At 71.3% G+C, this 57,671-nt stretch carries 42 protein-coding genes (2 of these 42 cut by a window edge); 13 read left to right on the top strand and 29 right to left on the bottom strand.

Annotation, left to right across the window (positions count from 1 at the left end; translation table 11 throughout):
* Positions 1 to 693 carry the 5' portion of a bifunctional methylenetetrahydrofolate dehydrogenase/methenyltetrahydrofolate cyclohydrolase gene (locus ACFYMC_RS08260; protein WP_388520641.1) on the bottom strand. The gene continues 171 nt to the left of window position 1, outside the view, so only the first 693 of its 864 coding nucleotides appear in the window; it begins with the start codon at positions 691 to 693; the stop codon falls past the left edge of the window.
* A 241-nt stretch (positions 694 to 934) separates the two neighbouring features.
* Here ACFYMC_RS08260 and ACFYMC_RS08255 point away from each other — a divergent pair, with 241 nt between their 5' ends.
* The gene (locus ACFYMC_RS08255; RefSeq protein WP_388520638.1) at positions 935 to 1,666 is read left to right on the top strand and encodes an RDD family protein; all 732 of its coding nucleotides are present in this window, start codon (positions 935 to 937) and stop codon (positions 1,664 to 1,666) included.
* A 280-nt stretch (positions 1,667 to 1,946) separates the two neighbouring features.
* Here the strand turns inward: ACFYMC_RS08255 and purH are convergent, their stop codons facing one another.
* Together purH and purN are read right to left on the bottom strand one after the other, a co-directional pair.
* The gene (gene purH, locus ACFYMC_RS08250) at positions 1,947 to 3,530 is read right to left on the bottom strand and encodes a bifunctional phosphoribosylaminoimidazolecarboxamide formyltransferase/IMP cyclohydrolase (protein WP_388520635.1); all 1,584 of its coding nucleotides are present in this window, start codon (positions 3,528 to 3,530) and stop codon (positions 1,947 to 1,949) included.
* The gene (purN, locus tag ACFYMC_RS08245) at positions 3,527 to 4,180 is read right to left on the bottom strand and encodes a phosphoribosylglycinamide formyltransferase (protein WP_388520632.1); all 654 of its coding nucleotides are present in this window, start codon (positions 4,178 to 4,180) and stop codon (positions 3,527 to 3,529) included. The genes purH and purN overlap by 4 nt, the downstream gene beginning before the upstream one ends.
* A 291-nt stretch (positions 4,181 to 4,471) precedes the next feature.
* Between purN and ACFYMC_RS08240 the strand changes: the two genes are divergently transcribed.
* The gene (locus ACFYMC_RS08240; RefSeq protein ID WP_388520629.1) at positions 4,472 to 5,164 is read left to right on the top strand and encodes a hypothetical protein; all 693 of its coding nucleotides are present in this window, start codon (positions 4,472 to 4,474) and stop codon (positions 5,162 to 5,164) included.
* Here ACFYMC_RS08240 and ACFYMC_RS08235 read toward each other — a convergent pair.
* Entirely contained in the window at positions 5,154 to 6,932 is a 1,779-nt protein-coding gene (locus tag ACFYMC_RS08235) for a DUF6350 family protein (protein WP_388520627.1), read from the bottom strand. The genes ACFYMC_RS08240 and ACFYMC_RS08235 overlap by 11 nt on opposite strands.
* A gap of 116 nt (positions 6,933 to 7,048) precedes the next feature.
* On the opposite strand from ACFYMC_RS08235, the gene ACFYMC_RS08230 reads away from it, so the two are divergent.
* A complete protein-coding gene (locus ACFYMC_RS08230; RefSeq protein WP_388520625.1) occupies positions 7,049 to 8,551 on the top strand; it encodes a helix-turn-helix domain-containing protein in 1,503 nt (500 codons plus the stop codon).
* Positions 8,552 to 8,797: 246 nt separating this feature from the next.
* Here the strand turns inward: ACFYMC_RS08230 and sucD are convergent, their stop codons facing one another.
* The 5 genes from sucD to ACFYMC_RS08205 form a co-directional block, all read right to left on the bottom strand.
* The gene (gene sucD, locus ACFYMC_RS08225; RefSeq protein WP_388520622.1) at positions 8,798 to 9,691 is read right to left on the bottom strand and encodes a succinate--CoA ligase subunit alpha; all 894 of its coding nucleotides are present in this window, start codon (positions 9,689 to 9,691) and stop codon (positions 8,798 to 8,800) included.
* 23 nt (positions 9,692 to 9,714) lie between these two features.
* Positions 9,715 to 10,893 carry an ADP-forming succinate--CoA ligase subunit beta gene (sucC, locus tag ACFYMC_RS08220; RefSeq protein ID WP_388520619.1) on the bottom strand — a complete coding sequence of 393 codons (1,179 nt, stop codon included), beginning with the start codon at positions 10,891 to 10,893 and terminating at the stop codon, positions 9,715 to 9,717.
* Positions 10,894 to 11,196: 303 nt separating this feature from the next.
* Positions 11,197 to 12,393, bottom strand: coding sequence for a VWA domain-containing protein (locus ACFYMC_RS08215; protein WP_388520616.1), 1,197 nt, complete (start codon positions 12,391 to 12,393; stop codon positions 11,197 to 11,199).
* Positions 12,378 to 14,693, bottom strand: a complete 2,316-nt coding sequence (locus ACFYMC_RS08210) for a DUF5682 family protein (RefSeq protein ID WP_388520614.1) — start codon at positions 14,691 to 14,693, stop codon at positions 12,378 to 12,380. The genes ACFYMC_RS08215 and ACFYMC_RS08210 overlap by 16 nt, the downstream gene beginning before the upstream one ends.
* Complete coding sequence (locus tag ACFYMC_RS08205) at positions 14,690 to 15,805, bottom strand: AAA family ATPase (protein WP_388520611.1); 1,116 nt, start codon at positions 15,803 to 15,805, stop codon at positions 14,690 to 14,692. The genes ACFYMC_RS08210 and ACFYMC_RS08205 overlap by 4 nt, the downstream gene beginning before the upstream one ends.
* A gap of 137 nt (positions 15,806 to 15,942) precedes the next feature.
* On the opposite strand from ACFYMC_RS08205, the gene ACFYMC_RS08200 reads away from it, so the two are divergent.
* Together ACFYMC_RS08200 and ACFYMC_RS08195 are read left to right on the top strand one after the other, a co-directional pair.
* Positions 15,943 to 17,304, top strand: coding sequence for an SWIM zinc finger family protein (locus ACFYMC_RS08200; protein ID WP_388520608.1), 1,362 nt, complete (start codon positions 15,943 to 15,945; stop codon positions 17,302 to 17,304).
* A gap of 99 nt (positions 17,305 to 17,403) precedes the next feature.
* A complete protein-coding gene (locus ACFYMC_RS08195; protein ID WP_388520607.1) occupies positions 17,404 to 19,002 on the top strand; it encodes a DUF5691 domain-containing protein in 1,599 nt (532 codons plus the stop codon).
* Between the two features lie 232 nt (positions 19,003 to 19,234).
* Here ACFYMC_RS08195 and ACFYMC_RS08190 read toward each other — a convergent pair whose 3' ends face one another.
* Entirely contained in the window at positions 19,235 to 19,648 is a 414-nt protein-coding gene (locus ACFYMC_RS08190; RefSeq protein WP_388520605.1) for a cobalamin B12-binding domain-containing protein, read from the bottom strand.
* 312 nt (positions 19,649 to 19,960) lie between these two features.
* On the opposite strand from ACFYMC_RS08190, the gene ACFYMC_RS08185 reads away from it, so the two are divergent.
* The gene (locus ACFYMC_RS08185; protein ID WP_388520603.1) at positions 19,961 to 20,758 is read left to right on the top strand and encodes an esterase/lipase family protein; all 798 of its coding nucleotides are present in this window, start codon (positions 19,961 to 19,963) and stop codon (positions 20,756 to 20,758) included.
* Positions 20,759 to 21,148: 390 nt separating this feature from the next.
* On the top strand, positions 21,149 to 22,816 hold the full coding sequence (locus ACFYMC_RS08180) for a peptidoglycan DD-metalloendopeptidase family protein (protein ID WP_388520884.1): 1,668 nt from the start codon (positions 21,149 to 21,151) through the stop codon (positions 22,814 to 22,816).
* A 172-nt stretch (positions 22,817 to 22,988) separates the two neighbouring features.
* Here ACFYMC_RS08180 and pcrA read toward each other — a convergent pair whose 3' ends face one another.
* Positions 22,989 to 25,487, bottom strand: a complete 2,499-nt coding sequence (gene pcrA / locus ACFYMC_RS08175) for a DNA helicase PcrA (RefSeq protein ID WP_388520601.1) — start codon at positions 25,485 to 25,487, stop codon at positions 22,989 to 22,991.
* Positions 25,488 to 25,619: 132 nt separating this feature from the next.
* Positions 25,620 to 25,973 carry a hypothetical protein gene (locus ACFYMC_RS08170; protein ID WP_388520598.1) on the bottom strand — a complete coding sequence of 118 codons (354 nt, stop codon included), beginning with the start codon at positions 25,971 to 25,973 and terminating at the stop codon, positions 25,620 to 25,622.
* A 395-nt stretch (positions 25,974 to 26,368) separates the two neighbouring features.
* Between ACFYMC_RS08170 and ACFYMC_RS08165 the strand changes: the two genes are divergently transcribed.
* Positions 26,369 to 27,427, top strand: a complete 1,059-nt coding sequence (locus tag ACFYMC_RS08165) for an NlpC/P60 family protein (protein ID WP_388520595.1) — start codon at positions 26,369 to 26,371, stop codon at positions 27,425 to 27,427.
* A gap of 51 nt (positions 27,428 to 27,478) precedes the next feature.
* Here ACFYMC_RS08165 and ACFYMC_RS08160 read toward each other — a convergent pair whose 3' ends face one another.
* Together ACFYMC_RS08160 and ACFYMC_RS08155 are read right to left on the bottom strand one after the other, a co-directional pair.
* On the bottom strand, positions 27,479 to 28,168 hold the full coding sequence (locus tag ACFYMC_RS08160) for a LuxR C-terminal-related transcriptional regulator (RefSeq protein WP_388520592.1): 690 nt from the start codon (positions 28,166 to 28,168) through the stop codon (positions 27,479 to 27,481).
* Positions 28,165 to 29,457: a PspC domain-containing protein gene (locus ACFYMC_RS08155; protein ID WP_388520590.1), complete on the bottom strand. Its 1,293-nt coding sequence runs from the start codon at positions 29,455 to 29,457 to the stop codon at positions 28,165 to 28,167. Before ACFYMC_RS08155 ends, ACFYMC_RS08160 begins: the two co-directional genes overlap by 4 nt.
* 153 nt (positions 29,458 to 29,610) lie before the next feature.
* Here ACFYMC_RS08155 and ACFYMC_RS08150 point away from each other — a divergent pair, with 153 nt between their 5' ends.
* Positions 29,611 to 30,951, top strand: coding sequence for a PspC domain-containing protein (locus ACFYMC_RS08150; protein ID WP_388520588.1), 1,341 nt, complete (start codon positions 29,611 to 29,613; stop codon positions 30,949 to 30,951).
* On the top strand, positions 30,938 to 31,141 hold the full coding sequence (locus ACFYMC_RS08145; RefSeq protein ID WP_388520586.1) for a hypothetical protein: 204 nt from the start codon (positions 30,938 to 30,940) through the stop codon (positions 31,139 to 31,141). The genes ACFYMC_RS08150 and ACFYMC_RS08145 overlap by 14 nt, the downstream gene beginning before the upstream one ends.
* A gap of 21 nt (positions 31,142 to 31,162) precedes the next feature.
* Here ACFYMC_RS08145 and ACFYMC_RS08140 read toward each other — a convergent pair whose 3' ends face one another.
* The 3 genes from ACFYMC_RS08140 to guaA form a co-directional block, all read right to left on the bottom strand.
* Entirely contained in the window at positions 31,163 to 31,690 is a 528-nt protein-coding gene (locus tag ACFYMC_RS08140; RefSeq protein ID WP_388520584.1) for a DoxX family protein, read from the bottom strand.
* Positions 31,691 to 31,700: 10 nt separating this feature from the next.
* Entirely contained in the window at positions 31,701 to 32,966 is a 1,266-nt protein-coding gene (locus ACFYMC_RS08135; RefSeq protein ID WP_388520582.1) for a hypothetical protein, read from the bottom strand.
* Positions 32,967 to 33,247: 281 nt separating this feature from the next.
* Positions 33,248 to 34,840: a glutamine-hydrolyzing GMP synthase gene (gene guaA / locus ACFYMC_RS08130; RefSeq protein ID WP_388520579.1), complete on the bottom strand. Its 1,593-nt coding sequence runs from the start codon at positions 34,838 to 34,840 to the stop codon at positions 33,248 to 33,250.
* A gap of 299 nt (positions 34,841 to 35,139) precedes the next feature.
* Here guaA and ACFYMC_RS08125 point away from each other — a divergent pair, with 299 nt between their 5' ends.
* Entirely contained in the window at positions 35,140 to 35,412 is a 273-nt protein-coding gene (locus ACFYMC_RS08125) for a chorismate mutase (protein ID WP_388520576.1), read from the top strand.
* Between the two features lie 264 nt (positions 35,413 to 35,676).
* On the opposite strand, the gene ACFYMC_RS08120 is transcribed toward ACFYMC_RS08125, so the two are convergent.
* The 7 genes from ACFYMC_RS08120 to ACFYMC_RS08090 all read right to left on the bottom strand — a co-directional run bounded on the left by ACFYMC_RS08120 (position 35,677) and on the right by ACFYMC_RS08090 (position 50,540).
* Positions 35,677 to 37,392 carry a hypothetical protein gene (locus ACFYMC_RS08120; RefSeq protein WP_388520573.1) on the bottom strand — a complete coding sequence of 572 codons (1,716 nt, stop codon included), beginning with the start codon at positions 37,390 to 37,392 and terminating at the stop codon, positions 35,677 to 35,679.
* Positions 37,393 to 37,676: 284 nt separating this feature from the next.
* The gene (locus ACFYMC_RS08115) at positions 37,677 to 39,554 is read right to left on the bottom strand and encodes a GMC oxidoreductase (protein WP_388520570.1); all 1,878 of its coding nucleotides are present in this window, start codon (positions 39,552 to 39,554) and stop codon (positions 37,677 to 37,679) included.
* A 58-nt stretch (positions 39,555 to 39,612) separates the two neighbouring features.
* Positions 39,613 to 41,241 carry a succinic semialdehyde dehydrogenase gene (locus ACFYMC_RS08110; RefSeq protein WP_388520568.1) on the bottom strand — a complete coding sequence of 543 codons (1,629 nt, stop codon included), beginning with the start codon at positions 41,239 to 41,241 and terminating at the stop codon, positions 39,613 to 39,615.
* A gap of 146 nt (positions 41,242 to 41,387) precedes the next feature.
* Positions 41,388 to 43,037 carry a serine/threonine-protein kinase gene (locus ACFYMC_RS08105; RefSeq protein WP_388520565.1) on the bottom strand — a complete coding sequence of 550 codons (1,650 nt, stop codon included), beginning with the start codon at positions 43,035 to 43,037 and terminating at the stop codon, positions 41,388 to 41,390.
* 158 nt (positions 43,038 to 43,195) lie between these two features.
* Positions 43,196 to 45,736: a protein kinase gene (locus ACFYMC_RS08100; RefSeq protein WP_388520562.1), complete on the bottom strand. Its 2,541-nt coding sequence runs from the start codon at positions 45,734 to 45,736 to the stop codon at positions 43,196 to 43,198.
* A gap of 142 nt (positions 45,737 to 45,878) precedes the next feature.
* A complete protein-coding gene (locus tag ACFYMC_RS08095; protein ID WP_388520559.1) occupies positions 45,879 to 47,816 on the bottom strand; it encodes a serine/threonine-protein kinase in 1,938 nt (645 codons plus the stop codon).
* 1,017 nt (positions 47,817 to 48,833) lie between these two features.
* Positions 48,834 to 50,540 carry an FAD-dependent oxidoreductase gene (locus ACFYMC_RS08090; protein WP_388520556.1) on the bottom strand — a complete coding sequence of 569 codons (1,707 nt, stop codon included), beginning with the start codon at positions 50,538 to 50,540 and terminating at the stop codon, positions 48,834 to 48,836.
* Between the two features lie 275 nt (positions 50,541 to 50,815).
* Between ACFYMC_RS08090 and ACFYMC_RS08085 the strand changes: the two genes are divergently transcribed.
* Positions 50,816 to 52,045, top strand: coding sequence for a nucleotide sugar dehydrogenase (locus ACFYMC_RS08085; RefSeq protein WP_388520553.1), 1,230 nt, complete (start codon positions 50,816 to 50,818; stop codon positions 52,043 to 52,045).
* Between the two features lie 114 nt (positions 52,046 to 52,159).
* Here the strand turns inward: ACFYMC_RS08085 and ACFYMC_RS08080 are convergent, their stop codons facing one another.
* The 4 genes from ACFYMC_RS08080 to ACFYMC_RS08065 form a co-directional block, all read right to left on the bottom strand.
* Positions 52,160 to 53,284 carry a GuaB3 family IMP dehydrogenase-related protein gene (locus tag ACFYMC_RS08080; protein ID WP_388520550.1) on the bottom strand — a complete coding sequence of 375 codons (1,125 nt, stop codon included), beginning with the start codon at positions 53,282 to 53,284 and terminating at the stop codon, positions 52,160 to 52,162.
* Positions 53,285 to 53,437: 153 nt separating this feature from the next.
* Positions 53,438 to 54,952, bottom strand: a complete 1,515-nt coding sequence (gene guaB / locus ACFYMC_RS08075) for an IMP dehydrogenase (RefSeq protein WP_388520547.1) — start codon at positions 54,950 to 54,952, stop codon at positions 53,438 to 53,440.
* A gap of 114 nt (positions 54,953 to 55,066) precedes the next feature.
* Complete coding sequence (locus ACFYMC_RS08070; protein ID WP_388520544.1) at positions 55,067 to 55,732, bottom strand: sigma-70 family RNA polymerase sigma factor; 666 nt, start codon at positions 55,730 to 55,732, stop codon at positions 55,067 to 55,069.
* Between the two features lie 224 nt (positions 55,733 to 55,956).
* Positions 55,957 to 56,568: a response regulator transcription factor gene (locus tag ACFYMC_RS08065; protein WP_003948568.1), complete on the bottom strand. Its 612-nt coding sequence runs from the start codon at positions 56,566 to 56,568 to the stop codon at positions 55,957 to 55,959.
* Positions 56,569 to 56,949: 381 nt separating this feature from the next.
* Here ACFYMC_RS08065 and ACFYMC_RS08060 point away from each other — a divergent pair, with 381 nt between their 5' ends.
* A complete protein-coding gene (locus ACFYMC_RS08060; protein WP_388520541.1) occupies positions 56,950 to 57,273 on the top strand; it encodes a WhiB family transcriptional regulator in 324 nt (107 codons plus the stop codon).
* Positions 57,274 to 57,336: 63 nt separating this feature from the next.
* On the opposite strand, the gene ACFYMC_RS08055 is transcribed toward ACFYMC_RS08060, so the two are convergent.
* Positions 57,337 to 57,671: the 3' portion of a LysR family transcriptional regulator gene (locus tag ACFYMC_RS08055; RefSeq protein ID WP_388520538.1), read on the bottom strand. 571 nt of this gene lie beyond the right edge of the window; 335 of the gene's 906 nt are visible here — the last part of the coding sequence; its start codon lies beyond the right edge, outside the window — the gene reads right to left on this strand; it ends in the stop codon at positions 57,337 to 57,339.

The following is a 57,671-nucleotide window of genomic DNA, read 5'->3' as shown; positions in this document are numbered from 1 at the left end:
GACGTCGAGGACGGCCGCGCCGGGCTTGACGTCCTGCCGGCGGACTAGGTGCGGCACACCGGCCGCGGCCACCACCACATCGGCCTGCCTCAGTTGCGCCGACAGGTCCCGGGTGCCGGTGTGGCACAGGGTCACTGTCGCGTTCTCCGACTTGCGGGTGAGCAGCAGGCCGATGGACCGGCCCACCGTGATGCCGCGGCCGACGACCACGACGTGCGCACCGTCGAGGGCGACGCCGTGGTGGCGCAGCAGCTCCACGATCCCGTACGGGGTGCAGGGCAGCGGCCCGGGTTCGCCGAGCACGAGCCGGCCCAGGTTCATCGGGTGGAGCCCGTCGGCGTCCTTGGCCGGATCCATCAGCTCCAGCACGCGATTGGTGTCGATGCCTTTGGGCAGGGGCAGTTGAACGATGTATCCCGTACAGCCGGGATCCTCGTTGAGTTCACGGACGACTGTTTCGATCTCGTCTTGGGAGGCCGTGGCGGGCAGTTCCCGCCGGATGGAGGAGATCCCCACCTCGGCGCAGTCCCGGTGCTTGCCGCCGACGTACCAACGGCTTCCCGGGTCGTCACCGACGAGGAGGGTTCCCAGACCGGGGGTGACGCCCCGGTCCTTGAGGGCCGCCACGCGGGCGGTCAGCTCGGACTTGATCGCGGCTGCGGTGGCCTTGCCATCGAGAATCTGGGCAGTCATGGCGCCATCCTCCCGGATGGACCCGCCTCGGTTCCAATCAAGGCCAACGACCTTGGCCGAGGTTGCACTTGCACAACGGTACGTGGTCGTGGTTGTGGTCCCGCTGGACAAACCGGGACCCCGCCACCACGATGACGGATGCAGAACCGCGGGCAGTGCCGGGGGGCGAACCGCTCAGTTCGATCGTGTTACCTCCGCGCGCCGCGTCGTCCCCGCACGACAAACGGAGGAACACCCCAAGATGAGCTTCGGCGACCCGAACAACCCCTACGGCCCGCAGGAGCCGCAAGGGCAGCCCCAGGGGCAGCCCGGCTACGGCTACCCGCAGCAGGCCCCTCAGGGCGTTCCTCCGCAGGGCGGCTACGGCTACCCCCAGCAGGGCGCACCCTACGGCGGAGCGCCGGCCCCCGGCACCCTCCAGGCCAACAACGGCTACATCAACGTGCCGGCGCTGGGAACCGTCCAGGTGGCCACCATGGGACGCCGCCTCGGCGCGCGACTCATCGACGGCGTCATCATCAGCGTCCTGTCCTTCGTGTTGAGCGCGATCGGGCTCGCCGGCGTGTTCGGCGTCTCCCAGACGATCGAGGACTGCAACAACATGGACCCGCTGTCCTCGGGCTACCAGAGCTGTATCAACGACGCACAGGAAGCCGCCGGCGGCATCATCGCCGGCTTCCTCGGCGCCATGTTCCTGATCTTCATCGCCACCCTCCTCTACGAGTGGCTGATGATCTCCTTCCTGGGCGCGACCGTCGGCAAGATGGCCCTGGGCCTGAAGGTGGTCCGCGAGAACACCGGCCAGGTCCCCGGCATCGGCGGCGGCTTCATCCGCTGGATCATCCCGATGGTGGGGGCCATCTTCTGCGGCCTCGGTCAGATCCTCGTGTACATCTCGCCCTTCTTCGACAACTCGGGCAAGTTGCAGGGCTGGCACGACCGTGCCGCCGGCACCCTGGTGGTCAAGAAGTGACCTGCTGATCGGTGCCTCCTGGGCCGTGGCCGGCGGCCGGGGCCCAGGAGGTACCACTGACGCAGAAGGCCGCGTTCCGTTACTGCGAACGCGGCCTTCTCGTCTGTGGGGCGGTCCAGCGGCCTCCGGCCGGCGCCCGACGACAGCTACGGCACCCCGCCGCGCCGTCGGATCACCTACGACCGGCGTGAGGATGCCACCGCGCTGTGCGGCCCGCCGCTTGTGACACCGCGTGTTGATTCACCGCGGACCACGGGAGCACCCTTGGCCACCCGAAGCGTCAGTGGAAGAAGTGGCGGGTGCCGGTGAGGTACATCGTCACGCCCGCCTTCCGCGCCGCTTCGATGACCTGCTCGTCACGGACCGACCCACCGGGCTGTACGACCGCCTTGATGCCGGCGCCAGTGAGGATCTCCAGACCGTCCGGGAACGGGAAGAACGCGTCGGAGGCGGCGTAGGCACCGCGGGCGCGCTCCACGCCGGCCCGTTCGACGGCGAGCTTGGCCGAGTCGACCCGGTTGACCTGACCCATGCCGACGCCGACCGAGGCCCCCTCCTTGGCGAGGAGGATCGCGTTGGACTTGACGGCGCGACAGGCCTTCCAGGCGAAGGAAAGCTCGGCGAGCTCGGCGGTGGACAGGGCATCGCCGGTGGCGAGGGTCCAGTGGGCCGGATCGTCACCGTCCGCCTGGAAGACGTCCGACTGCTGGAGCAGGGCCCCGCCGCTGATGGGCTTGAGGTCGCCCGGCTGGTGCGGATGGCCCTCCACCTTCAACACCCGGATGTTCTTCTTCCTGGCGAGGACCTCCAGGGCGCCGGCCTCGTAGTCCGGCGCGGCGATGACCTCGGTGAAGATCTCCGCCACCTGTTCGGCGAGTTCGACGCTCACCGGCCGGTTGACGGCGATGACCCCGCCGAAGGCGGACAGCGGGTCGCAGGCGTGCGCCTTGCGGTGCGCGTGGGCCACGTCCTCGCCCACCGCGATCCCGCAGGGGTTGGCGTGCTTGATGATCGCCACGCAGGGCTCTTCGTGGTCGAAGGCGGCACGGCGGGCGGCCTCGGTGTCCACGTAGTTGTTGAAGGACATCTCCTTGCCGTGCAGTTGCTCGGCGTTGGCGAGCCCACCGGGCTGCCCGTCCGTGTACAGGGCGGCGGCCTGGTGCGGGTTCTCGCCGTAGCGCAAGGTGGCCTTGCGCTCCCACGCGCCGGCGAGGAACTCCGGCAGGACCTCGCCGTCTTCGGGGGCGTAGGAGTTGGTGAACCAGGACGCCACGGCCACGTCATAGGCGGCGGTGTGCTGGAAGGCCTCGGCTGCCAGCCGCTTGCGGGCGACCAGGTCGAAGCCGCCGCCCTGGGCCGCGGCGATGACGTCGGCGTACCGTTCGGGGCTGGTCACCACCGCGACCGAGGGGTGGTTCTTGGCGGCGGCGCGGACCATCGAGGGACCACCGATGTCGATCTGCTCGACGCACTCGTCGGGGGTGGCACCGGAGGCGACGGTCTCCCGGAACGGGTAGAGGTTCACGACGACCAGGTCGAAGGGCTCGACGCCCAGTTCGGCGAGCTGGCGCTGGTGGTCTTCGAGGCGCAGGTCCGCGAGGATGCCCGCGTGCACCCGCGGGTGCAGGGTCTTGACCCTGCCGTCGAGGCACTCGGGGAATCCGGTGAGCTCCTCGACCTTGGTGACCGGCACGCCCGCGGCGGCGATCTTCGAGGCGGTGGAGCCGGTGGAGACCAGCGTGACGCCCGCCCCGTGCAGCCCACGGGCCAGCTCTTCGAGGCCCGTCTTGTCGTAGACGCTGACGAGCGCGCGGCGGATCGGCCGCTCCGTCTGCGTACCTTCGGCGGTCACTTCGGCGGTCACTGGATCGTTACCTTTCGTCCCTCAATGCGGTAGCCGTGCCGGGCCAGTCGCCCCACGACGTCGACGAGCAGCCCTCGCTCGACTTCCTTGATCCGCTCGTGCAGAGCGGCTTCGTCGTCCCCCTCGCGCACCTCGACCACACCCTGGGCGATGATCGGCCCGGTGTCCACGCCGTCGTCCACGAAGTGGACGGTGCAGCCGGTGACCTGTGCCCCGTAGGCGAGCGCGTCGCGTACGGCGTGGGCGCCGGGAAAGCTCGGCAGCAGGGCGGGGTGGGTGTTCACGAAGCGCCCGCCGAAGCGGGCCAGGAACTCCTTGCCCACGATCTTCATGAAACCGGCGGAGACGACGAGGTCCGGTTCGTACGCGGCCGTCGCCTCGGCCAGGGCCCGGTCCCACTCCTGTCGGGAGGGGTATGCCTTGACCGGGCAGACGAAGGTGGGCAGTCCGGCCTTGGCCGCCCGTTCGAGACCGGCGATGCCCGACCGGTCGGCGCCTACGGCGACGACTTCGGCGCCGTACCCGGCCGCGCCCTGCGGATGCGAGGCGATGGCGTCAAGGAGGGCCTGGAGGTTGGTGCCGGATCCGGAGACGAGCACGACCAGGCGGGCCGGACGGGAGGGGGCGGCCAAGGTGAGGCCCTTTCTCACGAGTACTCGTACTTGTACGGTCATACGAAAGCTTGGGCCCCTCGAATACGGGGGACCCTACGAAGCATCGGACCGCCTGCAACGATACCGGCACACCGAGCGGCCCCCGAGGGACGGGGGCAGGCCAGCGGGGTAGCGTCAGGCTTGACAGCCCTTCGGGCCCGCTCGGACACCGGACAACGCGCACGTCGTCGACCGTGCCGTCCACCGGCGGACCGCGGCCCGAAGCACGTCACCCAACGTCGGACAGCCAGTCACACCGTTCAGTCACAAGGGGAAGACGCTCACCTGATGCCGGACCCAAGCCGCCAGTCCCCGAACCCGCCGACGCCTCCGAACCCGCCGGCGCCGCCCGAGGGCGAGGACAATCCGTTCGCCGCACCGCCGGAGGGCCGGCCCGACCAGCCATGGGAGCCGCGCCGCGACAAGTGGAGCAGTGAACAACCACAACGGGGGGACGGCCCCTTCGGCGACCGCCCAAGGGAAGGCCGCAGCGGCGGCCCGGGCGGCAGCGGCGGACAGGGCCCCGGCGGCCTTCGCTGGGACCCGACCGACCCGGTGCAACGGCGGGCCCGCTACGCGCTGCTCGGGGGCATGTGGGCCTTCTTCTTCGCCCTCTTCGACCTCCCCGCCCTCGGCCTGCTGCTCGGCGCCCTGTCCCTGTACTGGGGGTCGAGCGCACTGCGCGGCAAGCCCAAGGTCGCCCGCAGCGCCGACCTCGCCCCGGCGGCGGGCTCCGGGTCCGGCCCCGGCAGCCCGGCTCCGCCCGGCGCGACCCCACCGCGCCCGCAGGTGACGGCCGCGGTGAGCGGACTGGTCATGGCCTCGCTGGCATTGCTGGTGGTCGCCGCTTCCTACGCGACGCAGATCGTCTACCGCGACTTCTACACCTGCACCGCCGACGCCCTGACCAAGACGGCGGAGCTCCAGTGCAACCAGGAGCTGCCCGAACCACTGCGCGACCTCATCGGCGTCAAGGAGTAGCACCACCCCCGCCCTCCACGGACCGGCCGGAGCGCCGGACCACGGTCCGCGCACCGGTCGGCAGGCCCTGGAGGGACGGCACCGGACCACCCGAGCGCTCCACGACAGCCTGCGGCGGCCGTTCGGGCGACAGGGCAGCGGGCACCGCCGGCGCCGGATGGGCGAGCGACCCCGCGACCAGCTGCCCGACCTTCGACGTGCCGGCGAGCTCGGCCGCCTCCTCGCCCCCGCCGTTGTGCGCCTCGGGCCCGATGGGGTGCACGGGCGTACCCGCCGTGCCCTTGACGGCCGCCGAAGGCGCCTGCCGCACCTCCCCCGCGTACCGGGCCGCCTCGGGCTGGGCCCCGCGCCCGGCAGCCGGTTCGTCGACAGCAGGGCCCGGAGCTCCCGCCGGGTCACCGGTTCGCGCCGGCGGCGTACCGACGGACCCGGGCCCGTGGCTCCCCTGCGGGGCATCCGCCTCGAACAACCCCCTGGGCTCCCGCAGCCGCCAGGCACGCACGCCCAACGCCAGCGGAACGGAAAGCAGCAGGCTCCAGGCCAGCGCCGCCACTCCGGCCTGCCACCACACGGGTCCGAAGGCCGACAGCGCCCGCGAACCCAACGGGCCGGCTGCGGCACCCGCCAGACCGGCCATGGCACACGCGCAGACCAGCGAGGCGCAGACCGCGCCCCATGCGGTCTCCCGCCAGGTCCAGGACTCCTCCCGGTGCGCGAACCGCGGCACGGCCGTCCGCAGGACGAACCAGCCGACCACCGACCCGGCCAGCACCGGCACGGCGAGCGCCGCCCAGGCCAGCCCCGAACCGCCATCGGCGGGTGGGAGCGCGGCCAACAACGGGAATCGGGGCAGAGCGGGTGGTCCGGTGAAGCCCAGTGGGCTGACGACGGCCCCGGAGCCGAGGGCGAAGCCGGGTCCGAGTCCGTAGGAGGCACCCCAGACCGCGGCGTTCGGGATCAGGGCGAGCGCCAGGAGGAGCACCGCGAAGCGGCCCGACCACACTCCGGTCAGACGCAGGAACGACTCCTGGGCATCGCCCGCGTGCCAGGCCAAGGAGACGCCCACGAGCAGGGCGCCGCCGCCCAGCAGGGTGAGGGCACCGGCCGAGCCGGCCCGGAAGGCCAGGGCACACCGCGGTCGGGTGGCGACCTTGCGGAGGCTTCCGGGCAGCCAGGGGGGCAGGGGTCCGTAGGGCCGGCCGCGCGCCGACCACACGCCGGCGCCTGCCGCCGCCGCTGCCACACCGGGCAGGTGCCAGCTCGCGCTCAGCAGGTCGGCCGAGAGCGGACCACCGGTCGAGTACGTCGTGGCTGCGACGGCGACCAGGAGGTAACCGCAGGTCACAGCAGTGAACACGCTACGGGGTGTCAGCTGGGGGCCCTCGGGTTCACCCTCCTCCCCGGCCTGTTCCTCAAGGGCGACACGCACGGCACGGTGGACCAGCCAGAAGGGCAGGGCGACGAGGAGCAGCGGGATCAGCCCTACGGGGGCCGGAACTCCCGAGAGGGTGTCGGGGCGGACCAGTTCCGTTCCGTGGGCGAGCAGCCAGAGTCCGGCGGCGACCTTCAGGGCCGCCCCGGGGCCGCTGTCGGGATAGGGGGAGCTGATCCACAGCACCATGACGAGCACCGCGAAGGCCCCGAGGCCGAGGCCGGCGGCGAGCACGCCGCCGAGCAGACAGGGGGCGGCGGCGGGGATGGTGCGACGGCGGTCCGGGGACCGCGGGACCGGGGACAACGAGGAGTCGCGTGGGGTCGCGTGGGTCACCCGGTCATGGTCGCAACGACACGCGCTCCGAGCGCGTAACGGGCAATCGGTCGTTGTGTCGCCCAATATACGTTTATGTACTTTTCTGCCCAGCGCTGCGCAGCGGAAGGTCTGACATGACACAGCGCCTCGATCGTCTCGATACGGCCGCCGCTTTCCAGGGGTCGCTGCCCTCCCCGAAGGAACGGCGACGGCTGCGCGAGGCGGCATCCCTGACGCACGAGGACATCGCGACCGCGGTGGGCGTGACCCCCTCGACCGTCCGGTCCTGGGAAACCGGCCGCTCATCCCCCAAGGGCCGCCGCCGCGAGGCCTACACCAAGCTGCTCACCGAATCACGATCCGAGCAGCCCTCCGCCCCGCAGCCCACCGACCCCGCGCCGCAGGACCACACCCCGGCTGAACACCCCCGCCGGGTGGCCGCAGCGGATGGCCCCCGCCGGCCGAAGGCAACCGCCCACGTCACGGCGGCGAAGACGACGGCGCCCGTCGGGAAGAGCGGACCGGACCGGACCGTACAGCCACCGGGTGACACGCCCGCGCCGCACGCCACCGGGACCCGACCACTGGTGACCGCCCAAAGCACCTCGGGACCCGACAGCCGCCCGTTGGCGATGGCCGGCGTACGGGGAGCGGGTGCCTCCGCGATCGGGGCGAGCAGTGCCCGGCCGCCCGCACACGACGCGGCGGGCGCACCCACGGCTACCGGTGCCACGCCCGGGCCCAGAGCAGGACGCTCCCCCGAGGCTCCACCCGCCGAGGCGCGCCCCCGCAACGCCCCGGACGCGGCCGGGGACGAAGCCCTGCGCCCGGCCGAGGTCTTCGACTCCCTGCACACGCACATCTCCGGCCCCCTGGTCCGCCAGGCCTATCTGCTCACCGGGCGCGGCAGCCTCGCCGAAGAGGCCGTCGAGCGCGCCTTCACCCAGGCCTGGCAGCGCTGGCCCGAGGTCGCCACCGACCGCGACCCCATCGGTTGGATCCGAGCCGCCGTACACGAGTACGCGCTCTCCCCGTGGCACCGGCTGCGCCGCTCCCAGCGACACCCCGACTCCCCGCCGGCCGCCGCCGAGGACCGGGAACTCCTCGACGCCCTCCTGGAACTGCCCCCGACCCACCGCCGGAGCCTGCTCCTCTACGACGGAGTCGGCCTCGACCTACCGGAGACCGCCGCCGAGACCGAGGCCACCACCGCAGCCACCGCACAACGACTGCTCCACGCACACGCGGCCCTCGCCGAAAGGCTGCCGGAACTCGCAGACCTGACGTCCGAACAGGAACGGTCCGCCCATCTGCGCACCCGCCTGGGCGCGCTCCAGCCCCCCGAACCGCTCGAACCCGTCGCACCGTGCGAGGTCCGCAAGGCCAGCGAGAGCCACGCCAGGCTGTGGACCCGAGCCGCCGTGGGCCTGACCGCCCTGATCGCCGCGGCGACCGCCTACACCCTCACCACCGCCCCGACCGAGTACCGGCCCGAGCCTGCGCCCGGGGCCGCGGTCTCGGGGGTGCCCCCGCACAGTGGCCCCCAGAAGCTGACCAGCAAGGACCTACAGCTACGCAAGAAGCTCGCCGAGCAGCCCGTCCCCGGGCCCGAGCGCCTCGTCCCCCGGGCCGAGTAGCGGAAGGCGGCGGAAACGGGGGGGGGGGGGGGGGGGGGGGGGGGGGGGGGGGGGGGGGGGGGGGGGGGGGGGGGGGGGGCGGGGGGGGGGGGGGGGGGGCGGGGGGGGGGGGGGGGGGGGAGACCCGCCCCCCCGCCCGCCCCCCCCCCCCCCCGCCCCCCGGCGCCGCCCCCCCCGCCCCCCCCCCCCCCCCCCCCCCCCCCCCCCCCCCCCACGCCCGTTGCAGAGCCGGGCTCAGAGGCGGACTCAGACGCTGGCGGAGTTGAGGATCTCGCGCGCCAGCTTCGCCGTCTCGGTCGGCGTCTTGCCGACCTTGACGCCGGCGGCCTCAAGGGCCTCCTTCTTCGCCTGCGCGGTACCGGAGGAGCCGGAGACGATGGCGCCGGCGTGGCCCATGGTCTTGCCCTCGGGCGCGGTGAAGCCCGCGACGTAACCGACGACCGGCTTGGTCACGTTGGCCTTGATGAAGTCTGCCGCGCGCTCCTCGGCGTCGCCACCGATCTCACCGATCATGACGATCAGGTCGGTGTCCGGGTCGGCCTCGAAGGCCGCCAGGGCGTCGATGTGCGTGGTGCCGATGACCGGGTCGCCGCCGATGCCCACGGCCGAGGAGAAGCCGATGTCCCGGAGCTCGTACATCATCTGGTAGGTCAGCGTGCCCGACTTGGACACCAGACCGATGCGGCCTGGCTTGGTGATGTCCCCCGGGATGATGCCGGCGTTGGACTGGCCCGGCGTGATCAGACCGGGGCAGTTCGGGCCGATGATCCGGGTCTTGTTGCCCTTGCTGCCGGCGTACGCCCAGAAGGCCGCGGAATCGTGCACCGCGATGCCCTCGGTGATGACGACGGCCAGCGGGATCTCGGCGTCGATGGCCTCGATGACGGCCGCCTTCGCGAAGGCGGGCGGGACGAAGAGGACGGAGACGTTCGCCCCGGTCTTCTCCATCGCCTCGGCCACGGTGCCGAACACCGGCACCTCGGTGCCGTCGAAGTCGACGGTGGTCCCGGCCTTGCGCGGGTTGACGCCGCCGACGATGTTGGTGCCGTCAGCCAGCATCAACTTGGTGTGCTTCATGCCCGTGGCACCGGTCATGCCCTGGACGATGACCTTGCTGTCCTTGTTGAGGAAGATAGCCATGGTGAGTCTGTGACCTCGTCCCTTTACTTCGCAGCCGCGAGCTCGGCGGCCTTGTCGGCCGCACCGTCCATGGTGTCCACGCGCTGCACCAGCGGGTGGTTGGCGTCCGACAGGATCTTGCGACCCAGCTCCGCGTTGTTGCCGTCGAGACGGACGACCAGCGGCTTGGTGACTTCCTCGCCCTTGGAGGCGAGCAGCGCCAGCGCCTGCACGATGCCGTTGGCGACCTCGTCACAGGCGGTGATGCCGCCGAAGACGTTCACGAAGACGGACTTGACGTCCGGGTCGCCGAGGATGATCTCAAGGCCGTTGGCCATGACCTCGGCGGAGGCACCGCCACCGATGTCGAGGAAGTTGGCGGGCTTGACTCCGCCGTGCGCCTCACCGGCGTACGCGACCACGTCGAGGGTGCTCATCACGAGACCCGCGCCGTTGCCGATGATGCCGACCTCGCCGTCGAGCTTGACGTAGTTGAGGTTCTTGGCCTTGGCCGCCGCCTCCAGCGGGTTCGCGGCAGCCTTGTCCACGAGCTCCTCGTGGCTCGGCTGACGGAACTCGGCGTTCTCGTCGAGGGAGACCTTGCCGTCGAGGGCGATGACATCGCCACCGGCGACCTTCGCGAGCGGGTTGACCTCGACGAGGAGCGCGTCCTCGGCGATGAAGGTCGCCCACAGGGTCACCAGGACCTCGGCGACCTTCTCGGCGACCTCGGCCGGGAACTTCGCCAGCGCGACGATCTCGCGGGCCTTCTCGATCGTGACGCCCTCGATGGCGTTGACCGGGACCTTGGCGAGGGCCTCGGGGGTCTTCTCCGCGACCTCCTCGATGTCCATGCCGCCCTGGACGGAAGCCATGGCCAGGAAGGTCCGGTTGGTGCGGTCCAGGAGGTAGGAGACGTAGTACTCCTCCAGGATCTCCGGAGCGGTCTCGGCGATCATCACCTTGTGGACCGTGTGGCCCTTGATGTCCATACCGAGGATCTGACCGGCCTTCTCGACCGCGTCCGCGGGGTCGGAGGCCAGCTTCACGCCGCCCGCCTTACCGCGGCCACCGACCTTGACCTGCGCCTTGACGACCGAACGGCCGCCCAGTCGCTCGGTCGCCTCGCGCGCCGCCTCAGGCGTGTCGATGACTTCACCGGCCAGCACCGGTACACCGTGCTTGGCGAAGAGGTCCCTCGCCTGGTACTCGAACAGGTCCACGCGCGTCCGTCCCTTGTCTTTAAAGATTCGCAGTGATCGCGGTTCGTAATCTGCGTGGGCGTGCCGCGAGGGCAACGTGACGGCGCTGTCACAGGGGATGCGCACACGGTGACCGTGGAGCGCGGCATGTCCGCCTGGCAGGTTATCCCCGCAGGACGTGCGTCCCTAAATCGCAGATCACACCAGAGCGGTGATACCTGTCACAGGGTGGTGACACGAAGCCGCCGACCACCCGCCCTCTTAGACCGTGACAACGCGCCTCCCCAGGGCAGGCCCCCGCCTTCCCCCAGCCGCCCACCCGCCTCAGACCGTCTCGGGAACCGGCAGCGGGCGGCGCTCCAGCGCAGCAGCCATCACCTCCGGGAAGAGGTCGGGGGTGCAGGCGAAGGCGGGCGCGCCCAGCGCGGCCAGCGCGGCGGCGTGCTCGCGGTCGTAGGCGGGGGCCCCTTCGTCGCTGAGCGCGAGCAGCGTCACGAACTGCACCCCGGACGCCTTCATCGCGGCCACCCGCTGGAGCATCTCCCGCCGGATCCCGCCTTCGTACAGATCACTGATCAGCACGACCACCGTCTCGGCCGGTCGGGTGATCCGAGACTGGCAGTAGGCCAGTGCGCGGTTGATGTCGGTGCCACCGCCGAGCTGCGTGCCGAAGAGCACGTCCACGGGATCATCGAGCTGCTCCGTCAGGTCGACCACCGCGGTGTCGAAGACCACCAGTCGGGTCTCGATGGCCCTCATCGAGGCGAGAACGGCGCCGAAGACGGAGGCGTAGACCACCGAGGCGGCCATCGACCCCGACTGGTCGATGCACAGGACCACTTCCTTGCGGACCGACCGGGCGGCCCGGCCGTAGCCGATCAGCCGCTCGGGCACCACGGCGCCGTGTTCGGGGAGGTAGTTGCCGAGGTTCGCCCTGATGGTGCGATCCCAGTCGATGTCCCGGTGACGGGGGCGGCTGACCCTGGCCGAACGGTCGAGCGCCCCACTGACCGTGGCCCGCGTCCGCGAAGCGAGTCGGCGCTCCAACTCGCCGACGACCTTGCCGACCACCGCCCGAGCGGTTTCCCTGGTCGTCTCCGGCATCGCCTTGTTCAGCGACAGCAGCGTCCCGACCAGATGCACGTCGGCCTCCACCGCCTCCAGCATCTCCGGCTCCAGCAACAGCGCCGACAGGCCCAGACGGTCGATGGCGTCCCGCTGCATCACCTGAACCACCGACGAGGGGAAATAGGAACGCACGTCCCCCAACCACCGCGCCACCGAAGGGGCGGAGCCGCCCAACCCCGCCGAGCGGCTTCCCTGCCGCCGGCCACCGGCCGCAGCACCGCCGTCGTAGAGCGCCGCCAAGACCCCGTCCATGGCAGCGTCCCGCCCGGTGAGCGGGTGCCCAGTGCCGTCCCCGCCTTCCGCTCCCAGCACCAGCCGCCACCTGCGCAACCTCTCCTCGTGCACCGCCGTGCTCCCCCCACTCGCCACCGTGCCGCTCACGTCCTCGCGCATTCCGCCTCCCTAACCGGTGCCCGGCCCTCCCCCAGGAGCAACTGCACCAGAGCCGTCACCGCGTCGGCGCGTACCGGGTCCATCTCCGGGGCGAAACCTGCCACCGCCGTGGTGTCCGCGTCCTTCGGACCTGCCTCGCGCCGCACCAGCTCGCCCAGGGAGCGGCGCACCCCCGGCCCGTACGCCGCGAAGGTCCGGCGCAACAGAGGCAGCACGTCCGTGAATGCCTCCGCCGGCACTCGGGAGAGCCAGTCGTCCATCAGTGCCAGCAGACGCTCGTCGTGCAGCAGCAGCGTGCCGCCGCCTTCGCCGCCACCGAGGAACCCCTCGATCCAGCCGGCCGCCTCCGCCGGCGACACCGCCGGCGACAGGGCCAGACCCATCAACGCCTCCGCCTTGGGGGCGCCGAGCCTGCCGTCGTCCAGCAACAGACGCACCGCCCGGCCACGCACCGTCCCCGGGACGCGTTCACGTCCGGTGAGCATCCGCAGGACAGCCGCCCAGCGCTCGCGCAGTTCCTCGTCCGCGAGGAGGGCCAGCGCGGTGTGGACCGAATCGATCTGGGCCCGCACCTCTGCGGCTGCGTCGGCGTCCAGGCCCGCGCAGGCCGACGGAAGGGCCACACATATCCGCCGCGCCAGACCGGCCGCGACCTCGGCCAGCGCCTTGGTGTCGGTCCCCCGCACGTCTCCGTAGCGCAACGAGCGGGCCAGTGCGGGAAGCGCGCCCGCGAGCTGGCCGACGTCCGCCGCCAGCGCGGCGCGGTCCTCAAGCGCCCGCATCACGCCGGGCAGCGCCCGGGGCAACCCCGCGAGAAGGCACAGCTCGGCCAGAGCCGTCAGCTCGCCCAAGCCGCCCGCGCTCTCGGCCTCCGCCGCCGCCTTCGCCCCGGCCGCCGCCTCCACGGTGGTCCCCCACACTCCGGCTTCGGCTACCCGAACCGAGAGCTCCGGCTGCCAGCACACCTGCCAGGTCTCGCGGAAGGTGCCGGTGCCGCTGCGCGGGACCGTGGGCACTCCCCAGCCGACACCGAGCAGCCGGAGTCGGTGCAACAGGCGACTGCGCGCACCGTCCGTGTCCTTGCGCAAGTCCAGCTCCAGCTCTGCCTCCCGTGCGTCCGGCTTCAGCCGCAGGCTGCGCTGGTGCCGGGTCAGGTCCCGCTGGAGCGGTACCGCGGGGGCGCCTTCGGGGACCTCGCCGAGCACCTCGCCGACGATGAGCCGGTCCTCCACCAGCGCCAAGGGCACGTCCGACCCGTCGCACATCACCGCCCGCACGGCATCCATCGTCTCGGCCAGTCCAGGCAACGGCCGCCCCCGCACCACGGCCAGCGTCTCGGCGAGCCGCACGGCCTCGATCACATGCGCGCAGGAGACCGGAAGGTCCTCCTCGCGCAGCAGACCGGCGACCCGGGTCAGCCAGCGCTCGACCGGCCGGTCCCTTGCGGCGAACAGGTGCCCGTACCAGCCGGGCGAGGTGATTCCCGCACCGTAGCCGCCCGCCCGGGAGAGACGCCGGTGGGTCCACGGCACCCAGCTCATCTCGACCCTGACCTTCGGTAGCCCGCTGAGCAGGGCGCGATCGGCAGCGGCGGTGGTGCGTTCACGCAGCGCGGGTACGTGCCAGGCTCCGCACACCACCGCGTAGTGCGTACCGAACTCCCGCCGGGCGGCACGCATTCGCTGTCGCATGTGCGCCTCGCGGACCAGGTCCTGGCTCCCGCTGCCCGTCCCGAGGGTCTCGCGCAACAGCGCCATGGCCTCGCCGAGCACCTCGAAGACCCGCACCGGGTCCCCGCCCGCGCCCCGGTGCTCGACGACGTCCTCCCACCAGCGCTCGGCGTCCTCGTAGCCGGCCGCCTCGGCCAGCACCGCTACCGGGTCCAGTCGGGCCGCGTCGTGGTCGAGGGCCGGGCCCTGCGACGCCGACGGCTCCCCCTGCCCGCCCGCGGCGGTCGAGGGATCCTCCACGGATCGGGCCATCGCCAGGCTGTGGGCCGCCGGCAGGTCGATGAAGCGGACCGGCCGGTCCCGCTCCAGGGCCCACCGGATCGCCACCCACTCCGGGGAGAAGGCGGCCAGGGGCCAGAACGCCGCCCGGCCCGGATCGTCCTTGGCGTGCGCCAACAAGGCGACCGGTGGCCGCATGCCCTCCTCGGCGGCCAGTGGGAGCAGGGCGTCGCCCTCCGGCGGACCTTCGATGAGGACCGCGCTCGGCTGTACGGCCTCCAGCGCTGCCCGCACCGCACGGGCCGAACCGGGCCCGTGGTGGCGCACCCCCAGCAGCACGGGGCCGCTCATGCCGCGACCTCCCGACAGGCGCGGTAGAAGTCCTTCCAGCCCTCCCGCTCACGGACCACGGTCTCCAGGTACTCCTGCCAGATCACCCGGTCCGCCGCCGGATCACGGACGACCGCGCCGAGGATGCCGGCGGCGACGTCGCAAGGCCGTAGCACTCCGTCGCCGAAGTGGGCGGCGAGCGCGAGGCCACCTGTGACCACGGAGATCGCCTCCGCGGTGGACAGGGTGCCGCTGGGCGATTTGACCTTCGTGCGGCCGTCGCCGGTGATCCCGTCGCGCAACTCGCGGAAGACCGTGACGACCCGGCGGATCTCGTCGAGGCCTTCGGGTGCGGCCGGCAGGTCCAGGGATCGGCCGAGTTGCTCCACCCGGCGGGAGACGATGTCGACCTCGGCGTCCGCGGTGGCCGGGAGCGGGAGGACAACGGTGTTGAAGCGCCGGCGCAGCGCGCTGGAGAGGTCGTTGACCCCGCGGTCCCGGTCGTTGGCGGTGGCGATCAGGTTGAACCCGCGTATCGCCTGTACCTCCGCTCCGAGTTCGGGGATCGGCAGGGTCTTCTCGGAGAGGACCGTGATCAGGGTGTCCTGCACGTCGGCGGGGATCCGGGTCAGCTCCTCCACCCGGGCCGTCATGCCCTCGGCCATCGCCCGCATGACCGGGCTGGGCACCAGCGCCGCGCGGCTGGGGCCCTTGGCCAACAACTCGGCGTAGTTCCAGCCGTAGCGGATGGCCTCCTCGGGTGTGCCGGCAGTGCCTTGAACCAGCAAAGTGGAATCTCCACTGACCGCCGCCGCGAGATGCTCCGACACCCAGGTCTTGGCCGTCCCCGGGACCCCCAGGAGCAGCAGTGCGCGGTCCGTGGCGAGCGTGGTCACCGCGACTTCGACGATCCGGCGCGGGCCCACGTACTTCGGTGAGATCACGGTGCCGTCGGGCAGCGTGCCGCCCAACAGGTAGGTCGCGACCGCCCACGGTGACAGCCGCCAACGGGCCGGCCGGGGACGGTCGTCGGCTTCCGCGAGCGCCGCCAGTTCCCCCGCGAACGCGTCCTCCGCGTGCGGCCGGAGCGCGGTGCCGGCAGTGAGTCCCGCATGGTTTTCGGGCGTGGACATGGATCCCCCTCCAGAGCTTGCTCCAAGTCGGTCCCTGAGCTGCTTCCCACGGTGCACCACGCCACTGACAATCGGGGCCGTCCTGCCGTTTTGGCAGGTCAGTGCGATTGTCAGAGGCTTCACCTAGCTTGGTCGACATGACTCAGCAGGGGGTGCGCTGGACGTCGGAACAGGTGCTGGCAACGGCTCCTGACGATGCCTCACGCAAGGCGGGGAAGAAGCTCGGCATGACCGGGCCGTGGTCGATGACGGGCTGCGCGGAGGGCGGCCTGGTGTGGGGGGTGTGCAAGGGCAGCGGCAGCAAGCCGTACCAGACAGCGGTGGATCTGACGGGTCCCGCGTACCGCTGTTCCTGCCCGAGCCGGAAGTTCCCGTGTAAGCACGCGCTCGGACTGCTGGTGCTCTGGGCCGAGGACGAGAAGGCCGTGCCGGAGGCTGCTGCGCCCGAATGGGCCGCACAGTGGGCCCGAGCCCGTGAGGAACAGGTCCAGCGGCTCCGGAAGGATCCCGCGAAGAGCGTCGAGCCGGCCGATCCGGAATCCGCTGCCCGACGCGCTCGGCGACGGGCCGAGCGGATCGGTGCGGGAGTGTCGGAGCTGGAGCAGCGGCTCGCGGACCTGTTGCGCGGCGGGTTGGCCGTCGCGGACCAGGCCGGCTACGGGCCCTGGGAGGAGACCGCGGCTCGGATGGTGGACGCGCAGGCGCCCGGCCTTGCCTCCAGGGCCAGGGAGTTGGGGGCGACGGCCGGCTCGGGGCCTGGCTGGCCGGGCCGCATGTTGGAGGAGAGCGCGCTCCTGCACCTGCTGAACCGGGCCTGGCAGCAGGTGGACCAGCTGCCAGACCCACTGGCCGCCACGGTGCGTGCCAGGGTGGGGTTGCCCTCCGAGCCACGGGGCGACGCCGTCCGGGATCGCTGGTTGGTACTGGGCCAGTACGACGCGAACGACGGGCGTCTGACCACCCGCCGTGCCTGGCTGCGCGGGCTGGCATCCGGGCGGGACGCGCTGGTCTTGGACTTCGCCCCGATCGGCCGACCCCTACGACTGGCGCTTGGTGTCGGCCTGGCGCTGGACGCGCAGGTGACCTTCCACGCCGCGGCACTGCCGCTGAGGGTGAGCATCGCCCCGGCCACGGCCGGCTCCGCCCTCACAGCTGCACAGCGGCCCTGCGCTCCCCCCACGGGGGTGGCCGTCGAACAGGCGCTGACCCGGTACGCGGAGGCGTTGCAGGCGGATCCGTGGCAGGAGTCCTACCCGGTGACGCTCAGCCGAGTGGTCCCGATACCGGGTGCGGGGGGCTGGCAACTGGCGGACGCCGCGGGGGACGCGGCGCTTCCGGTCGCGCCGGGTGGGATCGCCCGAGCCGGCCTGTGGCAGTTGGCCGCGTTGTCGGGGGGCGCCGCGCTCACGGTGTTCGGCGAGTGCGGGTACCGGGGGTTCACTCCGCTGACCGCCTGGGCCGAAGGGTCGGCGCGGGCCGTGCCGCTCCCTCGGTCGTAGAGCGCGGCGGAAGCCGGTCCCGTGGAGGGGGCGGGACCGGCTCAGCGGTATACGGGGTGCGGAGCCCCGGCACACCAGGAAGAGGGGAGAGAGTCGGAGATGACGGCCATGACGAGTTGGGGCGGGCTGACTTGGGGCGACTTGGTCACTACGGCGTTGCTGGGCACCGATCGGCGACCGGCGGCACCCGGCACGGCCGAACCGGCACTGAAGCTGCTGGACACGGCGGCCCTGCAGACCGTACGGCGTCGCGCCGGGCTCCGTGCTGCTTCGGTGGCGGAGCTGCCGAAGCCGGCCCCCCTGGACGGGAGACCAGAGCTCCCCGAGCCGGCGCGACGCCGACTGGCACAGCTGTTGGCGGACCGGGCGGCGACCGGCGGCAGTGGCCGGCGGGGAGCTGCCCCCGACCTGACCGAGCTGCTCCCCCAGTGGTTGAGCACGGCGAACGAGCACGGATACCGGGCCCCGGCCGAGTTGTTGCCCGCTCTCCTGGACACGGCACGGGCACGATCCGATCTCCGGCCGCAGGCGCTGGCGCTGGCGGGCGCCAAAGGACTGTGGCTGGCCGAGCTGAACCCGGAGTGGAGATTCGCCCTGCGCACGAGCGCCGTCTGCCCGGCCCGGCCCGATCCCGGTGACCGGGCCGCGGTGGAATGGTTGTGGGAGGAGGGCTTGTTCGCCGAGCGGGTGTCCTTGCTGGCCTCGGTCCGCCAGCAGGATCCGGCGGCGGGCCGGAAGCTGCTGGCGGGGAGTTGGCGGACCGAGCGGGCCGAGGACCGGCTGATGTTCCTGGATGCGTTGCGGTCCGGGTTGTCAGAAGCGGACGAGGACTTCCTGGAGCAGGCCCTGTCCGACCGGAGCCGCAATGTGCGTTCCACCGCAGCCGAGCTCCTCGCCACCCTGCCGGGATCGGCGCTGGCGAAGCGGATGGCTGACCGCGCGAGATCCTATGTCGGTCCGGACCGGACCGAGGGGGGCGGTGCGCACCGGATCGCGGTGGAGGCTCCTTCGGAGTGCGATGCCGAGATGCAGCGGGACGGGGTCGTCCTGAAGCCTCCGGCGGGGCGGGGTGAACGGTCCTGGTGGCTCGTGCAGTTGGTGGAGGCGGCACCGTTGGACTGCTGGCGCGAGCGGTTCGCCGGCCTGTCTGCTGCGCAGATCGTGCGCCTGCCGGTCGCGGAGGGTTGGGCGGAGGAACTACACGCCGCCTGGTGCCGGGCCGCGGTGCGCCAGCGGGACCCGCAGTGGGCACGGGCCCTGCTCGGTGAAGCCGCCGCGCCTGCGGCGGCTTCACCGGCCACGGCCTCGCTGGCCGAGCGGGCGAAACTCCTGGCGACTCTTCCGGAGGCTGATCGGTCGTCCTGGGTGGCGCACTTCGTGGCCGCGCATGGACTGTCGGAGGCATTTCAGCTGTTGGCGGTGTGCGCGGCGCCATGGGCCGCTCCGCTGGGGCGGGCCGTGGTGGACGCACTCGACCTGGCGCGAGACGCGGGCGGCTACCCGTGGAGCTTCAGCGGAGCGATGGGGCTCGCCGAGCGCTGCCTCGATCCCGCCGAGGCGGGGGCCCTGGAAGGTCTGGTCGCGCCCTCGGTGGAGGCTGAGGAGTCACCCGGGGGTGACTACTGGGGGGAGGCGTTCCAGAGGCTGGTCTCCACCTTGCGCCTGCGTGCCGACATGCAGGCGGAACTGACACCCTGATCGCCGTCCCTGGTTCTCACGAGCCCCGTGCTGCGCGGGCGGCCCGTCGACCGGTGCGGTTGCACTTTGGCCTGCGCGCGCAGGTGCTGCCCATGCGCCCGGTCGACGGCGTAGGAGCCGGCAAAGGGTTTTCCGTGGTGGGGCCGCCGCCCCTTGGCCGGTGGTGGCGCGGACGTGCCGAATGACCGCGCCCCCACCGGCCCGAAGGCCCTGGTGAAGGTGAGCGCGGGGCTCAGGCCTCGGCGGGGTGGCGGATGTGCGCGTGGACCCAGTCCACGATGGACTGGGTGGTGGCTCCGGGGGTGAAGATCTCCGCCACGCCCTTCTCCTTGAGGGGAGCGATGTCGTCCTCGGGAATGATCCCGCCGCCGAAGACCTTGATGTCCGCGGCGTCCCGCTCCTTGAGTAGCTCGATGACCTTCGCGAAGAGGGTGTTGTGGGCGCCGGACAGGATCGACAGGCCGATTGCGTCCGCGTCCTCCTGGATCGCGGTGTCCACGATCTGTTCGGGCGTCTGGTGCAGCCCGGTGTAGATGACCTCCATACCGGCGTCCCGCAGTGCCCGCGCGATCACCTTGGCCCCGCGATCATGGCCGTCGAGACCCGGCTTGGCCACCACCACGCGGATCGGTCCCGTCACACCCATCACAGCCTCCATGTCCCGGCCTGTCCCGGCGCCAGTGCCAGGGAAGTGAACGAACGTTATCTACAGCATCCCGCAAGGTGCCGTTTCGCGGAGGGCACCGAGGGGGAAATCACACGTGGGACTTCGTCCCTTTGCGCCGCGCTCGTGTCAGGCGGCCCAGTAGCCACAGGATCGGGACGGTCGCAAAGGGAGCCGCGACGACGAAAGCGCCGTACCGCCGCGCCGACAGCCGCACGGCGCGGGGGTACGGCATACCGGCGTAACTCCCCGCTGCTGTGGGCCGTCCCCCGAAGCACCTTCGGGAGGTCGGCCATGGGGTTCCCCTTACCGCTGCCCAATGTTCTGCGCCAGGCGCTCGGGTCCGCCGATCGCCTGCGGGCGACCACCTTGGACCTGGCCCTCCTCGCCGGCCATATCGTCATGTACCCCACGGGGATCGGGCCGAGACCGAAGACGCTCCCCGCACCCGGTGCCGGGCATCCTCCCGTGCTCCTCCTGCACGGCCTGATCGACAACCGCACGGTGTTCCGCCCGCTCGCCCGCGCCCTGTCCGCGCGCGGTGACCGACATGTAGAGGCGATCAACTACTGCCCGCTGACCAGCGACATACGCACGGCCGCCGGTCAACTCGCACTGCACGTCGAGGATCTCTGTCTACGGACGGGGCATTCTGAGGTGGACGTGGTCGGGCACAGCCTCGGCGGCCTGATCGCCCGCTACTACGTCCAGTGCCTCGGCGGGGACCATCGAGTACGCACCGCGGTCACGCTCGGCACGCCCCACCGGGGCACTCGCGTGGTGCCGTTGATGAACGCCCACCCTCTGGTTCGCCAGATGCGCCCCACTTCGGAGATCATCCAACGGCTCGCCGAGGCCGCGCCTGACTGCCGCACCCGGTTCGTCAGCTTCTGGAGCAACCTGGATCCGGTGATCGAACCGGTTGAATCAGCCAGCCTGGATCATCCGGACCTGCTCGCCGAGAACGTGCCGGTGACCGGAATCGGACATCTTGCGCTTCCGGCGCACCCGGCGACGATCGCGCGGATCCACGAGGTTCTGGAGGCCGCCCGGCCGCGTGAGGTCTCGGCGCGCTCCACCTCGGTCGCCTGACGCCTCCTCGCGCCCCTCCTCGCGCATCCGGCACCGCATCCCTCCGCTTCGGGCGCGACGAGCGCCCTCAGATCGGGCCGATCAGCAGAACCCCGCCGAGCCTGCGCGGAGTTCGAAGGCACCCAGTCACCCCAAGTAACCCCAAGGGGACATGGCGCGCCATTTCGGTTGGCAGTTTCACCACCTAAAATCAAACGCAATTCGAACAAAAGACCAAAGCTCCGCATTCGCTCCACCGAAAGACGGCCGAATGCCCAGTTCTGGCAGCCCGAAAACCGGTTGAAGATTGTCGTCGCGTCATACCGCCGGGTACAGTCACGCCCACTGCTCTCCTCCGGGGACCCCATCGCCCCGGCCACCCAGGCCCCCACTGCCGAGGCGAAAGAGAAGTTGGTGAACGACCGCCCCTCGTCGGGCCAGTACCCCCATACCGGGTACGAAGGCCTCGCCACCGCCACTTTCGCGAGCGACCCACTCTTCGGTTCCCTCGACGGACAGCAATACAGCAGCCAGTACCAAAGCCAGCACGAGGGCTACTACGGCAGCTCCTACGAGTCGGGCCAGGCCGCCCCAAGCATGTACGCGGGACACGAGGACTTCACGGGGCAGCAGACCGCAGCACCGTTCAACACCGCTCACTTCGACTCCGGCCAGTTCGCCACGGCGCCTCATGACAGCGGCCAGTACGACGCCAGCACTTGGAACGCCGCACCGGCCGACCCCTTTCCGTACGACCCTTACGCTCCCCACGCCTCCCACCCGGAGCCGGGATCGACGGGCTCGTACGACGCGACCGCCTGGGCTTGCGAGACCCACTCCGAGCAGTACCTGGCCTCGATTCCGGCTCAACTGACCCCCGAGCACTCCTCCGCCCAGTGGGACGCCAGCGCCTGGAACGAGGCGGCCTCCGCACCCGCCGACTTCGGCTACGACCCCTCCGGCCACTGGGCGATGCCGGTCTGCGAAACCGGCACATACGACGCCACTGCCTGGAACCCCTCGCCCGAGGAACCCGCGTCGGAACACACCTTCGCCGAAGAGCCGGAGCAGCTCGCACAGCAGAGCCCGCAGGTCCTCCCCGACCACGGCACGGCCGATTTCGCCCCCGGTGAGATCGAACTGGGCGAGCCCTTCGAGGACCCGGAACCGGCCGCCGTCCCGCTCCCTGCCGAGGCCCCGGCGGCCGAGACCGCACCACGCCCTTCCCGCCGCGCCCCCGCCAAGAGCGGTAAGGGTGGCAAAGCTGGCAAAAGTACGAAGAACGCCAAGAACGTCCGGGAACTCAAGGGCGTCAGCAAGGAACAGAACGCTCGGCGACGGACCCCGGCCAGGCGCTCCGCCGTACTCACCGTGGCCGTGCCTTCCGCCTGCGTGATGGGAGTCGCCGGCATCGCGGCAGCCTCCGTCGGCGGGCTGACTGACATCGGTGACGACCAGCAGCCCTCGACCACTCCCATGGCGATGTCCGCGCCGGACCCGGCTTCGGTGAAGCCGGTCGCGGCCAACAGCAAGTTGGACACCCAACTCGCAGCGCTCAGGGCCGACGCGGGCGACTTCGCCGACCGGGCTAGCCGCACCCAGGAGCGGATCGACCTGCGCATCCGCCAGGAAGCGGAGCGGAAGAAACGCGCCGAGGAAGCCGCCCGACTGGAGGCGCTGCGCCCGAAGTTCGCCCTCCCGGTCGCCATGCACGGGCTCAGCGCCCGATACGGCCAGTCCGGCGTCAACTGGATGTCCCTGCACACCGGCATCGACTTCCCGGTCTCGTACGGCACACCGGTGATGGCCGCCACCGACGGCACCGTGCGCACGCAGTGGAACAGCGCCTACGGCAACATGGCCATCGTCACCGCGCCCGACGGCACCGAGACCTGGTACTGCCACCTCAGCAGCACCAAGTTCCGCTCCGGCCAGGTGAAGGCCGGCGAGGTCATCGCCTACTCGGGCAACTCGGGCAACTCCACCGGGCCGCACCTGCACTTCGAGGTCCGTCCCGGGGCCGGCGCCGCCATCGACCCGCTGCCGTGGCTGCGCAGCCACGGCCTGGACCCCACCTGACCGCTCCCCCTCTCCGGCCCAGGGGCTCGCGTCGCCCCGTGAGGCCCGTCGGGGGCCCAACGCCTGCGGTCCGTGGCGTTCGTCCCGAGCGCGGTCCGGGCGCCCTTCACAGGAACACCCGGACCTTTGAGTTGGGCCAAAGCCGCTCCCGCGACACCCGGCGGGACAGCCCCTAGAGCTTCTGAACCGGCGCGTAACGCAGCAACAGGCGCTTGGGCTTGGCATCGCCGAAGTCGATGGTCGCCTGCGCGTCCGAGCCCGCACCGGTCACCTCGGTGACGGTGCCGAGACCGAACTGGTCGTGGGTGACCCGGTCCCCGACCGCCAGGGCGACCACCGGTTTGTCCGCGGTGCGGCGGGTGGCGAAACCAGAGGGTCCCGAGCGGGAGCGGGAGTGGCTCGCGCCGGAGCTGCTGAGGAAGGAAGTCGGCGAGGTGCCCCAGGAAGCCCCCGAGGCCGTTCCGGCGCCGGTGCGCGAACCGGTAGACAGCGGACCGGCGGGCTTCTGCGCCCCGGTCCGCTTCCAGTGGAGGTACTGCTCCGGGATCTCCTCCAGGAACCGCGAGGGCGGGTTGTACGAGGGGGTGCCCCAGGCGCTGCGCATGGCCGAGCGGGTGAGGTAGAGCCGCTCGCGAGCCCGGGTGATCCCCACGTAGGCCAGGCGCCGCTCTTCCTCCAGCTCCTTGGTCTGCCCCAGGGACCGTGCGTGCGGGAAGACCCCGTCCTCCATGCCGGTGAGGAAGACGACCGGGAACTCCAGGCCCTTCGCGGTGTGCAGGGTCATCAGTGTGATGACCCCCGACCCGTCCTCGTCCTCGTCGGGGATCTGGTCGGAGTCGGCGACGAGGGCGACCTGTTCCAGGAACTCGGCAAGGGTTCCAGGCGTCTCCTCGCCGCGCGCCTGCTCGAACTCCAGGGCCACCGCGGCGAGTTCCTGGAGGTTCTCGATGCGGGTCTCGTCCTGCGGGTCGGTCGAGGCCTGGAGCTCCGCCAGGTATCCGGTCCGTTCCAGCACCGCTTCCAGGACCACCGCGGGTCCGGCGCCGGAGTCGACGATGGTCCGCAGTTCCTCCATCAGGACGTTGAAGCGCTTGACGGCGTTGGTCGACCGGGCAGCCATGCCGTATGCCTCGTCCACCCGGCGCAGGGCCTGCGGGAAGGTGATCCGCTCACGCAGGGAAAGCGCGTCGATCATGGCTTCGGCGCGCTCTCCGATGCCTCGTTTGGGGACGTTCAGGATCCGGCGCAGCGGAACAGTGTCCTCCGGGTTCGCCAGGACGCGCAGGTAGGCGAGTACGTCTCGGACTTCCTTGCGCTCGTAGAACCGCACCCCGCCGACGACCTTGTAAGGCAGTCCGACGCGGATGAAGATCTCCTCGAAGACACGGGACTGGGCGTTGGTCCGGTAGAACACGGCGACATCGCCGGCCTTGGCCTCGCCCGCGTCGGTCAGCCGGTCGATCTCGTCGGCGACGAACTGGGCTTCGTCGTGCTCGGTGTCCGCCACGTAGCCCGTGATGCCCGCGCCGGAACCGGCGTCCGTCCACAGGTTCTTGGGGCGGCGGTTCTCGTTCCGCTCGATGACGGCGTTGGCCGCGCTGAGGATGGTCTGGGTGGAACGGTAGTTCTGCTCCAGCAGGATGGTCTTGGCGTCCGGGTAGTCCTCCTCGAACTGGAGGATGTTGCGGATGGTCGCGCCGCGGAAGGCGTAGATGGACTGGTCGGCGTCGCCCACCACGCAGAGCTCGGCCGGCGGCAGGTCCGGATAGCCGGTCCCCACCAGCTCGCGCACGAGGGTGTACTGCGCGTGGTTGGTGTCCTGGTACTCGTCGACGAGTACGTGCCGGAACCGGCGCCGGTAGTGCTCGGCGACGTCCGGGAACGCCTGGAGCAGGTGGACCGTGGTCATGATGATGTCGTCGAAGTCGAGGGCGTTCGCCTCCCGCAGCCTCGACTGGTACATGGCGTAGGCCTGCGCGAGGGTCTTCTCGAACCCGTCGGCCGCCTGCGCGGCGAAGGCTTCCTCGTCTATCAGCTCGTTCTTCAGGTTCGAGATCTTGGCGCTGAAGGACTTGGGCGGGAAACGCTTGGGGTCCAGGTCGAGGTCGCGGCAGACGAGGGCCATCAGTCGCTTGGAGTCGGCCGCGTCGTAGATGGAGAAGGACGAGGTGAAGCCGAGGAGCTTGGACTCCCGCCGCAGGATGCGCACGCAGGCGCTGTGGAAGGTGGAGACCCACATCGCCTGGGCGCGCGGCCCGACCAGGGACTCCACGCGCTCCTTCATCTCTCCGGCGGCCTTGTTGGTGAAGGTGATCGCCAGGATCTGCCCCGGATGGACCCGCCGAGCGGCCAGCAGGTGGCCGATCCGGTGGGTCAGGACCCGGGTCTTGCCCGACCCGGCGCCGGCGACGATGAGCAGCGGGGCGTCCGCGTGCACGACCGCGGCGCGCTGCTGCTCGTTGAGGCCGTCGAGCAGTGCTGCGGGGTCGATGACGGGGCGCGCCGCACCGTCACGGTAGTGGCTGTCCCGGGCGCCTGCGGGCGCGTCGAAGCGCCCTCCGAAGAGGTCGTCGGCGCCCTCCTCGGGCCCGTGCTCCTCCGGGGGCGGCGGGTGCTCCTCGTCGGTGGGCTTGAGGTCCGCCAGAAAGCTGTCGTCAAAGAGGCTGCTCATCGCTCTACGAGTCTAGAGGGCGGCGCTGACACCGCGGACGGATACGCGTGGAAGGACGACGGGCCCGGCGCCTTGGGGGCGGAGCCCTGCGTGTGCCCGCCGTGTTCCACGGCCCGGCGGGTGCGGGCACGCTCAGGTCCACAGCACGGCGATGAAGACGTTGGCCGTGGTCAGAGCGCCGACAGCGGCAAAGAGGCCCTTGTCCACCCGCTCCTCGTCGCGTTTGACGTAGACGAGGGCGAGGATCACGAAGAGGACCGCCAGCTTCACGGCGATCTTGACGTTGTTCACGGCCTGGTCGTCCGCCTGGTTGAGACCGACCAGGACCACGCCGGTGACGAGCATGGTCAGCGCGCCGTGCAGCATCGCCGGAACGAAGCGGGCGGTCCCGGCACCCATGGCCTTCATCTGGGTGAGGAATCCACCCAGCAAGGAGGCGATGCCGATGATGTGCAGGCCGACGAAGACATTGATGAGTACGTCCATGAGCCGGAGCCTAAGCGCTGACCGGTTCGGCCCCGGCAGCGGGCGGTGAGCTTCGGCCGGAGGGGGTGCGAGGGTGCTCACGGGCCGCGCGGGGGCTGCTGGGACCGGTCCTGGTGGTCGGTACACGTGCGCTGCGCCGGTACCGCGCGCTGATCAGCCATGGGTGACGGGCGCCGTGGAAGTGAGGGCCTGGAGACACCCCCCACGGAACTCGTTCAAGAAAGATCAATAACGGCAATTGCCGTGCGTCGCCCAGCCTCAAACAGTCTCAAACAGCTGCGTCCCCATAACTTCCTCGCAACTCGTCATCTGACCGTTACCTCCAGGTTTAGCGTCCTTCCCCAAGAACCGGGACCGCCCGCAAGGGCCGGAGACGGAAAGGACGTGAGGCCCTCGTGGCTGCACACCGAAAGCCCAGGCAGCGCCCGCTCCTCGGCAGCGGATCCACTCGGACCGCCGCCACCCTCGCCCTGGCGGGCGCTGCAACGGCCACCGCGTACCAGGGAACCTCGCAGGCCGAGCCCCGACCCACCACGGCGCAGGTCAAAGCCCAGGTGGACCGGCTCTACCAGGAAGCCGAGGCCGCAGCGGAGAAGTACAACGGGGCGAAGGAGCAAGCCGAACAGGCCCAGCGCTCGCTGGAGGAGCTGAGGGAGGAAGCCGCCCGCCGTGCCGAGCGCCTCGGAGCCGCCAGAGCCACGCTCGGTTCGATGGCCACCTCCCAGTACCGAAGCGGCGGAGTCGACCCGGCGGTACAGCTGGCGCTCTCCTCCGACCCGGACCAGTACCTCGAACGCGCCGCGCTGCTGAAGCGGGCCGGGCACCGGCAGGCGAACTCGCTCGCCACCGTCCGACGCGGCCTGGACCAGGTCGAGCGGCTGCGGAAGAAGGCGGACGCCAAGAGCCGCGAGCTCAGTGCCCGCCGGGCCGAACTCGCCGAACACAAGGCAGCCGCCGAGCGGAAACTGGCCGAAGCCAAACGGGTGCTGGCCCGACTCACCGCCGAAGAACGCGCCCGTTACGAAGCCAGCAACTCGACCGCCATGACGCAGGGCCCGGCGCGGACCGGCGGCTCCACCGCACAGGCCCCCGCCCCGGCGACCGGTTCACGGGCCGCCCGCGCGGTGTCCTTCGCCTACGGAGCGCTCGGCAAGCCGTACGTCTGGGGCGCGACCGGGCCCAGCTCCTACGACTGCTCGGGACTGACCCAGGCGGCCTGGCGGGCCGCCGGGGTCTCCCTGCCACGGACCACGTACACCCAGATCAACGCTGGTCGACGGATCTCCCGGTCCCAACTGGCGCCGGGAGACCTGATCTTCTTCTACCCCGGGGTGACCCACGTCGGGCTGTACATCGGCGGGGGGAAGATGATCCACGCGCCGCGGCCCGGCTCCACGGTCCGGATCGCTCCCATCGACCAGATGCCCTGGGCCGGGGCGACCCGCCCGTTCTGAGGGCGCGCCGTCCGCCCGCCGGAGCAACAGCGCCAGCCGACCGGCCCCGTCTCAGACCAGGCGGCGTGCCGTCGCCCAGCGGGTCAGTTCGTGCCGGTTGGAGAGCTGGAGCTTGCGTAGCACCGCCGACACATGGGACTCGACGGTCTTGACGGAGATGAACAACTGCTTCGCGATCTCCTTGTAGGCGTATCCGCGGGCGATCAGGCGCAGCACCTCCCGCTCCCGCTGGGTGAGCCTGTCCATGTCCTCGTCCACCGGCGGTGCGTCCGTCGAGGCGAAGGCGTCCAGCACGAAGCCGGCGAGCCGGGGCGAGAACACCGCGTCGCCCTCCTGTACCCGGAACACCGAGTCGATGAGGTCCTTGCCGGTGATGGTCTTGGTGACGTATCCGCGGGCGCCTCCGCGGATCACGCCGATGACGTCCTCGGCCGCGTCCGAGACCGACAGGGCGAGGAAGCGCACCGGGTTCTCGGGGGCGGCCATCAGCGGAGCGCAGCGCCGCAGCACCTCCACACCACCGCCGCCGGGCAGGTGCACGTCGAGGAGGACCACCTCCGGGCGGGTGGCGGTGATCACGGTGACGGCCTGGTCCACGTCGGCGGCCTCCCCGACCACCTCCACCCCGGTGTGTTCGGTGTCGCCGATCTCGGCCTGCACCCCGGTACGGAACATCCGGTGGTCGTCCACCAGCACCACCCGCACCCGCCGGTTCTCGGTCGTCGCGCTCTCTTCGGTCATTGGGTGCCCGCCCTCTCCATCTCCAGCTCCACTTCCGTGCCCCCGTCGGGCGCGGACCGCAGGCGCGCGGTCCCACCGTTGCGCTGCATCCGTCCGATGATCGACTCCCGCACGCCCATCCGGTCGCCGGGGATCGCGTCGAGGTCGAAGCCGGGGCCCCGGTCCCGCACGGAGACGAAGACCGTGTTCCCCTCCACCTCGGCGTAGACCTGAACCGCGCCGCCCCCGCCACCGTACTTGGCGGCGTTGACCATCGCCTCGCGCGCGGCCTGCATCTGTGCTGCCAGTTTCTCGTCGAGCGGGCAGTCTCCGACGACCACCACCTCGATCTGGGCGCCGTGCAGGTCCTCGACCTCGCCGGCGATCGATCGGACCGCGTCGGCGAGGGTGTCGGGTTCCTGGGCCTCGTCCTTGCCGTTGCCTTCGGGCCGGTACAGCCAGGCGCGCAGTTCCCGTTCCTGGGCCCGCGCCAGCCGGGCCACCTCGCGGGCGTCCTCGGCGTTGCGCTGGATCAGGGTCAGGGTGTGCAGCACGGAGTCGTGGACGTGCGCGGCGACCTCGGCGCGCTCCTGGGCGCGGATGCGCATCAAGCGCTCCTCGGAGAGGTCCTGGGTCATCCGGATCAGCCAGGGGCCGGCGAGCAGGGCGATGCCGGCCAGGACGGCGAGTGCGGCCGTCAGCACGTTCCCGAGCTGCGCCGCCGAACCTCGGACCACGATGAAGACGGCCAGCCCGATGCCCACCAGCGCCACCCCGGACAAGACCCGGGCCACGGGGATCAGCCGGTTGCGCCCTCGGGAGGCACTCCAGTGCGCCTTGCGGTCGTTGTCGGCCTGCCGCCAGACCAGGACGACGCCGGCGCCGATCAGCAGCAGCGGCCAGATGTAGCGTCCCGCCTCGCCGCCGAGCTGCACCTTGGAGACGAAGACCAAGGCGCTGATCAGCAGCACGACGAGGGCGACGGTCTGCCCGCGGTCGGGTTTGCGCAGCCGTCGTCGCCCGTCCGGGGTGACCTCGAAGGGAGACTTGGGCTTGCCCGTTCCGCCCACGCCCAGCGGAACCACGACCCAGAACACCGCGTACAGCAGCACGCCCAGCCCGTCGGCGAAGATGAACAGGCCGATGAAGACAATCCTGACCCATATGACGGGCAGGCCGAGGTGCCCGGCCAGTCCCCGTGCGACACCGCCGAGCATCCGGCCCTCGGCGCTGCGGTAGAGCCGGCGCTGCGCCGGTTCTTCGGATTCGGGCGCGAGCGGATACGCGGGGCGGGGTGAGGCGGCTGGCATGTGTTTGATGGTCACATGCCGCAGCGCGAGCGGACATCAGGGCGGTCCCCTACTTGCGGCCCTTCGATCCCCGAGGTCCACGTGTTCGATCTCAGGGTCGGGCCAGGGTGGGGCCGGATTCCTCCCGGTCGAATGGCCCGTCACCATGGAGCCATGACGCAGCCATCTGACGCGCCGGCGAGCCGGCCGGATCCGGCGGCCGGCGAGCCCGTGCCGGAGCAGCGGCCACCCTTGCGCCGCAGCCGGAGCAGCCATGTGCTGTCCGGCGTCTGCGGCGGTCTCGGCCGGTACTTCGACCTGGATCCGGTGATCTTCCGGATCGTCTTGGGCGTGCTCGCGGTCACCGGCGGCATGGGGCTGATCTTCTACGGCTTCGCCTGGCTGTTGATCCCGTTGGAGGGCGAGGAGGAGAACGAGGCGAAGCGGCTCCTGACGGGCCGGGTCGAGGGGGCCACGCTGGCAGCGATCCTGTTGGCCCTGGTGGGCTGCGGGTTGTTCCTCTCGATGCTCAGCAACGGCTCGGTGACCGTCTTCACCACCCTGGTCGTCCTCGGACTGTCCGGAGCCGCCTACTGGTCGCTGCAACGGCGACAGGCCGCTCCGGGCGGGGGCCAGGACCCGGCCCAGGCGCACGGTCTGCCCGAGGCGCCTCCGGAGACGAAGGCTCCGCCGGCGCCGGGCAGTCCGTCCTGGTGGCGGGACCCCCTGGAGAAGGGGGGGCCGGGCGGTTCGGGCTACCTGTGGGGCCCGGCTTCGGCGGCGGGCGCCGAAGCCGCGCGGACGGGCCCCGTCGAGGCCGGCGGGAACCCCTGGCGGCCCACGGAGGCGGAGGCGGCGGACCCGCCGGTGGTCGTGCGGCAGCCGTCCGGCGGGATGGGCGGTCGGGTCTTCCTGTTCGCCCTGCTGGCCGGAGGTCTGGGTACGTCCCTGACCTGGCGGTCCCAACCCCTGGGGGTGAGCCTGCAGACCGGACTGGCCCTGGCACTCGCCGTCATCGGTCTGGGCCTGGTCGTGGGTTCCCGGTGGGGTCGGGTGCGGCTGGGCACGGTCGTGCTGGGCCTGGTCACGGCACTGCTGATGGGGCTCGCCTCGGTGCTGCCGCGGGACATCGGCACCGATTGGGCGCGCACCGAGTGGCGGCCCTCTTCGGTGGCCGCGCTGCGTGACGGCTACGAGCTGGGCACCGGGGTCGCCACCTTGGACCTGAGCGAGGTGGACCTCGCACCGGGCCAGAGCGCGAAGGTGCGGGTCGAGGTGGGTGCGGGCCGCCTTCTGCTGGTGCTGCCGGTCGGGGCGACGGCGAAGGCGGACATCCACGTGGGCCTGGGTGAGGTGAAGCTGCCCGGTGAACGCCACAACGGGGTGCTCGTGCGCAATGACATCACCCAGTCGGCGACGCTGACCCCGCCCACCGGGTCGCCTCCCGGCGGCACCTTCGAGTTGACCCTGAGGACCGGTGTGGGACAGGTGGAGGTGCGTCGTGCGCAGTCATGATTTCCAGCCGGGCCGACTGGTCGCCGGGCTGTCCCTGATGGCGGCTGCGGTGTTGTTCTTCGGTGATGCGCGGGGCGCCTGGGAGACGCCCTGGTACGTGTTGGTGCCCGTGGTGTGCGGTGGCCTGGGGGTCGCCGCAGTGCTGGGGGTGAGCGTGTACGCGGTGCGCAGACACCGTGGGCAGTGGTGAGGGGCGCCGCCGTCCGGGGCGTCAACGGCCGTGGCGGCGTTCGCTGATCAGGGCGTCCAGTGACCAGTAGGGCGCGCCGGCCAGCACGAGGGGGACCCAGCAGAACATGTACGGGAGGTCGTTGCCGTAGTAGTACGGCTGGGCCTGCCAGCTGACGGTCAGCCACAGGCTGAGGCTGATGAGGGCTCCGCCGAGGGCCGCGATGCGGGCCAGGAGACCGAGCAGGGTCCCGATGCCCACGGCGATTTCACCGAGGGCCATGGCGTATCCGAAGCTCACCGGATCGTTGAGGGACAGGTCCACCAGGGCGGGGATCGCCGAGCTGTCGCGAACGCCCCGCATCATTTCGGCGATGGATCCGCTTCCGGTGGCCTGGAGGAAGGCGGGGTCGGTGAGTTTGTCGAGTCCGGCGTAGAGGAAGGTGACGCCGAGGAAAAGACGCAGGGGCAGCAGCGCGTAGGGGGAGACCTGGGCGCGCAGCCCGCCGGTCGGGCCGGTGTGCCGTCGGGCGGGTGCGGTGTCGGGAGCCTCGGCCCGGGATCGTGTCATGTTCACATGTTCAATCCACGAGTTCGACGGGGCAACGGTTCGACTCGACTCCCGCCGCCGTCACCACCTGCACCTCCACCCTCCCCGGCTCCACGTCGGCGGGCACCGGCACGGTCAACACCTGGTCGCCCGGATTGCTGAACCCGCCCGCCACCGGCACCAGTGGCACATGGACGTACACCGCCCCGATCCGGACCGTGAGCCGGGCCAGCATTTCCGGGGTCTGGGCGCCGGGTGGCACGAATCCGGTTCCCCGGATCTCGATGTCGTCGCCGATGCGCAGGGGCGCGTCGAGATCGCCCACCTCACGGGCCCGCACCACCGACAGCACCACCGGCCGACCACCCTCGGCGTACTTGGCGGCCAGGTAGACCAGCGCGGAGAGCCCGTGCAGCACGGTGAGGGTCCACGGCAGCTGCGGCAGTGCGTCGGGCCGGCCGGCCAGGCGCACCGCGGCCAGGAGTACGGCGACCGTGCTCACCAGGAGGTACTGCGCGTCCGCGAAGCTTCCGCGTCCGGCGTCGTCGGTGAGCAGGTCGGCGCCGCGCGGGCGGTCCGCCGGCAACTTCTGGAGCCGACCGGTGGCCACCCGTACGCCGACCACGCGCCGGACCAGCACCGCCGTCCCACAACTGCACCCGAGGACCAGCAGCAGGCCGGCGGCACCGGACAGTTCGAAGCCGGCCTGAAGTGTCGTGCGTTGCGGTCCGGGCGCGGTGAGGGCCAGCCGGACCGTGAGCAGCAGCACCGCGAAGGCGCTCACCACGCTCCAGGAGCAGGCCACCACCCGCGAGGTGGACAGCCGGTTGTCCTCCCCCACCATGGGGGCCAGCAGGCCGCCGCGTGCCCATTGGGCCCGTGAGGCCGCGGTCAGCAGGGCGGCCAGCACCAGTGCGGCCAGCAGCCCCGCGGTGCGGGCCGTGCTCCAACCCGCTGCGAGGGCGGTGCCCGCCTGGGCGGCTGCCAGTAGGCCCACGGCCACCCACAGCGCGATCACCGAGCGGCGGGCGAGCAGGTGCATCCAGGAGTGTCCCGCCTCCCGGCTGCGTTGGGCGACGGTACGGGCGGACTGGGCCAGCTCGTTGGACACCCAGGTGCGGGAGGCCCCGGCTGAGCGCGCCACGGCGGCCGGTAGGCCGTGGCCGGCGGCGAGCTCGTCACGGCGCTCCACGAACGCGGCGACGGCCCGGCGGTGGCCCTCACGTGCGCCGTGCGGGCAGTCCTCGCACGTGCAGCCGCCGCCATGGGTACTTCGATGCAGCTCCTGTACAGCCACCGGAGCGCCGCCTCTCATAACCGATCATGCTGATCAGCCGATCGTCCAAGATCTTCTGATCATGTCCAATTACTGTGTAGAGGCTGCGAATTGTGCCGCACGGAACGAGGCGCTCCGGGCGCACCCGACGTCAGAGAGGGTGGTTCGGTTGGCGCGAGGTTGACGCCGGGCAGGTTATCCGTACGGCCGTTCGCCTTGCGAGCGCTGGTCCCGGAGCTGCCACCGCAAACACGACGGTGCCCGCCCCCGTACACGACGGAGGCGGGCACCGGCCGGCTCTCTTACTCCCACTCGATGGTGCCCGGGGGCTTGCTCGTCACATCGAGCACCACCCGGTTCACGTCCCGCACCTCGTTGGTGATCCGGGTCGAGATCCGCGCCAGGACCTCGTACGGCATCCGCGTCCAGTCGGCCGTCATGGCGTCCTCCGAGGAGACCGGCCGCAGCACGATCGGGTGGCCGTAGGTGCGGCCGTCGCCCTGCACGCCCACGCTGCGCACGTCCGCGAGCAGGACGACCGGGCACTGCCAGATCTCACGGTCCAGGCCCGCCGCCGTCAGCTCGGCCCGCGCGATGGCGTCGGCCTCGCGCAGCAGGTCCAGACGCTCCTTGGTGACCTCACCCACGATGCGGATGCCGAGCCCGGGGCCCGGGAAGGGCTGGCGCTGGACGATCTCGTCCGGCAGGCCGAGCTCCTGGCCGACCATGCGGACCTCGTCCTTGAACAGCTGCCGCAGCGGCTCCACGAGCTGGAACTCCAGGTCCTCGGGGAGCCCGCCGACGTTGTGGTGCGACTTGATGTTCGCCGTACCGGTACCGCCACCCGATTCGACGATGTCCGGGTACAGCGTGCCCTGCACCAGGAACTCCACCGGCTGATCCCCCGGGGCTTCGGCGACGATCTCCGCCTGGGCCTGCTCGAAGACCCGGATGAACTCGCGGCCGATGATCTTCCGCTTCTCCTCGGGGTCGCTCACCCCCGCCAGCGCACCCAAGAAGCGCTCCTGGGCGTCGACCACCTTCAGCTTGACGCCGGTCGCCGCGACGAAGTCCTTCTCGACCTGCTCCGTCTCCCCCTTGCGCATCAGGCCGTGGTCCACGTACACACAGGTCAGCTGCGAACCGATGGCCTTCTGCACCAGCGCCGCGGCCACCGCGGAATCCACGCCGCCGGACAGACCGCAGATGGCGCGCCTGGTGCCGACCTGCTCGCGGATGGCTGCGACCTGCTCCTCGATGACGTTGCCGGTGGTCCAGTCGGGCTTGAGGCCGGCGCCCCGGTAGAGGAAGTGCTCCAGGATCTGCTGTCCGTGCGTGGAGTGCATCACCTCGGGGTGGTACTGCACGCCGTACAGCTTCTTCTCGTCGTTCTCGAAGGCGGCGACGGGCGCCACGCCCGTCGACGCGGTGACGACGAAGCCTTCGGGTGCGGCGGAGCAGGCGTCACCGTGCGACATCCACACCGACTGGTGCTCCGGGGTGCCCTCGAACAGCGTGGAACCGGGCTTGGATACCGCCATCTGGGTCCGGCCGTACTCGCGGGCACCGGTGTTGTCCACCGTGCCGCCGAGGGTCGTCGCCATCAACTGGAAGCCGTAGCACATGCCGAACACCGGTACGCCGGCCTCGAACAGTGCGCGATCGAGCGTCGGAGCGCCCTCCTCGTACACCGAGGACGGCCCGCCGGAGAGGATGATCGCCTTGGGGTTCCTGGCGAGCATCTCGGCCACGGGCATCGTGCTCGGCACGATCTCGCTGTAGACCCGGGCCTCGCGGACGCGGCGGGCGATGAGCTGGGCGTACTGCGCTCCGAAGTCGACAACGAGGACCGTGTCCGTGGAGGCGTCTTGGGCGGCGGAGGGTGCTTCTGGCACGGGGCGGCCTTCCGGCAAGAAATGGGGCTTGTTCTGTCGATTCTAACGGGGCACTCCCACCGCCTTTCGTCTCACCATCCGAACCGGATTGGCTCCCGGCCGGCCCGGTGGACATAATCCCTGGCATGCGCAAGCAGGTGAGCTTCCTCTTTACCTATGGCACCAGCCGGTCCGGTCGCCATGGGTGGACGTGCTGCTCAGCTTGAGCCGTTGAGACACCCCAGAGCGCCCCGGCCGACAGGCCCGGGGCGCTCTGTCGTTCACGGACCCGTCGGCCCAACACCGACAGGAGACCGTTCATGACCGTCACCACCACCGAACCGACCGCTGCCGCCGAGCTGATCGCCGGCTCCCGTGAACGCATCGACGCCCTCGACGACCGGATCATCGGTCTCATCCAGGAACGGATGGCCGTCTCGTCCGTCATCCAGGAGGCCCGGATCGGCTCCGGCGGCCGTCGGGTCAGCCTCTCGCGTGAGATGCAGGTCCTCAACCACTACAGCGAAGCGCTCGGCAAGCCCGGCACCTCGCTCGCCATGACCTTGTTGGAGCTGTGCCGGGGCCGGGTGTGAGGGGCGCCGCCGCAAGCAGCGGGAAGACTCACCCCCGGCACCCCGTGACCGCACGTCATGGACCTCGTTGGTGCTGGTAGTCCGCGCCAGCCAGGTGTGGAACGGCAAAAAACCACGCGTGGCTCCGCTGGGGCGATGAGGCGTGCGCCCGTGGTGCGCGCGCCGTGGGACCTCGCACCAGCAGGTGACCGGTCGGCAGGGGACAGCAGCCCGGTCACCGTCAGGAGGACGGCCGGCTCCGGGGACGCCCGGACCGGCCGTCTGTCACTGCCGGGTCCGGCCCGGGCCCCGCCCCCGAGGTCCGACCCGCCGCCGCTCCCGGCCCCATCCGTTTGGCCGTCGAGTGCGCAGCGCCAGCAGGATCGCCGCTGCGGCAGCCAGTGCACAGGAGGCGCCGGCCGTGATGAGTCCCCGCCGGACGGCACTCAGGGCGAGTCCGCCCCTGGTCCCCTGGACCAGTTCGTCGACGCCCTGCCCGGCGTCCGCCTCAGCTGCGGTGGAGGCGGTGGGCCTGGTGGTGACCGCTGCGGGAGCGGTGGCCGCGGGAGTACTGGGGGCCCCGCCGCTCACCGCGACCCGTCCGCCGCCACCTCCGGCTGCCCCGCTCGGCTGCGGCCGGTTCAGGACGTGGACGGCCGTGTTGTTGCCCGGGGCAGGGTCGAAGGCCAACGGCCGGGTGCCACCTCCGGGAGCCTTGGCGCCCACCTGGACGGAACCGGTGGCCCCTGCGACGAACCGGTCGACGACGAGGTCGAAGGGGAAGCTCACCCGCTCGCCCTCGCTGATGACTTGCGGGGCCCGGCAGGCGTAGCGCGGGGCGCCGAGCTGCTCGGTACGCGCGGCCCCGTCGGCGGTACGTGCGCCGCACCCCGCCGGAACGGCGAGGACTCTGGTGCCCGGCGGTACGCGGACGTCAACACTGACCGCGGTTCCTGGGCCGGTGAGCCAGGCCGGCCCGTCATTGCGGAACCCGAGGTCGGCTCGGACCTGCTGTCCGACCGAACCCCGTAGGGATGCGGGCAGCGCCACCAGGTCTGCCGAGTTGGCGGTGTGGAACCCGGCCTCGTGTTGCTGGGCGGTCCGCCCGTCGCCGGGTTCGGCTTCGGGGCGTTCGGTCGCGTGGGGCTTGAGCCCCAGGGTGCCGGCCGAGCCGCGGGTGAAGCCGCCACCGGCTCGGACGACGGCCCGGTGCTGCGGGGTGTCCTCGGCTATCCGGTACACCAGCGAGTCGTTGAAGGCCCGCTGCGTGGCCAGCAGGGTCAGCGGTCCGGCGAGCGCGTAGCGGTGTCCCGGCTCGAAGGGCCCGGGGAAGGTGCACCAGGCGACGGCCCAGGCCAGGCTGCCCGGGCTGCCGCCACCCGGTTCGCGGTAGGAGCAGTTGGAGTTGAGCTGGACCCAGGACAGACCGCGGGTGGTGCGCAGTTCCAGGAGGGCCCCCTGGGCCGGGGCCGTGCCGGTGTTGGCGAAGGTGAGGTCCACGGCCTGTCGCTCTCCGGGCACCAGCTCGGATTTGAGCGCGAGCTCGGACAGCACCAGGTCCGGCCCTCCGACGGTGATCAGACCGCTGTAGGGGGTGAAGCGTGCCCCCGGGCCCGCGCCGGTGACGGTGAGCCTGCCGCTCGCCCCTGGCCGGCTTCCCCCCGCGGCGCTGAGCGTCAACTCGGCGATGGTCCGACGCTCGTGGTGCAGGTTCTCCAGCGTGCACACGGCGCTGGTGGCCGCCGTCACGCAGTCCGAATCCGGTGAGGGCTTCAGCTTCACCTCGGCGATCTGGGCCAGGGGGGCGAAGTCCAGGGTGAACACGGCGGGCCCGGGTGCGTCCGGTCCGCCCGATTCCTGCGAGCCGCCGGCTCCGCCGAGCGTCGGCCGCTGTCCCGTGCCGGCTCCGCCGACCGTGAGGATGACGGTCGCCTGCGCTGGCCGGCCCTCTCCCGTGTGCGGGAAGAGACCCACCTCGGCCGGGCCGCCGAGCGTGAACACCGGTCTTTCGGGGACGTCTGCGGGGGTACCGGGGCTTTCGCCGCCCCGAGGGACAGCAAACCGGCCACCGCCCAAGCGGCTGCGGTCGCGGGGATGCGTCTCATGGTCGTTTCGACCCTTGCACCCCTGGAGGAGTTGCACCCACGGCGTGTGATGCACGCCACAGAAGTCTTTCGGGGAAACACGGGCAACTATTCCGATGGGTTGCGGGTCACTTATACGAAACCGACGCCACCGCGCGTGAGGGGCTGCCTTCGGAGGGGAATGCAGCCCCTCTTGGTTGTTCAGTCCGCCCGCCCGGGCCCTTCGGGGCGGGCCGACACACCGCCCTCGCCGTCCTTCTCCTTCGGCGGTACTACCGGCACTGCGAGCAGCGGTAGCCGCAATGCCCCGAAGGCGTCCTTGGGCACGGCCGGGTGAAGTGGCTCGACGGCGGCCAACCGCCGGTAGGCCTCCCCCTGGACGGGCCTCGGATCACGTTCACCCTTGTTCGGCCAGTACGACATGGCCCGCTCGGCCTGTGCGGTGATGGTCAGCGAAGGATTGACCCCGAGGTTGGCCGAGACCGCCGAGCCGTCCACGACCGAGATCCCCGGGTGACCGTACAGCCGGTGGTAGGGGTCGATGACCCCTACGTCGGCCCCGGCGCCGATGGGACAGCCGCCCAGGAAGTGTGCGGTCAGCGGGGTGCCCATCAGTTCGCCGACGTTGCTGCCGGCGAAACCGTTGATCTCCTCCGCGAGGAGGGTCGCCGCCCGCGTCGCCTCCTCGATCTGCGTCGGGTTGGGAGCGCCGTGGCCCTGACGTGCAGTGAGCAGGCCCTTCCCCAGCCCGCCCGGTTTGCGGTAGGTGGTCAGCGAATTGTCCAAGGACTGCATCACCAGACCGATGATGCTCCGTTCCGACCAGCGCCGGTTGGACAGCGAACGGGCCCACTGCACGGGGTGCCTCACCACCCGGCCGAGCCAGCCGCGCACCCGGTGTGCTCCGTAGGGAACCTGAAGGATCGACAGCGACCCCATGGCGTTCGAGCCCTTGCCGTAGCGGACCGGCTCGATGTGGGTGTTCTCGTCGGGGTGGATGGACGAGGTGATGGCCACCCCCTGGCTGAAGTCGGCCCGCGGCGCACCGTGCCGCCGGCGGTAGCGGCGGTCGTCAGTCTGAGCGCCCACCAGCGCCTCGGAGTTGGTCCGGGTCAGTTCGCCCAGGCGCACGGAGAGCCGCGGCAGCTCGCCGCGGTCCTTCATGGTGTGCAGCAGGGTCTGGGTCCCGTACGTGCCGGCCGCGAGCACCACGTAACGGGCCCGCAGTTCCTTGGCGACGCCCCGGCGACGGCCGTCGGTGGGCACGGTGCGGATCCGGTGGCCGCCGCCCGGGTGCTCGGCCAACGCGGTGACGGTGGTCATCGGGTGGATGACGGCTCCCGCCCGTTCGGCGAGGTACAGGTAGTTCTCGTTGAGGGTGTTCTTGGCTCCGTGCCGGCAGCCGGTCATGCACTCACCGCACTGGGTGCAGGCCCGGCGGTCCGGTCCGACCCCTCCGAAGTACGGATCGGCTACGGCGCAGCCGGGGCGGGCGGTGACAGCGCCGTCGGCGTCCTCGCCGTCACCGAAGAACACCCCGACCGGCGCGAGGTGGAAGGTCTCGCCCACACCCATCCGTTCGGCAGTGGCCAGCAGGTGCACGTCGGAGGGCGTCATGGTCGGGTTCAGTCGGACGCCGAGCATCCGCTTGGCCTGGTCGTAGTACGGGGTGAGCTCGTCCCGCCAGTCCGTGATGGAGACCCACTGACGGTCCTCGAAGAAGGCGGCCGGCGGTACGTACAACGTGTTGGCGTAGTTGAGGGAGCCGCCCCCCACGCCCGCGCCGGCGAGCACCATCACCTTGCCCAGGAGGTGGATGCGTTGGATCCCGTACAACCCGAGGGCCGGTGCCCACAGGTAGTTACGCAGGTCCCAGGAGTTCTTGGGCAGACTCTCCGGGGTGAAGCGGCGTCCGGCCTCCAACACCCCGACGCGGTACCCCTTCTCGCTCAGGCGTAGCGCCGAGACGGAGCCGCCGAACCCGGATCCGACGACGATGACGTCGTAGTCGTACGGGTCCCCCACCGGTTCCGCGGCTGTGTGCTCGGGCGGGTTCTGGGCAGGGGTGTCCCGTGGCATGGGCTCTCCTCGTTCCGGAGCGGGTTCGGTGGGACCCGGAGGGTCCTGGCGTCGTGTCTCAGCGGAGCCGCAGGGCCTTCATCACCTTGAGGCTGCGGGTCAGGAGGGTGGTGTAGGCCTCGTCGGTGAGCCCCAACGAGGGGGCCATCGGCAGCAGCCTCTGGTGGGCGACGGTCTGGGCTTCGGTGTACTTGAGGATGCCCTCGGAGCCGTGCCGCCGGCCGAGCCCGGAGTCCTTCATGCCGCCCATCGGCGACTGCACGCTGCCGTAGGCGGGGGCGTACCCCTCGTTGATGTTGACGGTGCCGGTGCGCAGTCGGGCCGCGACCCGGTGGCCGCGCCGTGCGTCCTTGGTCCAGACGCTGGAGTTGAGGCCGTAGGGGGTTGCGTTGGCCCGGGCGATCACCTCGTCCTCGTCCTGGAAGCGGTACACCGAGACGACGGGGCCGAAGGTCTCCTCCGCGCAGACCGCCATGGGCGCCTCGACGCCTTCGAGGATGGTGGGCTCATAGAACAGCGGGCCGACATCCGGGCGCGCGACGCCGCCGGCAACCAGGGTCGCGCCCTTGGCGACGGCCTCCTCGACGTGCCGCTGCACGGTCTCCAGCTGCCGCTCGCCGACCAGCGAGCCCATATCCGCGCCGTAGGCGAGGGCGGAGCCGAGTCGCATGGCCTTGGTGCGCGCGGCGAAGCGGGCGAGGAACTCCTCGGCGACCGACTCGTGCACGTAGAGCCGCTCGATGGAGATGCACAGTTGACCGGCGGAGGAGAAGCACGCGCGGACGGCGCCGGCAGCCGCCTTCTCGATGTCGGCGTCGTGGAGCACCAGCATGGCGTTCTTGCCGCCGAGTTCGAGGGAGACGCCGACCAGTCGGGCCGCAGCCCCCTGAGCGACCTCCCGGCCGGTTCGGGTGGATCCGGTGAAGGAGACGTAGTCGGCGTGCCGGACGATCTCGGGACCGACCACGGGGCCCTCGCCGAGCACGATCTGGAAGACGGCCGCCGGCAGGCCGGCTTCGATCAGTAGCTCGCGTGCCCACAGGGCGGTCAGCGCCGTCTCCGTGTCCGGTTTCATCACCACGGCGTTACCCGAGACGAAGGCGGGCAGCGCATCCCCGACCGACAGTTCCAGGGGGTAGTTCCACGGCGCGATCTGGCCGACCACTCCGCGGGGCTGGCGCAGTTCGGTGACCTTGGTGAGGGTGGGGATGGCACCCTGGTGCCCCTTGGGGCGCAGGTAGGAGGGGGCCTTGCGGCCGTAGTGGCGGGCGGCCACGGCAACGGCCTGGACTTCCTCGTGCGCGTGCAGTCGCGCCTTGCCGGTCTCCAGTTGGATCAGATCGAGGACTTCGGCCTGTCGCTCCAGCACGAGATCGTGGAAGCGCAGCAGGACCGCCGCGCGGGCCCGTACCGGCGTCCGTGCCCAGGCGGCCTGGGCGGCACGGGCGCGTTCGAAGGCGGTGGCGACCTCTTGCGGGCTGGCTTCGGGGAGATCGGCCAGCTTCTCGCCGCTGAAGGGAGTGTGGTTGGCGGTGCGGCCGGAGCCGACGACCGCGCGGGTCAGGCGCGCGACGAGCGCGGGGGTGACGACGTCTGCGGCGGTGCGCGCACCGGCGGGCGCGGGAGCCACGGGGTTGGTGCCGGCAGAGGCGCTGCGGGGGGCTGCGGGGGCCTGCGAGTCCGTCATGGCGGTGAGCGTATGACGTCCCGAGGCAGTTGGGTACCCGTCGGTAACCAATTTTTGCCATTACTGCCAGCATCTGCTGGCACGGTGTGTGCCCGACCTGCTCCAGCCCCGGCTCACGAGACCGGGCCACCGCCGCGGGGCGGGGACTACGGGCGCTCAGCAGGCTGCCAGCCCCGCAGCACGACGTCGAACTGTTCACGGATCTGCGCCCAGTCCGCCGCCGGACCGGACATGTAGATCGCGTACTCCGTCCCGTCGGGCGCCTCGTACATCTGGTCGATGGCCCGGCGCTCACCCGGGTGGTCCTTGGTCTCGACCCAGGTGAACTCCCAAATGCCCGCCTGGGTCTGCCCCCGGAAGGTGTTGGCGTGCAAGGTCCGCCGCTGGTACTGCGGCAACCGCTCGCGTACGGAGTTCTCCACGTCCAGCAGGTGGGTGTAGGGGTTTTCGAAGTCCGGCACCGGGTCCATGCTGACGCGGATGCGGTGCAGCCCGTCGTCCGGCGTGTAGTCGATCTGGTCGCCGTCCATCTGACGGCGCCAGCCCTGGGGCACGAAGAGACTGAAGCCCTCCGGGTCCGTCACCCGGGTGTAGCCCTCCGGGGCGACCCTGGCACCGTCCCCTTGCGACCCGGCGCCCTGCCCCTGTGGGGTACGCCCGTCGGTGACCGCGGGTGCCCCCGCGCCCCCGCGCCCCTCACCGAGGGTGAGCGCGGCGTACGCCCCGCCGCCTCCGAGCAGCGCGGCCGTCACGGCGACCAGTAGCGCGCGGCGCACCCGGCCGCGGCTGCGGTTGACGTGGCCGCCGGACGGTGGCGGTCCCACTTCGACCGCCGTCGAGCCCGAAGCCTGCCCCGGCCCCTGCGCGGCGCCCTGAACGTTCGCCGGCAAGGCGCCGGATATCGGTTCCCCGGCGAACCGCTGGGTGGGCACGTATGCGTGCGCGGCGGTCGGGGTGCGCCCCTCCATCGCCTCGATCAACATCCGCTCGGTCTCCTCGGCCGAGGGGCGCTCGGCCGGGTCCTTGCGCAACAGGCCGGTGATCACCAGGGCCAGCGGGCCGGCATGCTGAAGCGGCGGCAGTTCCTCGTTGACCACTGCCTCCATGGTGGAGATCGGCGAGGAACGACGGAAGGGGGAACGGTTCTCCACAGCGGTGTACAGCGTCGCTCCGAGCGCCCACAGATCGGAGGCGGGGCCGGGGCCACCGCCGCGGACCCGCTCCGGAGCGAGATAGTCCAGGGAGCCGACGATCTCGCCGGTGCGCGTGATCGAGGAGTCGCCCTCGATCGCCGCGATACCGAAGTCGGTGATCAGGACCCGTCCGTCCCGGGCCAGGAGGATGTTCGCCGGTTTCACGTCACGGTGCAGCACACCGACCCGGTGCGCGGCGCGCAGCGCTCCCAGGACGTGCAGGCCGACCCTGGCCGCCTCGCGCGGATCGACCCTGCCACCCTCCGCCTCCTTGGCGGCGTCCGCGAGGGACGGTCCGTCGATGAGCTCCATGACGATCCATGGCCGGGCGTCGTGCTCCAGCACATCGTGGACGGTGACGACTCCGGGGTGTTGGATCCGAGCGGCGGCCCGCGCCTCTTTCTGGGTGCGGGCGTGCAGAACGGCCCGGTCGGCCTCAGCCACGTACAGACCGGCCGTCAGTTCCTTGACTGCGACGGTACGGTGCAGCACCTCATCGTGGGCACGCCACACCTTGCCCATGCCGCCGCGCCCGATCGACTCCACGAGCCGGTAACGGCCGGCGATCACCGTGCCCGCGCCTGTCGTCGTCCTGTTGTCCACGAATTCCCGCCGCTCTGTACCTCAGGAGGCCAGGTTACGAAGAGTAGGGGTGTACCGGATACCAGGGGAGCAAAGGGAGACAGCACTGTGACGCAATCGCCTACTTACAGGCGTCACCCAGGGTAGTCAGAGGCCGTACCGGTCAGTCTGTTGAACCATCAAGCTCCGTTTCGATAACTACCAGTTGCCTGCTCAAAGATCTCGGTGACCTTGCCCTTCCCGTCCTCCGGGCCGATGACCATCACCACGTGGTACCGCCCCCCGAGGACGAAGACACGATTGCGGACAGCTACCGAACGGCCGGTGCCGTCCGTCCAGGTGTACAGGCCCTCCGCCATCACCCGCTGTCCCACCACGATCTGACGCACCCCCGTCTGCGTGGCCCAACTGGAGTCACGGTACGGCTGGAGCTCGCGCTCGTGGTCCCGCTGGTACCCGAGCGGGTCCGGGGTGGAACCAGCCGGATCCCGCCCCGGGACGACGATGAGCTCGTACTCCCCGCCCGAGAAGCGGACCTGCCCACTGTCGTTCTTGGGGCGACGGTCGTACCCCCGGGGCAGGGCGATCCGGAAGCCCTCCGGATCCCGGTGCAGTTCGAAGCCCTCGGCCACCGGCTCGGTGGGCGCCCCGGTCTGCGGCTTGGGCTCGGTGGGGGCGGAGGGAGTCCGCGTGGGACGGTCCCGCCCGGGCGTGGACGCGGCGGGGGCGGGACTCTGCTGCCCCACGGCCTCCGGCTGGCCCTCGGTGCGGGGCAGGAAGACCAACGCATAGGCCACGACCGCCGACAGCACGAGCAGGACGCCGAGCAGCAACGTCCGCCCCAAGGAGCGCGACGAACGCCCAGCCGGACGCGACTGACCGCGGGCCCGGCTTCGGGGCGGTCGCTGCTGACGGTGCCGACCGTGCACCGAGTTCGGCGCTTCTTCGGCCGCGGCCCGGGCAGCGGCGGCACGCCGCCTGCGCACCAGCTCGCCCCGGCGCCGCACCATCGGCAGACGGGCGGTGTCCACGGGCGGCGCCGACACCACGTGGGCGCCCGCCTCCGGCTCCGGAGCTGACCGGACCAAGGAGCGCAACCAACCGCGCAGCTCCTCGAAATCCGGACGCTCGGTGGGGTCCTGGCGGAGCAGCGACTCCACCACCGGCCGCAGCGGCCCGCACTCCTCGGCGAAGGCGGGCGGCTCCCCGCAGACCATCTGCACCAGTTCGGCCGCACTCTCCTCCGGATAGGGGGCGTGCCCCTGCACCACTCGGAACAGCAGGGCCCCCAGCGCCCACAGATCGGTCGCGGGCCCTACCGGGGCTGCCAGCTGCCAGTTCTCGTGCACCGGACCGGCCTGCTCGGGTGCCCATCGTTCGGTGACGGCGCCGACCACCACGATCCGCGCCTGCCGCGCACGCTCGGCGGCCAGCGGCGTCGAGACCGCGCGTGGAACGCCGGGACTGGGCACGGCCGGCCGCGCACCAGCCTCGACCCGATCGGGCAGCGCGGCGGCGGCAGCCACCGGGAGCTGGCCGTAGGCGGACGGAGTGGGTGGCCCTTGCCGGGGAGTAGCCCCGTGCCAGGGGGCCGCACCCTCGCTCTCGCCCCCGGGGGTGGGCGGCTGCTCTTCGACGCCGGGGAGTTGACTCGCAACCGGGTGCCCGGCGGGCGCCGGACCGGCCGGGCCAGGCTCCGGAGCCCGGCCGTAAGGGTAGGAGTAGCCCTGCGGAAGGTTGGAGCCGCGAGCTGGCTGCCGCTCCACCGGCGCACCGCCGGAGACCGGCGGGCGCTGCTCGGCGATCCGCGCCGCGGCCTGCGACGCCCCGGCGCGGTAGGCGGCGATGGCTCCCGCCCGCGCCGCCCGCAGGTCGGCGGCGGCCCGGTCAGCGGCGACCTCGGTCGGGGGCGCGGCGCCGGGGGGAGTCTGTGGTTCACGGACCTCGGCGAGGTCGATCCGGTCCCGGTACCGGGGACCTCGTCCCGGTTCGGCGTGCTCGGCAGGGGCCGCCGCGGCGGCTCGAACGGGTGCGCCGGGCCCCGCGGCGGCCGGCGGCGGCTTGTTCGGCGAGTTGGGCGGGACGACCGGAGGGACGACCGGAGGTTCGGCTGGCGGGACCGGATCGTAGCCGCACAGCGCTTCCTCGGCCGCGCCGGCCGCGAGACCGGTCAGGACCACCCGCCCGTCCTCGCACACCAGGACCGTACGAACGGTGATGTTGCGGTGGGTCCACCCGTGGGCGTGGAGCACCCGCAGGGCGGTCAGCACGTCGGAGGCCACCTCCGCCGCCCGGTAGGGCGACAGGGGCCGCTCGGCGAGCAGGGCGGCCAGGGGGCGGGCGGCGACGAGTTCACTCACTATCCACAGGGAACCGCCCTCCGCGAACACGTCGAAGACCTGGTCCAGGCGCGGATGGTCGGGGATCCGGGCGGCGGCCTGGGCCGCCTCGATGGCCCGCATCACCGCGGGCTCGGTGGAGCGTCGCGTCGCCCCCCGCACCACCTCCGGCGGCCCCTGCCGCGCCGCGGCCCCGCCGGAGCGGCCGTCCGCGTCGAGGACTTCGGCGTCCACGACCTCGGGCAACGGCACCTGGCGGACCAGGACTTCCTGCCCGGTGTTCGTGTCGAAGGCGCGCGTCTCGACGAGTTCGTACTCGTCGGAGGGAGGCAGGGGCAACCGGTAGCGGTCGGCGAGCACCCTCCCCGCGTAGTCCTCCACGACGCCTCCCCAGAGCGCGCTGTCCCCCTGCCTGATCCCGGAAAAGGGGCCAAAACCGGTCGTTTGACGGCCCGTTACGGCTGCTTACGGTCCGCGACCTCTCACGATACGTGCCGGGGACATCGTACGGGGGCGGGTCGGTTCAGTCCTTCGGCTGGAACGTGGCGAACGCGGTCTCCCGCAACGACCGACACTCCGCCCCGTCCCACTCGCTCGCCTTGCAGCTGATCATGATCGCGTAGCCGTGGGTGGCGTCCACCTTGAAGCCTCGGTTGAGCACCCTGACCGCAACCCCGCCCTGAGTGCGTTCGAACTGCCAGTCGGCAACGGTGGGATAGCCGTTGTAGGAGGTCTTCGTGATGCCGATCAGACGGTAGGCGGTGGAACTGCGGGCGATGGCCGGCTCAAGCTGGTTCCAGGCAAGGGCCGCGTCGTCGGTGGGGCTGGCGTTGTAGTCGACCTGGACCCGCGGGAAGCCTCCGTCCCGGCTGTATATGCCGCCGGAGTTGCTGCCCGCAATCTTGGTCCGCCGGAACCCCTCGGGCATGGCCATGGTGAAGTGGAAGCGGGTGTCGGTGACCGTGGCGTAGCCGGCCGGGACGGAGCCGCCCGCGGTACCGCCCTCTGCCGTGGTGGTCGTACCGGTGTCCGTGGTGACCCCTTGGGCTGCCGACCCCTTCGGGTCGGAACCGGTGCCGGCCGCCCCGCCCTGACCGCCCTCCTGGCCGTCGGCACCCCCCGCGGCGGACCCCTGCGCGGCAGCGCCCGGGTCCGCGCCGCCCTGGCCGGCGGGAGCGTCACCGTTCTTGCCGTCCTGGCCGTCGGCCGGCGCCGGGGAAGAGGAACCGGCCGCGGGACGCTTGTCCTTGTTCTGGACGCCGGGCTCATCGTCACCACTGAAGGCGTAGACGACGAGGGAGCCGATCACCACGAGCACGGCGAGGAACGCGGCGAGGGCGAGCACGATGGTGCGGCGCGGCATGACGTCGGTCAGCGGCGCCGGAACCGGCCTCTTGGGACCGGCCGGCGCGGCGGCGCCCGTCGCCACGGCAGGCCTGGCCGCGGCCCGGGCCCGCTCCTGCCGCTCCTTCTCCTTGGCGGCCTTCGCCGCCTTGACGGCCTCCCTGGCTGCCTCCTTGGCCGCGTCCCGGGCTGCCTTGGCAGCAGCGTCCCGGGCCGCCTTCTGGGCCTTCTCCGCCTTGGGGTCGCGCACCGGCTCCGACGGAACGGGCGGCAACTCGACCACGCGGGTCCGGTCGGCCGGAGGCTCGGCCTCGGGGGCGTCGAGGACAGCGGTGAGCATGGCACGGGCACCGGCCTCGTCCAGCCGCTGGTCCGGGTCCTTGGCCAGCAGACCGTAGATCACGTCGGCCAACGGCCCCGCGTTCTTCGGCGGATCCACCGGGTCGGTCATGACCGCGGTCAAGGTGGCGAGGGCCGAACCCTTGTCGTACGGGGGAACGCCCTCGACCGAGGCGTAGAGCAGACCTCCGAGGGACCACATGTCTGCCGGTGGACCGGGCTTTTGCCCACGGGCGCGTTCGGGCGAGATGTACGAGGGCGCACCGACGAGCATGCCCGTGGAAGTGACCGAGGGGTCCCCCTCCACCTGGGCGATGCCGAAGTCGGTGAGAACGACCCGGCCGGTGTCCGCGATCAGCACGTTGGACGGCTTCACATCCCGGTGCAGGATGCCCTCCAGATGGGCCGCCCGCAGCACGTCCAGCACCGCGAGCCCCACCTCGGCGGCCCGGCGGGGCGTCAGGGTGCCGCGTTCGCGGATGACTTCGGCGAGCGAAGCACCCTCGATGAGCTCCATCACGATCCACGGACGGTCGTCCACGTCCACGACGTCGAAGACGGTGACGGCACCACCGCTGCGGATGCGGGCGATCGCCTTGGCCTCGCGGAGCGTACGCGTGATCAGGCGGCGCTTCTCGTCCTCGTCGATGCCGGTGGGGAAGCGGAGCTCCTTGACGGCGACGGTGCGCCCGAGAGTCTCGTCAAGGGCCCGCCAGACGGTGCCCATGCCACCCCGTCCCAGCACCCGCTCCAGGCGGTACCGGCGGGCGAGCAGCACGCCCTCGCGCTCGACCTCGGTGGTGGTACCACGGCGAGCCTGCCCTCTTGCGGGGCCGGTCGCACTCCGGACAGATGCAGCCGGGGGTCGGGAGGCAGCAGGCCCAGAAGGCTCGGAGGGCGCGGATTCACGCTTCTGCGCCTCGGGTTCCGACGACTCTGGTCGCTCGGCCCCCGCTCCCGAAGCGGGCTCTTCCCCCTCGTCCTTTGAACCCGCGTCAATTGAATCAACGTCAGTGCGGGGCGGTTCTTGGTCGGCCAGGCCACCAACTGCCATCGAGGACCGAGCCACTGACTCTCCCTCCGGCTCCCCCTTGGATTCCGGTTCGCGTTCCGCTTCGACGTCGGGAGTGCGGATCGGGGCCGAGGTCTCGGCCGCCCCTCGCCCCTTGGCCCCGCCAGGCGCCTTGGGGGTCTTCGCGAGCGGACCGCCCTCATCCGACTCCGCGCCAGCGGCCCGCTGGGGCTCTCGCGACTGCTCCGCCTTGGTCATGCGTCCCCTCTGCGTCCTGTGCGCGCCCGCGGTGATCTTCCCGCTCTGCCCGGCTACCCTTGCCCGGCCCTGTCGCCCGATAGCACGCATTATCGACGACCCGAACGCCCGCCGATTCCGACCGCCGCAACCCGCCCCGGCAGAACTCTCATTGTCCCTCACTCAGCCATCGCCGCGGGTACGGGGTCCGGGTAGGTTCCGGCCAACACCCGGTGTCACAAAGGGACAACAGCCCGGTCACCCCCAGATCCGCCCCAATGCGACACCACGACGCATCAACACCTCGCCGGCCGGGCGCCCTCCCGGCCCGCCCGAGCCGTGCCGCCGCTGGTGAGGCGCGCGCCCAGCCTCCAGCCGGGGCTCCTGAGCTCGCTGGCGCACGCCATGCCACGCCGCCCAGTGCTCCCCCACGGCGAACGGGAGTTGACGCGGCGGCTCGTGGTCGCGGCCGCCCACAGCCCCACGGGCACCGGAGCCCCGGACCAACCGCGCCGCCTGCCGGCTACGCCTCGGGCGGAGCCCGGCTCAGATCGGGACGATGTCCGGGGCGCCCAGCCGAGCCGCATCCGCCGTCAAATCGTCCGGCTGTCGCTGTGATTCGTGTTCGGCCTCCACCCGCTTCTCGTAGTGCTGGACCTCCTTCTCGATGTGCTGCGCGTCCCAGCCGAGCACCGGCGCCATCAACTCCGCGCATTCGCGGGCCGAACGCGTCCCCCGATCGAAGGTCTCGATCGAGATCCTGGTCCGGCGCGTCAACACGTCGTCGAGATGGCGGGCACCCTCGTGCGAGGCCGCGTAGACGACTTCGGCCCGCAGGTAGTCGTCGGCTCCGCCCAGCGGCACGCCGAGGCCGGGGTCCGCCTCGATCAGGGCGAGGAGCTCCTCGGTCATCGACCCGAAGCGGTTCAGCAGGTGCTCCACGCGCACCACGTGCAAGCCGGTGCGAGCCGCGATCCGGGCCCGCGCGTTCCACAGGGCCCGGTAGCCCTCGGCCCCGAGCAGCGGCACGTCCTCGGTGACGCAGGGGGCGACCCGCTGGTCCAGTCCGTGCACGGCGGCGTCCACCGCGTCCTTGGCCATCACCCGGTACGTGGTGTACTTGCCGCCCGCCACCACCACCAGCCCGGGCACCGGATGGGCCACGGTGTGCTCCCGGGAGAGCTTGCTCGTCGCGTCGGACTCTCCGGCCAGCAGTGGCCGCAGGCCCGCGTACACGCCCTCGACGTCGTCCCGGGTCAGCGGCACCGACAGCACCGTGTTGACGCGCTCCAGCAGGTAGTCGATGTCCGCGCTGGAGGCCGCGGGATGGGCCTTGTCGAGGTCCCAGTCGGTGTCGGTGGTGCCCACGATCCAGTGGCGACCCCAGGGGATGACGAACAGCACGGACTTCTCGGTCCGCAGGATCAGCCCGGTGGTGGAATGGATCCGGTCCTTCGGTACGACCAGATGGATGCCTTTGGAGGCGCGGACGTGAAACTGCCCTCGCTCGCCGATCAGCGCCTGGGTGTCGTCCGTCCACACTCCGGTGGCGTTCACGATCTGCTTGGCGCGGATCTCGTACTCACCGCCCGCCTCCACGTCCCGCACCCGTACGCCGACGACGCGCTCGCCCTCACGGAGGAACCCGATCACCCGCGCCCGGTTGGCGGCCAGCGCTCCGTAGGCCGCGGCCGTGCGGACCAAGGTGGCCACGTAACGGGCGTCGTCCATCTGGGCGTCGTAGTACTGCAGGGCGCCGACCAGCGAGTCCCTGCGCAGGCACGGGGCCACCCGCAGGGCGCGGGAGCGGCTGAGGTGGCGGTGCAGGGGCAGTCCGCGCCCGTGTCCGGAGGACATCGACATCGCGTCGTAGAGGGCCACCCCCGACCCCGCGTAGGCCCGCTCCCACCCTCGACCCTGGAGCGGGTAGAGGAACGGCACGGGCTTGACCAGGTGCGGGGCCAGTCGCTGGAGCAGCAGCCCGCGCTCCTTGAGCGCCTCGCGCACCAGGGCGAAGTCGAGCATCTCCAGGTAGCGCAGCCCACCGTGGATGAGTTTGCTCGATCTGCTGGAGGTGCCGGAGGCCCAGTCCCGGGCCTCCACGAGGCCGGTGGACAGTCCTCGGGTGGCCGCGTCGAGCGCGGTTCCCGCACCGACCACACCAGCGCCGATCACCAGCAGGTCCAGTTCGCGTTCCGCCATGCCGGCGAGCGCTTCGGCCCGCTGCGCGGGTCCCAGTGCCGCTGTCCTCACCGCTGCCTCCCGTCGGCCGGGGGATTCTGATGCCCGCGGGTGCTCCCGCATGCACGTACCCCGCGGCTCCTCCTCCAAGATTCTGACCTCGCCCGGCTCCTACGGCCACTGCCTGTGGACAACACACAGGCGACGACCGTTCAACAATGCCGCATAACGGTCATATTTACTCCTAGTCTGACATTGCGCCAGCTCTCTCAGTGCACAGGGCTTGCGCACCCCGCCCGTTCCGGCTATGGGCTCGCCCCGCCGGTGACAGAAGGACGGCCACCGCCATGCCCGCAGATCTCGCCGTCGTCGGACTCGGCCACCTCGGTCTCCCCCTCGCCCAGGCCGCCGTGGCCGCCGGCATCGAGACCATCGGATACGACACCGGCCCCACCACGGACTCCACCCTGACCGCCGCCGAGGTCCGCCGCATGTCCGCAGCCGGCTTCCGGGTCGCCAGCGACCCGGCCGAACTGGGCCGCGTCCGCACCGCCGTCATCTGCGCCCCCACCGCCCTCGGCCCCGACCGGGCCCTGGACCTCTCCGCCGTGGGCGAGGCGGCCCGCGTCCTGTCGGTGCGGCTGCGCCCACACACCACCGTCATCCTGGAATCCCCCGCTCACCCGGGCGTCACCGAGGACTTCCTGCGCCCCATCCTCGAAGAGGGTTCCCGCCTGCGGGCCGGCCGCGACTTCCACCTGGCCTACTCGCCCAACCGCCTCGACCCCGGAAACCGCACCCACGGCTACGCCGGGGTCCCCAAGGTCATCGGTGGCCTCACTCCCGCCTGCACCGAATCCGCAGCCACCTTCTACGCCAGGCTCACCGACAAGGTGGTACGCGCCCGCGGGCTGCGCGAGGCAGAGACCGTCCAACTCCTGGAGACCAACTACCGGCACGTCAACATCGCCCTGGTCAACGAGATGGCGGTGCTCTGCCACGACCTCGGCGTGGACCTGTGGGACGTCATCCGGTGTGCCGAGACCAAGCCCTACGGTTTCCAGGCCTTCCGTCCGGGCCCCGGCGTGGGTGGCCACGGCGTACCGCTCGACCCCAACTACCTCCCGCACACCCCCCGGACCCCCGGCCACCCGCTACGGATGGTGGGCCTCGCCCAGGAGATCAACGACCGGATGCCGCAGTACGTCATCCAACGCTGCGCGACCCTCCTGAACGAGCACGGAAAGTCCGCCCGCGGCGCACGGGTGCTGCTCCTCGGGGTCACCTACAAGGCGGACACCGCCGACCAGGAGGGCTCACCGGCCCGCGAGATCGCCAGCCGGCTGATGGACCTGGGCGCACAGCTCAGCTACCACGACCCGTACGTCGGGGGGTGGCGGGTACGCGACCGCCCCGTCCCGCGCGCCGACTCCCTCTACGAGGCCGCCGCACACGCGGACCTGACGATCCTGCTCCAGCACCACCGCACCTACGACCTCCAGGGCCTGTCAGTGAAGGCGCAGCTACTCCTCGACACCCGCGGCGCCACCCCGGTGGGAGCCGCGCACCGGCTCTGACCGCCGGCCCGCCGGGCCAGGGCCGGCTGGTGAGCTCCGCTCGCCGTGGACACAACAGCAGGGCCGACCCCGGCATCCCGCCGGGATCGGCCCTGCTGCGCTGGCGCGGCGGTGTCAGCGACGGTGCTGCGAGTCGGCGACGGTGACCTCGACCCGCTGGAACTCCTTCAGTTCGCTGTATCCCGTGGTGGCCATCGACCGCCGCAGCGCACCGAACAGGTTCATCGAGCCGTCCGGGTTGCTCGCCGGGCCGGTGAGGATCTCCTCAGTGGTGCCGACCGTGCCAAGTTCGACCTTCTTGCCACGGGGGACGTCCTCGTGGACGGCCTCCATGCCCCAGTGGTAGCCGCGACCCGGCGCGTCCGTGGCGCGAGCCAGCGGGGACCCCATCATCACGGCGTCAGCGCCGCAGGCCACGGCCTTGGGGATGTCGCCGGACCAGCCCACGCCACCGTCCGCGATGACGTGCACGTAGCGCCCACCGGACTCGTCCATGTAGTCGCGGCGGGCCGCGGCCACATCGGCGACGGCGGTGGCCATCGGAACCTGGATCCCCAGCACGTTGCGGGTGGTGTGCGCCGCACCGCCACCGAAGCCCACCAGAACGCCCGCGGCACCGGTGCGCATCAGGTGCAGAGCAGCGGTGTAGGTGGCGCAGCCACCGACGATGACGGGCACGTCGAGCTCGTAGATGAACTGCTTGAGGTTCAGCGGCTCGGCGGCACCGGAGACGTGCTCGGCGGAAACGGTGGTGCCACGGATCACGAAGATGTCCACGCCCGCGTCCACCACGGCCTTGGAGAACTGGGCGGTGCGCTGCGGGGAGAGCGCAGCGGCGGTCACGACGCCCGAGTCGCGGACCTCCTTGATCCGCTGGCCGATCAGGTCGGCCTGGATCGGCGCCTGGTAGATCTCCTGGAGGCGACGGGTGGCGGCTCCCTCGGGGAGCTCGGCGATCTCGTCGAGCAGCGGCTGCGGGTCCTCGTAGCGGGTCCACAGGCCTTCGAGGTTGAGCACGCCGAGGCCGCCGAGCTCACCGATCCGGATCGCCGTCTGCGGGGAGACGACCGAGTCCATCGGGGCAGCCAGGAAGGGAAGCTCGAAGCGGTAGGCGTCGATCTGCCAGGCGATCGAGACCTCCTTGGGGTCCCGGGTACGCCGGCTCGGGACGATGGCGATGTCATCGAACGCGTACGCCCTACGGCCGCGCTTGCCGCGCCCGATCTCGATCTCAGTCACGTGTGGTGGCCTTTCCCTCTTGTCTGCTGCCCGACCAGTATCCCCGAACGCCGGGGCGAAGCGGTCCGACGACCGCTGTACGGACGCATGCGTGAGGGGCGGGCCCCGGCCTCGAAGTGCCGGGGCCCGCCCCTCACGCCACTGCTGGGGCCCTCAGCCCTTGCGGCTGTAGTTCGGCGCTTCGACGGTCATCTGGATGTCGTGCGGGTGGCTCTCCTTGAGGCCCGCGGAGGTGATCCGGACGAATCGACCCCGGTCCTGGAGTTCGGGGACGGTACGGCCGCCGACGTAGAACATCGACTGGCGCAGCCCCCCGACGAGCTGGTGGACGACGGCGGAGAGCGGGCCGCGGTAAGGCACCTGCCCCTCGATGCCCTCCGGGATCAGCTTGTCGTCGCCGCCGACGCCCTCCTGGAAGTACCGGTCTTTGGAGAAGGACTTGCGGTCACCGCGGGACTGCATGGCGCCCAGCGAGCCCATGCCACGGTAGGACTTGAACTGCTTGCCGTTGATGAAGAGCAGCTCACCCGGGGACTCCTCGCAGCCGGCGAGCAGCGAACCCAGCATCACGGTGTCGGCGCCGGCGACGAGCGCCTTGGCGATGTCGCCCGAGTACTGCAGACCGCCGTCACCGATGACGGGGACGCCGGCCGCCTTGGCGGCGAGCGAGGCCTCGTAGATCGCGGTGACCTGGGGCACGCCGATGCCGGCGACCACCCTGGTGGTGCAGATGGAGCCGGGGCCCACCCCGACCTTGATGCCGTCGACGCCGGCGTCGATCAGCGCCTGGGCGCCGTCGCGGGTGGCGATGTTGCCGCCGATCACGTCGACGGAGGCGTTCGACTTGATCTTGGCGACCATGTCGCCGACCAGCCGGGAGTGACCGTGTGCGGTGTCCACGACGATGAAGTCGACGCCGGCTTCGATGAGCGCCTGGGCCCGCTCGTAGGCGTCGCCGGCCACGCCCACGGCGGCGCCGACGAGGAGTCGGCCGTCCTTGTCCTTGGCCGCGTTCGGGTACTTCTCCGCCTTGACGAAGTCCTTGACCGTGATCAGGCCCTTGAGTGCACCGGCGTCGTCGACCAGCGGCAGCTTCTCGATCTTGTGCCGGCGCAGCAGCTCCATGGCGTCCACACCCGAGATGCCCACCTTGCCGGTGACCAGCGGCATCGGAGTCATGACTTCGCGCACCTGGCGCCCACGGTCGGACTCGAAGGCCATGTCGCGGTTGGTGACGATGCCCAGCAGCTTGCCGGCGGCGTCGGTGACCGGAACACCGCTGATGCGGAACTTGGCGCACAGCTCGTCGGCCTCCCGCAAGGTGGCGTCCGGGTGCACGGTGATCGGGTCAGTGACCATGCCCGACTCGGAGCGCTTGACCAGGTCGACCTGGTTGGCCTGGTCGGCGATGGAGAGGTTGCGGTGCAACACGCCGACGCCACCCTGCCGGGCCATGGCGATGGCCATCCGCGCCTCGGTGACCTTGTCCATGGCCGCGGACAGCAGCGGAACATTGACGCGAACGTTGCGGGAGATGAGGGATGAGGTGTCGATCTGCTCCGGCGCCATGTCCGAAGCACCGGGCAGGAGCAGGACATCGTCGTACGTCAGTCCGAGGGTGGCGAATTTATCGGGCATCCCGTCGGAGCCACTGCCGTTGACAGTCATGACACCTTCCCAAATGGTCTTGCTCAGCGCGGATGTCCATGCTAACGGGAACCCGCCGCGTCTCATTCCACGACCAAGATCGGCCGGAATCTTCGTCGCTTCGTACGAGCGTTTCTACTGCTCGGCCAGAGCCCTCAGACGGCTCAGTGCTCGATGCTGCGCGACCCTCACGGCCCCGGGGGACATCCCGAGCATCTGCCCGGTCTCCTCGGCGGTGAGCCCCACGGCAACCCGGAGGACCAACAGCTCACGCTGGTTCTCCGGCAGGTTGGCGAGCAACTTCTTGGCCCACTCCGCGTCGCTGCTGAGCAGCGCCCGCTCCTCCGGACCCAGCGAATCGTCCGGCCGCTCGGGCATCTCGTCGCTCGGCACGGCCGTACTGCCCGGATGCCGCATCGCGGCCCTCTGGAGGTCGGCCACCTTGTGCCCGGCGATGGCGAAGACGAAGGCCTCGAAGGGCCGGCCGGTGTCCCGGTATCTCGGCAGGGCCATCAGGACGGCGACGCAGACCTCCTGGGCGAGGTCCTCGACGAAGTGTCGGGCGTCGCCGGGAAGCCGGGAGAGCCGAGTGCGGCAGTACCGCAGGGCGAGTGGGTGTACATGGGCGAGCAGGTCATGGGTCGCCTGCTCATCACCCTCGACCGCACGGTGGACGAGCGCGGCGATACCCGTCGGCTCATCTTCACGCATCGGTCCATGGTGCCTTGGCGCCGGATCCTTCGCGGCACCCTGCCCCTTGTTGTGCGCTGAAGCGTTATGAGCAGGCGCGCCGGCACTCATCTCCTGCGCCCTCCCCTCCCGCTCGGCCGAATGGTCCCCTAGGAACTCCACACCTCAAGGATGCGGCATCGCGCACGAAGCGACACGTCCCTGGGATTGTCCCCCGGGAACCCCCCGGCGCGCACGCCTTCGGCAGAGGACGTCGAGACGGCGTCACGGCCCAGCGCGGAGCGGACGTCGGGGCCCGCTCCGCCGGGGTTCGCCACCCCGCACCAGTGGCCCCGTTAACGGACCAGACCCCAGCGGAATCCGAGCGCCACGGCGTGCGCGCGGTCCGAAGCGCCGAGCTTCTTGAAGAGCCGACGGGCGTGCGTCTTCACCGTGTCCTCGGACAGGAAGAGCTCGCGCCCGATCTCCGCGTTCGACCTGCCGTGACTCATGCCCTCCAGCACTTGGATCTCACGCGCGGTGAGGGTGGGGGCGGCGCCCATCTCGGCCGAACGCAACCGCCGCGGAGCGAGCCGCCAGGTCGGGTCGGCCAGGGCTTGGGTCACGGTGGCCCGCAGTTCGGCGCGCGAGGCGTCCTTGTGGAGGTAGCCGCGGGCCCCGGCGGCGACCGCGAGCGCTACGCCGTCGAGATCCTCGGCCACCGTCAGCATGATGATCCGGGCGCCCGGATCGGCCGAGAGCAGCCGCCGAACGGTCTCCACCCCTCCGAGTCCGGGCATCCGGACGTCCATGAGGATCAGATCCGAACGGTCGGCACCCCAGCGGCGGAGGACTTCCTCGCCGTTGGCAGCCGTCGTCACACGCTCGACGCCGGGCACGGTGGCCACTGCGCGGCGGAGCGCCTCTCGGGCAAGCGGGGAGTCGTCGCAGACGAGGACGGATGTCATGGCCGCCCTCCGCAGCTGCTGATGCGCGTCACCTTGAGCCTCCAGGCTGGTACGTATCGTCACCTGTGCGGTCGACACTCCCGGGAACACTGTCCGAGAGCTTGTTCCTTCAACCGCCTTCGCACTCTCAACGATGGTCACTCGAAAGAGTTACGGGTCGGACGAACACCTTCGGCACTCTACGTGAGGGGGCGAACACGTTGGAGGTACGACAGGCCGACGTTCCTCCATCTGGCGCTATGACCTATTTGGCGGCTTTCCTTCCGTTTGGTTGGTACCTGAGGCTAGATTCCCAATGAGTCATATTTACATCTACTAGGACAGTAGATCTGGACTCCATGACTCCTACCCGCCTCAGTAACGGCTTCAAGGGGACTAGCAATGGCAGATTTCTCCCGCCTACCCGGACCGAACGCCGACCTCTGGGACTGGCAGCTGCTGGCCGCCTGCCGCGGGGTCGACAGCTCCCTGTTCTTCCACCCGGAGGGCGAGCGGGGTGCGGCCCGGAGCGCGCGCGAGGCCTCGGCTAAAGAGGTCTGCATGCGATGCCCGGTGCGCGCGGAATGCGCGGCGCACGCACTCGCCGTACGAGAGCCGTACGGCGTGTGGGGTGGCCTGACCGAGGACGAGCGCGAAGAGCTGATGGGTCGCGCCCGCCACCGCCTGATCTCCGCATCCAGCGCGAGCGGCACCCGTACACACTGAACCCGCACTCAACGAGAAGAAGGAACGTTTCTCTGGAACGGGCAGGAGCGGGTGGCCGCCCACTCAACCGGCGGCGGCCCGCTCCAGCCGGTCCAACATCGCCGCGACGGCCGGCACCCGAGCCAGGTCGGGCAGGGTCAGCGCCACCACCTCGCGCTCCACCGGGGGCGTCACCCTCACCACGCGGGCGGCCTTGGCCCGCACCGACTCCACCGCCAGCTCGGGCAGTACGGCCACGCCCAGGCCCGCGCCCACCAGACCCACCACGGCCGGGTAGTCGTCCGTCGCGAAGTCGATACGCGGGGTGAAGCCGACGGCCTCGCAGACCTCCACCAGATGGCGGCGGCAGCGCGGGCAGCCCGCGATCCAGGACTCCCCGGCCAGGTCCGCCATGGCCA

This window comes from Streptomyces sp. NPDC006879 (genome assembly GCF_042869595.1).
In the GTDB taxonomy this organism is placed as follows: domain Bacteria; phylum Actinomycetota; class Actinomycetes; order Streptomycetales; family Streptomycetaceae; genus Streptomyces.
Note: the sequence above shows the minus strand (reverse complement) of the source record. Positions and strands in the feature narration are given on the sequence as shown.

Excerpts from the sequence above, each read along its gene's own strand:
- ACFYMC_RS08085 (WP_388520553.1), top strand. The coding sequence starts at position 50,816 with ATGCCCGCAGATCTCGCCGTCGTCGGACTCGGCCACCTCGGTCTCCCC.
- ACFYMC_RS08195 (WP_388520607.1), top strand. The coding sequence starts at position 17,404 with ATGACGGCCATGACGAGTTGGGGCGGGCTGACTTGGGGCGACTTGGTC.
- ACFYMC_RS08205 (WP_388520611.1), bottom strand. The coding sequence starts at position 15,805 with ATGTCCACGCCCGAAAACCATGCGGGACTCACTGCCGGCACCGCGCTC.
- ACFYMC_RS08215 (WP_388520616.1), bottom strand. The coding sequence starts at position 12,393 with ATGCGCGAGGACGTGAGCGGCACGGTGGCGAGTGGGGGGAGCACGGCG.
- ACFYMC_RS08170 (WP_388520598.1), bottom strand. The coding sequence starts at position 25,973 with ATGGACGTACTCATCAATGTCTTCGTCGGCCTGCACATCATCGGCATC.
- ACFYMC_RS08140 (WP_388520584.1), bottom strand. The coding sequence starts at position 31,690 with ATGACACGATCCCGGGCCGAGGCTCCCGACACCGCACCCGCCCGACGG.
- ACFYMC_RS08065 (WP_003948568.1), bottom strand. The coding sequence starts at position 56,568 with ATGACATCCGTCCTCGTCTGCGACGACTCCCCGCTTGCCCGAGAGGCG.
- guaB (WP_388520547.1), bottom strand. The coding sequence starts at position 54,952 with ATGACTGTCAACGGCAGTGGCTCCGACGGGATGCCCGATAAATTCGCC.
- ACFYMC_RS08070 (WP_388520544.1), bottom strand. The coding sequence starts at position 55,732 with ATGAGTGCCGGCGCGCCTGCTCATAACGCTTCAGCGCACAACAAGGGG.
- ACFYMC_RS08060 (WP_388520541.1), top strand. The coding sequence starts at position 56,950 with ATGGCAGATTTCTCCCGCCTACCCGGACCGAACGCCGACCTCTGGGAC.
- pcrA (WP_388520601.1), bottom strand. The coding sequence starts at position 25,487 with ATGAGCAGCCTCTTTGACGACAGCTTTCTGGCGGACCTCAAGCCCACC.
- ACFYMC_RS08190 (WP_388520605.1), bottom strand. The coding sequence starts at position 19,648 with ATGGGTGTGACGGGACCGATCCGCGTGGTGGTGGCCAAGCCGGGTCTC.
- ACFYMC_RS08155 (WP_388520590.1), bottom strand. The coding sequence starts at position 29,457 with ATGCCAGCCGCCTCACCCCGCCCCGCGTATCCGCTCGCGCCCGAATCC.
- ACFYMC_RS08185 (WP_388520603.1), top strand. The coding sequence starts at position 19,961 with ATGGGGTTCCCCTTACCGCTGCCCAATGTTCTGCGCCAGGCGCTCGGG.
- ACFYMC_RS08160 (WP_388520592.1), bottom strand. The coding sequence starts at position 28,168 with ATGACCGAAGAGAGCGCGACGACCGAGAACCGGCGGGTGCGGGTGGTG.
- ACFYMC_RS08210 (WP_388520614.1), bottom strand. The coding sequence starts at position 14,693 with ATGAGCGGCCCCGTGCTGCTGGGGGTGCGCCACCACGGGCCCGGTTCG.
- ACFYMC_RS08110 (WP_388520568.1), bottom strand. The coding sequence starts at position 41,241 with ATGACGGACTCGCAGGCCCCCGCAGCCCCCCGCAGCGCCTCTGCCGGC.
- ACFYMC_RS08125 (WP_388520576.1), top strand. The coding sequence starts at position 35,140 with ATGACCGTCACCACCACCGAACCGACCGCTGCCGCCGAGCTGATCGCC.
- ACFYMC_RS08200 (WP_388520608.1), top strand. The coding sequence starts at position 15,943 with ATGACTCAGCAGGGGGTGCGCTGGACGTCGGAACAGGTGCTGGCAACG.
- ACFYMC_RS08230 (WP_388520625.1), top strand. The coding sequence starts at position 7,049 with ATGACACAGCGCCTCGATCGTCTCGATACGGCCGCCGCTTTCCAGGGG.
- sucD (WP_388520622.1), bottom strand. The coding sequence starts at position 9,691 with ATGGCTATCTTCCTCAACAAGGACAGCAAGGTCATCGTCCAGGGCATG.
- ACFYMC_RS08255 (WP_388520638.1), top strand. The coding sequence starts at position 935 with ATGAGCTTCGGCGACCCGAACAACCCCTACGGCCCGCAGGAGCCGCAA.
- ACFYMC_RS08115 (WP_388520570.1), bottom strand. The coding sequence starts at position 39,554 with ATGCCACGGGACACCCCTGCCCAGAACCCGCCCGAGCACACAGCCGCG.
- ACFYMC_RS08150 (WP_388520588.1), top strand. The coding sequence starts at position 29,611 with ATGACGCAGCCATCTGACGCGCCGGCGAGCCGGCCGGATCCGGCGGCC.
- ACFYMC_RS08240 (WP_388520629.1), top strand. The coding sequence starts at position 4,472 with ATGCCGGACCCAAGCCGCCAGTCCCCGAACCCGCCGACGCCTCCGAAC.